The organism is Streptomyces sp. NPDC017202 (genome assembly GCF_044331705.1).
Taxonomy (GTDB): Bacteria; Actinomycetota; Actinomycetes; order Streptomycetales; family Streptomycetaceae; genus Streptomyces.
The window spans coordinates 168,194-223,736 of the sequence record NZ_JBIRNP010000008.1; the positions used below are offsets into that span (position 1 = coordinate 168,194).

The window sequence follows — 55,543 nt, forward strand, 5'->3', positions numbered from 1 at the left end:
GTTCCGGCCGCGTGATGCGCGCCGGGTTCCGCAAGATCTGGGGTCCGGGCCGGCACATGGCGGGCGACAACACCTTCACGTACTTCCTCGACCCGCACGGCAACACCGTCGAGTACACCACCGAGCTGGAGTGCCTCGACGAGGACACCTGGCACCCGCACGTCTACGACTTCTCCCGGCCCGAGGTCACCGACCAGTGGGGCACCGCCAACCCGATGAACGAACTGATCGCCAAGGAGTCCTTCAACGACCCCGACCGCGGCGTGTTCGTCGCCCCGCCGGTCTAGGGCGTGTTCCGAAAGTCCCGTCTGCCGGACAGGCCCTGACCCGTTCCCCCAGGAGTCGTCCCATGCGTTTCGCCGCATACGAACACCAGCACCGCCACCGGGTGGCCGTCGTCGACGACGACGGCACCCTCCTCCCGCTGCCCGGCGTCACCTCGCTCACCGCCCTGCTCGCCGAGACCGGCGGCCTGCCCGCACTGCTCGCCGCCGGTGCCGCCGCCCTCGACGTGCCGTCCGGCCCCCATGTCTCCGAGGTGCGGCTGCTGCCTCCCCTGCAGCCGGCGTCGGTACGGGACTTCGTCACCTTCGAGGAACACGTCGAGGGCGTCCGACGGTCCGTGGACGGCGCCGCCGGCGTGCCGGAGCAGTGGTACGCGGCGCCGACCTTCTACTTCACCAACCCGCACGCGATCTACGGCCCCGGCGACGGCGTCCCCGTGCCGCCGGGGTCGTCGGCACTGGACTTCGAGCTGGAGGTCGCCGCCGTCATCGGCCGCGAGGGCCGCGACCTCACCCCCCAACAGGCCCGCGAGCACATCGTCGGCTACACGGTCCTCGACGACTGGTCCGCGCGCGACCTCCAGTCGGCGGAGATGAAGGTCGGGCTCGGCCCCTGCAAGGGCAAGGACACGGCCACCACCCTCGGCCCGTACCTCGTCACCGCCGACGAACTGGAGCCGTACCGGGACCCCGACGGGTTCCTGCGCCTGGCGCTGACCGCCGAGGTCAACGGCGAGGTGGTCGGCGAGGACCTGCTCTCCCACATGAGCTGGACCTTCGAGGAGATGACCGCCTACGCCTCCCGCGGCACCCGTGTCGTCCCCGGTGACGTCCTCGGTTCCGGGACGTGCGGCAACGGCGGCTGCCTCGCCGAGCTGTGGGGCCGCGGCGGGGAGCGGAACCCGCCGCCGCTCAAGGCCGGCGACACCGTGAGTCTCACCGTCGAGGGCATCGGCACGCTCACCAACACGGTCGTCCCGGGCGTCGAGCCCGTCCCCCTGCCGAGCGGCAGGCGTCGTGGCCGGGAGCGGCCGTGAGCGGTCCGCACCCCGAGCGACTGCTGGGCAAGGTCGTCGTGGTCACGGGCGCGGCCCGTGGCCAGGGCGCCGCCGAGGCCGCGGCCCTCGTCCGGGAGGGCGCCCGCGTCATCGCCACCGACGTGAGCGACGCGCCCGGCTGCCGCCGGCTCGACGTGACCGACGAGAAGGACTGGGCCGGCCTGGCCGCGGACCTGCGCGAGGCCTACGGCCAGGTGCACGGCCTCGTGAACAACGCGGGCGTCACCTGGCGGGCCCGCGTCGGCGACGTGCGCCCCGAGGACCTGGCCCGGGTCCACGCGGTCAACGTCACCGGCCCACTGCTCGGCATCCAGCACCTCACGCCGCTCATGCCGCCCGGCTCCTCCGTCGTGAACGTCGGCTCCTCCGCGGCCCTGACCGGCCACTATCCGGTCGCCTACACCACGAGCAAGTGGGCGCTGCGGGGCCTGTCGAAGACCGCCGCCCTCGAACTCGGTCCGCGCGGGATCCGCGTCAACACGATCCATCCCGGCTACATCGAGACCGGGATGACCGCCTCGGCGGCTGCGGCGTTCCGCGAGGCCAACGTCCGCGAGACGCCGCTCGGCCGCACCGGGACGGTCGACGAGGTCGCCCCGCTCGTCGTCTTCCTGCTGTCGGACGAGTCGTCGTTCATCACCGGCGCCGAGATCCCCGTGGACGGCGGCCTCACCGCGCACGGCGGCGTCAAGTCCGTCTCGGACGCCCTGCGTCCGGAGGCGGACGGTGGCGGCGGCCGGCCGTCAGCCCTGTCGAGAAAGGACCGTTCGTGAACAAAGTGAGTGCCGGCGCCGCCGAGGCGGTCGCCGACATCCCCGACGGGGCCTCGCTCGCCGTCGGCGGCTTCGGACTGAGCGGGGTGCCGGAGATCCTCGTCCGCGCCCTGTACGCGCAGGGCGCCACGGGGCTGCGGGTCGTGTCGAACAACTGCGGGGTCGACGGCCGCGGCCTGGGCATCCTGCTGGCCGCCGGCCGCATCGCCCGGGTGACCGGCTCGTACGTCGGTGAGAACAAGGAGTTCGCCCGCCAGTACCTCGGCGGGGAACTCGAGGTGGAACTGACTCCGCAGGGCACCCTCGCCGAGCGGCTGCGCGCCGGCGGCGCGGGCATCCCCGCCTTCTACACCCCCGCCGGCGTCGGCACCCAGGTCGCCCGAGGCGGCCTGCCCTGGCGCCACACACCCGTCGGCACCGTCGCCGTCGCCTCTCCGCCCAAGGAGACCCGCGACTTCGACGGCCGTCCGCACGTCCTGGAGCACGGCATCACCACCGACTTCGCCCTGGTCCGCGCCTGGCGCGGCGACCGGCACGGCAACCTCCGCTTCCGCCGGGCCGCCGCCAACTTCAACCCCCTGGCGGCCATGGCGGGCCGCGTCACGGTCGCCGAGGTCGAGGAACTCGTCGAACCCGGCGCACTCGCCCCGGACGAGGTGCACCTGCCCGGGATCTACGTGCAGCGGATCGTCATGCTGACCGCCGAGGAAGCCGCCGACAAGCCCATCGAGAAGAGGACGGTGAGCGGCTGATGGCCTGGACCCGCGACCAGATGGCCGCCCGCGCCGCCGCCGAACTGACCGACGGCTCCTACGTCAACCTCGGCATCGGCCTGCCGACCCTCATCCCCGGTCACCTCCCGCCGGGCGTCCACGTCGTCCTGCACTCGGAGAACGGCATCCTCGGCACCGGTCCCCGTCCCACCGAGGACCAGGTCGACCCCGACCTGATCAACGCCGGCAAGGAGACCGTCACGGTGCTTCCCGGCGCCTCCTTCTTCGACTCGGCGCTCTCCTTCGGCATGATCCGCGGCGGCCACATCGACACCGCGGTCCTGGGCGCGATGCAGGTCTCCGCGACCGGCGACCTCGCCAACTGGATGATCCCCGGCAAGATGGTCAAGGGCATGGGCGGCGCGATGGACCTCGTCCACGGTGCCCGCCGGGTCATCGTCCTGATGGACCACACCGCCAAGGACGGCAGCCCGAAGATCGTCGAGGAGTGCACGCTCCCGCTCACCGGCGAACGGTGCGTCCACCGCGTCGTCACCGATCTGGGCGTGCTCGACGTCACCGGCAGCGGCCTCGCCCTCGTCGAGACCGCGCCGGGCGTCACCGTCGAGGAGATCTCGGCCCGCACCGGGGCCGCCCTGCGCCTCGACGGTTTCACCGCCGCCTGCTGACCCGGATCGGTCCTGGCCCGCTGCCCGCCGCCCGCAGCCCGCCGGCGAGCAGCGGGCCGGCTCATGTCCCCTTGACCGGCCGGCCGGTCGACGGGAGGAGAGCCTCGCGGCCGCCGACACCGCCGACGACATCGGGCGGAATCGGACCGACGACGGGCGCGATCGCCCCGGCGGTCCGGCCCGGCGATCCGGCCCGGCGGGCGCAAGTCGAACAAGCCGGCGTCGACCAAACCCTGTTCCGCGTGCCTACCGGCCGGTATACAAGCGATGTCGGACCTGTGGACAGGGACATGTCCGGTTGCCGCGGTGTCGCGATCCTCCGTGTCCTCCGACGGGCGGTCCGACACGGCGGGCCGACCGGGCTTCGAGGAAGGGGCACGATGAACCATCACACGCGTCAGGGCGGCGACCTCGCGCGACGGCGCCGCACCATGGCGCTGGGCGCGGTGCTGAGCAGCTGCGCGGTCGTCGCCGGTGTCGGCACATCGGCTCCCGCTTCGGCCGGGGAGCGACATTCCCCCCGCCCCGTGGACTACGTGGCGCTCGGCGACTCGTACACGTCCGGTCCGCTGATTCCGCGCCAGGTCGACGCCGACTGCGCCCGCTCGGACCACAATTACCCCTCGCTGGTGGCGGCCCGGTACAAGGTCGCCTCGTTCGCGGACGTCAGCTGCAGCGGGGCCAGGACCGACGAGATGTGGAAGGCCCAGGGGACCAACGGACCCCAGTTGGACGCCCTGAACCGAAGCACCGACCTGGTGACGCTGCAGATCGGCGGCAACGACATGGGGTTCGGCTCCGTCATCAGCACCTGTGCCGCGCTCGGTTCCAAGGACCTGTCCGGCGACCCGTGCCGGCAGCACTACACGTCCTCCGGGGTCGACCGGCTCACGCTGAACATCCTCGAAACCGCTCCGAAGGTCGCCCGTGTGCTGCGCGCGGTGCACGAGCGGGCACCGCACGCACGCGTGGTGCTCGTCGGCTATCCCGCTCTCCTGCCCGACGACGGCAGCGGCTGCCACCCCTCGGTCCCCTTCGCAGCGAAGGACTTCCCCTACCTCCGGGACACGGGCAAGCGCCTGAACCAGATGCTGCGCCTGGTGGCGTGGCTGAACCGAGCCGAGTTCGTCGACACCTACGGTCCGTCCGTCGGACACGACATGTGCAAGGCGCCGGCCGACCGCTGGGTCGAACCGCTCCGGCCCTCCGCGCCCGCGGCTCCCGCGCACCCCAACGCCAAGGGCATGGAGACCATGGCGAGCGCGGTCCTGGAACGCCTGGGCAAGAGGGCCGGACACCGCTGAGTCGTCGTTCCCGTCGGAGGCGTCGTCGACGCCCGCGCGGTCACTGGAGGACGCCGCTGCGCCTGCCCTCGTCGAGCAGGGCCTCCACAGGGCGGACTTCGCTCCCGGTACCACGAACCAGAGAGGTGCGGCGGAACGGCTTCTGAAGATTTCGACGCGCCGGCAGCCCGTGACGAGACCGGCCACTGCCGTCTGCCGCGCCCCGGCACGGCCCCCACCACCTCCTGGGGGAGGCCGCCGAGGTCCACGGAGTGGAGCCTGGATCATCCTGGCTCCACTCCGTGGTGCGGGCGTGTCACTGGAACTGGGCGAAGAACCTCCAGATCTCTGCCTTGGTCCAGGTGGTGACGCCGCTTTCGCCGGAGGAGCCGTCGACCGGACCGGGGATGTGGTCTCCGTCGAACGCGGCCCATTGGACCGGGTGTCCGGCACTGCAGCCCGCGTAGGTGGTGGTGATGTGCGTTCGGCTGCCCGGCGACGGCTCGCGCGGGCTCTGCGGAGTGCAGCCGTTGTTGCCGACGAATCTGTCGCGCAGGGACCGTCCTTGCGCGATGCCGAGGACGGAGTCGCCGATGCCGTGGATCCCGAAGTAGGCGATGGGCTGGGTGCCACCGCTGCATCCGCTGATCTGAGCGCCCGAGATGACCGCGACGGCCCGGAAGACGTTCGCCCGGCTGCACGCGAGTGCATAGCTCATACCGCCGCCCCAGCTGAATCCCGTGGCGAAACGCTGTGCCGGGTTGACACAGAGGCCGCCCTCGATGCGCCGGATCATGTCGTCGACGAAGGTGATGTCCTCACCTCCCGAGTTGGCCCAGCCGTTGCCGAGGCCCTGAGGGGCGACGAGGATCGCGCTGTTGTTCGACTGTTCCTGTTGGCCGTAGTAGGACCAGGCGTTCCCGCTCGTGCCGCCCGAGGCGACGTCGCCGGCGGTTCCGCCCCGCCAGTGGAACGCGAAGATCAGCCGGTAGGGGCGGCTGTTGTCGTAGCCGGCGGGAACCCTGAGGATGAAGCTGCGGCTCTTGCCGCCGCTCTGGATCGTGTGCGTACCGCTCGCCAGGGCCGGGGCGCTGCCGCATCCGCCGCCGCCACCGGACGACAGCTTGATCACCTGCCATTGCTGGTTGTCGCCGCCCCAGTCGGTGTACTGGACGACGTTGCCGCCGTCGGCGGTGGAGGCGCCCTGCACCTCCACCGCCTTGCCGCTGGTGCGGTTGATCAGCCGGACGTGGCCCGCGTCCGAGTCGGCCAGGCGGAACTGCTGGTTGGCCCCGTCGTGGTCGGCCCACTGCTGGATCGCGGCACCGTCCGCGGTCGAGGCGCCGGCCACGTCGAGGACCTTGCCCGAGTGCCGGGCCTTGAGGCGGTAGAAGCCGTCACCGGAGTCCACGAACTGCCACTGCTGGTTGGCTCCGTCGGTCCGCGTCCACTGACTGAGGCGCGCGCCGTCGGCGGTGGACGTGCCGGGGACGTCCAACGCCTTGCCGCTGTGGCGATTGACCAGGACGTACCAGGCGTTGGTGTCCACCGTCGCCGCCTGGGCGGGCGCCGGATCCACCGCGGCGAGCGTGCCGATCGCGAGGACCGCCGCCACCACGGCGGCGACCCGGGACCACCAGCGATGCCTTGGCGGAGGGGCGGGGGGAGCCGCACCGTGGGTCTTCATCGGTTCACCCTTTCGTTGGGGGCAGGTCCCCTCAGGTGCGGGTCCAGCGTTGGTTGCTGCCGTTCGAGCAGGAGTAGAGCTGGATCAGGGTGCCGTTGGCGGTGCCGCCGGCGACGGCGTCGAGGCAGAGGCCGGACTGGACGCCGACGATGGATCCGTCGGAGTTGAGGCGCCACTTCTGGTTGTCGGCGCCCCAGCAGCTGTAGATCTGGACCTTGGCGCCGTTGCCCGTGCCGGCGGCGTCCAGGCACTTGTTGCCGTAGACCTTGAGCTCACCGGCGTCGGTGTACGTCCACTGCTGGTTGGTGCCGTTGTGGCAGTCCCACAGCTGGACCTGGGTGCCGTCGGTGGTGCTGCTGCTGGGCACGTCCAGGCAGCGGCCCGAAGCAACGCCCTTGACCGTGTTGCCGTCCGCCGGAGGCGGTGTGGTGGTGCCGCCGTTGAGCGCGTTGAGGACGGCGGTGTAGGCGGGCTTCTTGCTGCCGTCGTTGTTGAACAGCAGCGGCGTGTCCTGCGATCGCCAGGAGTCGCTGTCGCGCACCCCCCAGACCGTGATGCCGAGGCAGCGCGGGACGGCCAGGCAGTCGTTGGCCACGCTGGCGTAGGTCGTGGCCGAGGCGCCCTGGATGTCGAGTTCGGTGACGGCCACGTCGACGCCGAGGGCGGCGAAGTTCTGCAGGGTGGTGCGGAAGTTGCTGTTGTACGGGCTGCCGCTGTTGAAGTGCGACTGGAAGCCGACGCAGTCGATCGGCACGCCGCGCTGCTTGAAGTCCCGGACCATGGCGTACATGGCCTGGGTCTTCGCCCACGTCCAGTTCTCGACGTTGTAGTCGTTGTAGCAGAGCTTGGCGGCCGGGTCGGCGGCGCGCGCGGTGCGGAAGGCGACCTCGATCCAGTCGTTGCCGGTGCGCTGCAGGTTGGAGTCGCGCCGGGCTCCCGAACTGCCGTCGGCGAAGGCCTCGTTCACGACGTCCCACTGGGCGATCTTGCCCTTGTAGTGGGCCATCACGCCGTTGATGTGGTCGATCATCGCCTGGCGCAGCGTGCTGCCGCTGAGGCTCTGCATCCAGCCGGGCTGCTGGGAGTACCAGGCCAGGGTGTGGCCGCGCACCTGCTTGCCGTTCTGCACCGCCCAGTTGTAGACGCGGTCACCGGCGGTGAAGTTGAACTGGCCCCGCTGCGGTTCGGTGGCGTCGATCTTCATCTCGTTCTCGGCCGTCACCGAGTTGAACTCGCGGGCCGCGATCGACGTGTACGCGGAGTCGCCCAGCTTGCCCGAGGCGATGGCGGTGCCGAAGTAGCGGCCGCTCTGTGCCGCCGCGGCGCCGAGCGTGTTCTCGGCGGCGTGTGCGGTCGGCGGCGCGACCAGCACGGTGACCACACCGAGGACGCCGACGACCAGCGCCAACAGCAGGGCGCGGATCTTCCGGTGGACAACGGCTCTGGGAAGGGCGTACGAGCCCATGAATATGCCTCCAAGGGAGAAACCACGGAAGGACTGAAGTACGGGGGAACGCGGCGTCCGCTCCCGCCCGGCGGACGGACGGGGCGGGCCGGAACTCGGACGGTACGGAATCACCGGACACCGCGGTCGCGGGACCGGGACGGTCCCGGCACGGTTCGGCATTTCGAACTGCGGTCGGTCACTCAGAGAGGGATGATTGAGGGATTGACGGTGGATCGTCAATACTCATCACAAAGAAAGTTTCCGCCTGAAGTTCGAATCTTTCGGAATCGCGATGCGCGACAGACGCCGCTCGCTCTACTCCCTTCCCTCGCACAGACCCTTGGAATGGCGGGCCTTGTCGCAACCCTCCGGAGTGCCGGGAGGAACTGTTTGTGGACAGATCGGCGAAGGACCTTGACCGAAGGGCCCCTCATTCCTAGCTTGTGGCGTCAAAGGTTCGGAGAGATCTTCGAAAGTTTCGACGCTGCTCTTGCCCCGGTACGGCCGCTCCGCGGTTCATCGGCGTCACCTCACCCCGCCCCAAGGAGGCCCTCTGATGTGGTTTCGCCACTCGTCCCCGGTCCGTCTGAAACGCTTACTCGCGGTTCTTTTCCCCTTGCTGCTCGTGGCCACCTTCCTCGGCGCCCAGCCCGCCGGCGCGGCGACCGTGGACCCCAACGCCTCGTACGTGCTGGTCAACCGCAACAGCGGCAAGGCCCTGGACCTCTACAACATGGCGACCGACGACGGCGCCCGCATCACCCAGTGGACCAGGAACGACCAGAACCAGCAGCAGTGGCAGTTCGTCGATTCCGGAGGTGGCTACTACCGCATCAAGTCCCGCCTCTCGGGCAAGGTGCTGGACGTCCACAACTGGTCCACCGCGAACGGCGGCTCGATCGTCCAGTGGGCCGACCTGAACGGCACCAACCAGCAGTGGCGGCTGGCCGACAGCTCGGACGGCTACGTGAGGTTCGTCTCGCGTCACAGCAACAAGGCCCTCGAGGTGCAAGGCGCCTCCACCGCCGACAACGCGAACATCGTCCAGTACGACGACTGGGGCGGCACCAACCAGCAGTGGCAGCTCGTCAAGGTCGGCGCGGAGAACCCCGGCTCGTGCGATCTCCCGGCGACCTACCGCTGGTCGTCGACGGGCGCGCTGGCGCAGCCCAAGTCGGGGTGGGTCTCGCTCAAGGACTTCACCGTCGCCCCGTACAACGGCAAGCAGCTCGTCTACGCGACGACGCACGACACGGGGACGAGTTGGGGTTCGATGAACTTCGGCCTGTTCACCAACTGGTCGGAGATGGCCTCGGCCGGGCAGAACACGATGTCGAACTCCACCGTCGCGCCCACGCTCTTCTACTTCGCGCCGAAGAACATCTGGGTGCTCGCCTACCAGTGGGGCGGGACCGCCTTCTCCTACCGGACGTCGAGCGACCCCACCAACCCGAACGGCTGGTCGTCCCCGCAGGTGCTCTTCTCCGGAAGCATCTCCGGCTCCGGAACAGGACCCATCGACCAGACGCTCATCGGTGACGGGACGAACATGTACCTGTTCTTCGCCGGTGACAACGGCAAGATCTACCGGGCCGGCATGCCGATCGGGAACTTCCCGGGCAGCTTCGGCACGACCTCGACCGTGGTCATGAGCGACACGACGAACAACCTGTTCGAAGCCCCGCAGGTCTACAAGCTGCAGGGCCAGAACCGCTACCTCATGATCGTCGAGGCGATCGGCTCGCAGGGCCGCTACTTCCGCTCGTTCACGGCCACCAGCCTGAACGGCTCATGGACACCCCAGGCCGCGACCGAGGGCAACCCCTTCGCCGGCAAGGCCAACAGTGGCGCCACCTGGACCAACGACATCAGCCACGGCGAACTGATCCGCACCAGCGCCGATCAGACCATGACCGTCGATCCCTGCAACCTGCAGTTGCTCTACCAGGGGCGCAGCCCCAACTCAGGCGGCGACTACGGCCTCCTGCCCTACCGTCCGGGTCTGCTGACACTGCAGCGCTGACGGCGTGAACACGGGGTCCGGCTCCGCTGGGGAGCCGGCGCGGGGGGGGGGGGGGGGGGGCGCCCCCCCCCCCCCGGGCCCCCCCCCCCGCCCCCGCCCGGGGGCGGCGGGGCGGCGGGGGGGGCCGGGGGGGGGGGCGGGGGGGGGGGGGGGGGGGGGGGGGGGCGGCGGCCCCCCCCCCCCCGCCCCCGGGTCACGCGACGACGTCAGCTCTCGTACGACGACGGAGCGCGGAGTCGGGCAACGCCCGCTGGACACTGTCCGTCGGATCACGGGCAAAGCCGTGAGCGGATCGCTGCTGCCGTGCCGCCTCCGCGTCGACGGTCGGCCCGTTGGTCCCTGGACCCATGACCGAACCGACGAGCGATCGGCCGGAAAGTCACCCGATCCGCCGGACAGGCCCTAACGACGGCTGCGTACGAGCAGGTACAGGAAGTACGGCGTTCCGATCACCGCCGTCATGAGGCCCGCGCCGAGCTGGGCGGGCGCGATGACCGTGCGGCCGATCAGGTCGGCCACGCAGACGAGGGCCGCGCCGAGCAGGACGGTGACCGGCACCACCCGTACGTGCCGCCGGCCCACGAGGGTCCGCGCCGCGTGCGGTGCGACGAGGCCCACGAAGCCGATGGTGCCGGCCGAGGCGACGGCGGTCGCGCTGAGCAGGACGCTCACCACGAGGAAGCCCAGGCGGACCCGGGACAGCCGCAGGCCGAGCAGACGCGGGGTGTCCCCGTCCAGGGACACCAGGTCCAGTTCGGTGCGCCGGGCGACCGCCACGCCGACGCCCAGCGCCAGTACCAGCGCGACGGGCAGGACGTCAGGCATGGTCCGCCCGTACGTCGAACCGGACAGCCAGGTCAGCGCCTTGGTGGCGTTGAAGGGGTCGGTCAGCACGATGAGCAGGCTGATCAGCGCCGTCGTGGCGGCGGCCACGCCGACGCCGACGAGGACCAGCCGGTTCTGCCGGTAACCGCCCCGGGCGGCGAGTCCGAACACGACGGCGGAGGCCGTCGCGGCCCCGGCGAACGCCGCCCCCGCGACGGCCCACGAGCCGGCGGCGGGCACGGTGGTGACGAGGAGCACGGCACCCAGCGCGGCTCCGCCGGAGACGCCCAGCACGCCGGGTTCGGCCAGCGGGTTGCGGGTGACGGCCTGGACCAGCGTGCCGGCCAGGGCGAGCGCCGCGCCCGCGCTCAGGGCGGCGAGCACACGCGGCACCCGGGTGTCGAGGACGAAGGAGACCGCCCGCCCGGCCCGCCCCTGCGCCCAGTTGACGACGTCGCCGAGCAGGAGTCCGGTGTCGCCCAGCAGCACCCCGGCGACCGTGACGCCGGCGACGGCGGCGACGAGGGCGGCCACCGTGACCCGGAACGCCGTCCGGCCGGGGGTGCGCAGCCGGTCCGGAGCGCCGGCCTCGGCGGTGTCCCGCAGCCGCAGGGCCGTCACCACCAGGAACACGGCGCCGACGAGGCTGGTGACGATCCCGGTGGGGACGGCCACCGCCGTGTCCGCGGGCACCAGGGCCCGCAGCAGGACGTCCGACCCGAGGACCAGTCCCGCACCGGCCAGGCCGACCGCGGGCCAGCCGGCACGGGCGCGGACGAAGGCCGGGAACCGGCGGGCGAGCGGGCGGGTCAGGGCCGGGGCGCACAGGCCGACGAAGCCGATGGGCCCGGCCAGGGTGACCGCCGCGGCCGACAGCAGCGCCGCCAGGACGACCACCGTGACGCGGGTGGCGCGGACCGGGACGCCGAGCCCGCGCGCGGCGTCGTCGCCGAGGGCGAGCGCGTCGACGCGGCGGGCGGTGAGCAGCAGGCCGGCGAGGCCGGCCGCGACGACGGGCAGCATCTGCAGGACGCCGTCGAAGCCGTTCTGGCCGATGCCTCCCTGGTTCCACCGGTACAGGCCCTCGGTCTGCTCGGGGAACAGCAGGAGCAGGCCCTCGGTCACGGAGTTGAGGCCGAGGGCCAGCGCGGTGCCGGCGAGGACCAGCCGTACGGTGCCCGTGCCGAGGCCGGACAGGGCGAGGACGACGCCCGCGGCGAGGAGGCCGCCGGCGAAGGCGACCCCGGAGGAGGCGAGCAGCGGCAGGGAGACGCCGGTGGCCCCGGCCACGCCGAGCGCCAGGTAGGAACCGGCGTTCACGGCGAGGGTGTCGGGCGAGGCGAGCACGTTGCGGCTGACGGCCTGGAGTGCGGCCCCGGCCACGGCGAGCACGGCGCCGACCAGGAGGCCCGCGGTCGTGCGCGGCAGCCGGGAGGCGATCACGACGGACGCGTCCGCCGGATCGGCCTGCCCGGTCAGGGCTTCGAACACCTCGGCCGGTCCGACGGCGGCCGTGCCCTGGGTGATGTCGACGACGGCGAGGGCGGCGACCAGGAGCGCCAGTGCGGCCGTCACCGCGGCGGCACCCCTGCGGGGCGGGGCCGCCTGCGAACGGGTGGCGGGGGCGGTCGCGGTGACGGCCATGGGTTCCGTTACTTCGTCAGCGCGGCGACGAGGGCGTCGACGTACGCCTGCATCGACCCGGGGCCGCCGAACATCCAGATGCCGTCGGGCAGTCGGTGCACCTCGCCGGCCTTGACGAACGGCAGGGACGTCCACACGGCGTTCTTCGCCAGGGCGCCGGTGAAGGGGGTGCTGTTCTCGTCGCCGTCGCTGCCGATGTAGGCGAACCGGGTGTCCTTCGGCAGGGCGGTGAGGCCCTCGACGTCGGTGGTGCCGAGGCCGTAGCTCGCGTCGCCCTTGACGGTCCAGGTGTTCTTCAGGCCGAGCGCCTCGTTGACGCCGCCGATCAGCGAGCCGCTGGTGTACGGGCGCAGGGAGACCTGGTTGGAGGTGACGTACCCGTCGGCGAAGGCCAGTCCGGTGCCGTCGAGACCGGCGTCGGCGAGGGCCTTCCTGCCCTCGGCGACCTTGGCCTCCCAGCCGGTGCGGACCGTCTTGGCCTTGTCGGTGGTGCCGGTGGCCCGCGCGATGAGGTCGATGTTGTCGAGCATCAGCCCGATCTGGTCGGTGGAGTCGGCGGACTTCACCTCCAGCACGGGGGCTATCCTGCGCAGTTGCTTGACGGCGGCGGGCGGCAGGTCGGTGGTGGCGAGGACGAGGTCGGGCGCGAGGGAGGCGATGGTGTCCGTGCTCGGCTCGCCGCGGGTGCCGATGTCCTTGGGCTCGGTGGTCAGCGGGACGGCGGTGTCCCAGGTCTTGTAGCCCTTGACGTCGGCGACGCCGACGGGGTCGACGCCGAGGGTGAGGAGGCTCTCGGTGACGTTCCACTCGGTGGTGACGACCTTGGTGGCCGGGCCGTCGAGCGTGACCTTGGCGCCGGTGGCGTCGGTGAGACTGATGGCCTCGGAGGGCTTCCCGGAGCTGTCGGCGGTGGGCTCGGTGGTGCCGCACGCGGCGAGGGTGAGCGCCGCGGCGGTGGTGGCGGCCGCGGTGAGCAGGAGGCGTCTCATGAGGTGGTGCCGAGCCTTTCGCTGGGGGTGTGGCGGGTGTGGTGGCGGCCGACGGCGCGGGTGCGCAGCCGGCCGGTGAGGGGGTCGTGGTCGACCTCGATGCGGATGCCGTAGACGGCGGTGAGGCGTTGTGGTGTCAGGACGTCCGCGGGTGGGCCGTCGGCGACGACGCGGCCCGCGTCGAGCAGCGTGATCCGGTCGGCGACGGCCGCCGCCTGGTCGAGGTCGTGCAGGACGACGCCGACGGCGATGCCGTGCTCGTCCGCCAGGTCGCGGATCAGGTCGAGGAGTTCGACCTGGTGGCGCAGGTCGAGGTAGGTGGTGGGCTCGTCCAGGAGCAGCACGCCGGTCTCCTGCGCGAGGCAGCCGGCGAGCCACACCCGCTGCAACTGACCGCCGGACAGGCGGTCGGCGCCGCGTTCGGCGAGGTCGGTGACGCCGGTCAGGGCGAGCGCCCGGTCGACCGCGGCGGTCGCGTCCGGGTCGGGCCGGCCGAAGCGGCCGCGGTGGGGGTAGCGGCCGAACTCGAGGATGTCGCGCACGGTCAGTCCGCTGGGCGTCGGGCGGCTCTGGGTCAGCAGGGCGACGCGGCGCGAGAACTGACGGTGCGTCAGGGCGAGGCCGTCGGTGTCGTCGTCGATCCGGATCGTGGCGTGCCGGGCCCGCTGCAACCGGGCGATCGTCCGCAGCAGCGTGGACTTCCCGCTGCCGTTGGGGCCGACGAGGGCGGTCACCTCACCGGGCCGCAGTCCGACCGCGGCTCCATGGACGACGTCGACGCCGTCGTACGACACCGTGACGTCCGTGGCCGCCAGTTCGTGGCCGCGCGGGCGTGGGGTGCCGGCTGTTTCTCCACCAGATCTCACGTCAGTAAGGTTAGCCTAACCTTACTGACTTGGATCACGCGGGGGCTCGCCTCAGCCGGCCGGCCAGGACGACGGGTCCCACAGGCCCGAACGCCGCAGGGACTGCGGGCAGTGCAGGTAGATCTCGTCGATCTCCAGCACCACGGCGAGGGCGGGGCGCCGGCCGTCCCGCGTCATGGCGTCGAAGAACGGGGCGTCGGTGAGGACGCGGGCCCGCCCGTTGACCCGCAGGACCTCCTTGCCTCCCGGGATCAGATACAGCAGGCCGGCGTGCGGGTTGTCGAGGATGTTGTGGAAGCTGTCGCCGCGCCGGTTGCCCGGCCGGTCGGGCAGGGCGAGCGTGCGCGCGTCGACGACATGGGTGAACCCCGGGCCGTCCCCGCGCGGGGAGACGTCGCAGTTGCCGTCCGCGTCGGAGGTGGCCAGCAGGCAGAAGGGCGAACGGGCCAGTATGCCCAGGTCCTGGTCGGTGAGCCGGTCGTGGACCTTCTCGATCACCACGGGCCAGGGCTCACCCAGCACTTCGCGCAGCTCGGTCCGCGAGCCCAGCTCGACCCAGCCGCTCCCGGCGGCTGTGCCCGGCCCGTCCACGGTGGCGTCGGTCGCGTACGGCAAGGCGGGCTCCAGGGGTGCGTGCGGCAAGTGGTTGCGCAGCGAACATTAACCTAAGTTAGGTTCGCCTTGCCTTACTGGCTGAGGGTGCAGTGGTGCCGGTGCCGGGCGCCGCGGTCCGCGGTGGGCCGGGTGTGGACCGGGGGCGGCTCGGGTAACCGGGCACGCATGTTCAAGCATCGACGCGTGCGCGTCACCTGTGTCCTGGCGGCCGGCTGGGTCTTCTTCGCGATCGTGGAACGGCAGTCGGGGCAGACCACCTGGCCGGCGTCGCTGCTGCACGCGCTCGTCTGGGCCCTCGCCGTGTCGGGCACCTGGTGGTTCGCCGAGATGACGCAGCTGGGGCCGCGGACCGCTCGCCCCGTTCCGGCCGCGTCGACGACGAACTCCTCGCGGCGGTCCGGGATTTCGGCGAACGGCCGTCGGGGCGAGGACGGTGACCCGCAGGAGCGGGGGCCGGCGGCGGGACGTGCGCGCAAGGGTGAGCACCCCTCGGCATGAAGGCGCCCGGCCGGGTTACCCGATGCCGCGGCGGCACAACCGCCGCCCCCAGCTCCCAGGGAGACGCCATGCCGGTCAGGCCCAGCAACGCGCTCACCGTCGCCGCGGCGGCGCTCGCCGGAAGCGGCGTGGCCGTCACCGCCCTCCTGTGGTGGAGACAGCGCCCGGACACCGGCCGGAACCCGGTCCCCACCTGGCCCCCGTCACTCGGCGACCCCCGCACGATGTCACCGGAGGACCTGCTGCACCGGCACTGGAGCACGCTGCAACCGCTCGACCTGACGCGCTAGTCGCGCGGCCGGACGCACACCGCCCCCCCTCCTGCCCGGCCCCGACCACCGCCCCGCCCGTGCGGCGCTCGTGACCTGGTCCGGCGAGGACGTGGGCGGGCGATTCCCGGGTATCCGCACCACAGACCCGGAACTCCGCGTCATGGACAGGGCCCACCGGCCGGTCCCGCGGTCGGGGCGGTTCACACGGTGGAAGCGGTCCGCCGGCCGGCGGGAAGGACGGGCCATGAAGGTGCGCGCACAGCGGAGGGACGACGGTCCGCTTCCCCGCCCCCTGCCGGCCGGACGGCAGGCCGCCCCGCGGAGCGGTTCGCCCGTCATCGTCTCCACGGCCCCCGCACGGCGGCTGCCGCCCTCGTGGGGCCCCGCCCTGCGCCGCACCCCCGCGTCGATGTGGCGTGACGACGTGTCCGACGACGCGGCCGCCCTCACCTACTACGCCATCCTGGCCGTCCTGCCCTCCCTCCTGGTGACCGTCATCGCCTTCAGCCTGGTCAGCCCCGCCACCGCGGGCGACTTCATCGCGCACGTGACGGCCTACGCCCCGGGGCAGTCCGGAAGCGAACTCGAGGGGGTCATGGTCCGGATGGCGCGGCGCAGTTCCGCGGCCTGGGCACTGCTGGGCGCCTGTACGGTGAGCGCCCTGTGGTCCGCCTCCAGCTACCTGGCCGTGTTCCGCCGGGCCCTGCACCGCATGCATCGCGTCGCCGACTGCCGCTCTCCCCTGCGCAAGGCCCCCCGCATCGTGCTCACCGCCTTCGCCCTGCTGGTCCTGCTCCTCGTCAGTTCGCTGCTCCTGCTGGTCACCGGTCCGGTCGCCGAGGCCGTCGGCGGTCTTCTCGGGCTCGACGAGGTGGCCGCCCGGGCGTGGGCCCTGCTGCGCTGGCCCCTTCTTCTGGGGCTGGTCGCGCTCCTGGTCGTCGTCGTCTTCCGCATGGGCCCGGCCCCGGCGCGTCTGCGCAGGCACAGCCTGCCCGGCGGTGCCCTGGCGGCGGGCCTGTGGCTCACCGTCTCCGCGGGCTTCGCGCTCTACGCCTCCGCCCTGAGCACCTACAGCAGGCTGTACGGCTCGCTCGCCGGCATCGTCGTCTTCCTGATCTGGCTGTGGCTGTCCAACCTCGCCCTGCTCGCCGGGGCCCAGTTCACGGCCGAGCTGAGCAGGCGGTCGTCGCCTCGCCGGTGACGACCGGCGGCCCCGGCACGGCTCGTCCGCCGTGGCCGGCGGGCACCCCGCGGTGGCTCCGCACCACGTCGGCGTAGGCCTTCGCGCTCGGCTTGGGACGGCGCTCGAACGTCTCGCGGTCGACTTCGTGGAGGCCGAGCTGGGCGCCGTATCCGAAGATCCACTCGAAGTTGTCCATGAGTGTCCAGTGGCAGTAGCCGAGGACGGGTGTGCCGGCGCCGATCTCGGCCGTGAGGGCCTCGATCGCGGCGGGCACGAACGCGGCGCGCTGGGTGTCGTCCCCGGTCTGGATGCCGTGTTCGGTGACGAGCACCGGTACGCCGGCCATCTCGTGGGCGTAGCGCGCCGCCCCGGCGAGGGAGCCGGGCTCGATGACGGTGCCCATGCCGTTCAGCTCCCCGTCGGGCGTCACCTCGCCGTCGGGTCCGTGCACGATGCGCTCGTAGTTCTGCACGCCGATGAAGTCGTCGTCGCGCGCCTCGCGCAGCCAGTGGTCGTAGACGGCGGCGCGCTTGGCGTCCCGGCGCCGCTCGCCGCCGGGAAGGGCGACCTCGTCGGCGATGGCGATGGAGACGCCGACCGGCAGGTCGCCGCGGCTCGCCCTGATCGCCTCGCGGGCGGCGCGGTGGGCGCGGGTGAACGCCTCCTGGAACTCGTCCTGCCGGTCGGCGGGGATGACGTTCGCGCTGGCGTAGCCGTCGCTTCCGGCCGCGCGGGCCGCCGCCGCGAGCATCCGCGCCTTGAGCGCCTCCGCCTCGGCCGGGAGTTTCGCGCCCGCCTGCAACAGCTGTTCCAGATTGGGTTCGTTGAGGGTGACCGCGTAGGCGATCCGGTCGCCGAAGCGTGCCATGACGCGGTCGCACTGGTCGGCGAACCGGCCCGGGGCGTCGGCCGCGGTCCACGAACCGTCCATCGCGAACCAGTGCGGGGCGGTGAAGTGGCTGAACGTCACCAGGGGCGCCAGGCCGCGTGCGAGGCAGCCGTCGACCTTGCGCTCGTAGTGGTCGAGCGCCTCGGCGGAGACGACACCGCGCTCGGGTTCGACGCGTGCCCACTCGACGGAGAACCGGAAGGCGTTGAGTCCGAGCCCCGCCACCAGGTCGAGGTCGGTCTCCCACTGCTCGTAGCCCCGGCAGGCCGGTCCGCTCGGTTCGCGGAAGAGGGAGGGAGTGGTGTGCTCCAGGAACCAGGTGTCGCTCGCGCGGTTGTCACCCTCGTTCTGGTGTCCCGCGGTGGCGACGCCCCACAGGAAGCCGTCGGGCAGGCCGGTGTGTGTCATGGGTGCTCCTTGTGTGATCCGGTGGGCCGGGAGGTGGGTGGGGACGGGGCCCGGGTGGTCAGGGCGTGGCCGTGGTGAACGGGGTGCGGAAGGAGTGCCGGCCCGGGCCGGCCTCCGCGGGCTTCGCGCCCGGCAGGTCGACCAGTGCGGTGACACCGGGCGGCACGAGGAGTTCGACGAGCAGCGTGCCGCCCTCGACGCGCCAGCCGGTCTCGGCCCGGCCGTACGGCGTCTCGTGCGCGGCCCGCGCCCAGGTGAGGCCGCCGCCGGGGCGGGGCCGGACCAGGAGCCGGCGGTAGCCCGGTTCGGCGGGCGCCAGGCCGGCGACGGTGCGGTGGAGCCAGTCGGCGACGGCTCCGAACGCGTAGTGGTTGAAGGAGGTCATCTCGCCGGGGTTGACCCGGCCGTCGGGGAGCATGCTGTCCCAGCGTTCCCAGACGGTGGTGGCGCCCATGTCGACCTGGTGGAGCCAGGACGGGCAGGAGCGCTGGGTCAGCAGCCGGTAGGCGGTGTCCACGTGTCCGGTGTCGGTCAGCGCGTCGCACACCAGCGGGGTGCCGAGGAACCCGGTGCCGATGCGGTGTCCGCCCCCGGCGACCAGGGCGGCCAGCCGGCGCCCGGCCTCGGCGCGTCCGGCGGGGTCCTCGATCAGCCGGAAGCACAGGGCGAGGGCGTACGCGGTCTGGGTCTCCTCCGTCAGCCGGCCGCCCCCGGCGTGGAAGCGGCCGAGGAAGGCGTCGCGGACCGAGTCGGCCAGCGCGAGGTAGCGCCCGGCGTCGTCGTCCTCCTCCAGCAGCCGGGCCGTCCGGGCCAGCAGGCGGGCGGAGTGCGCGAAGTACGCGGTGGCGACCAGGCAGGAGGAGGTCGTCGCCCGGCCCGGGTCGTCCGCGGGCGCGGCCGGGTCCAGCCAGTCGCCGAACTGGAAGCCCTCGCCCCAGATCCGGCCGGGTCCGGCGATCCGGTCGACGGCGTCGACCCAGTCCCGCATCGAGGGGTACTGGGCGCGCAGCACCTCGGCGTCGCCGTAGCGCTCGTGCAGCACCCAGGGGACGACGACGGCCGCGTCGCACCAGCCGGCCATCGGCGGGTTGCCGGGCGGGATCGGTACCGGCGTGATCACCGGGATCGCGGGGCTGAACACCGGCGGTACGCCGCGCGCGTCGTCGCCCTGGTCGGCGGCGAGGTCGCGCAGCCAGGAGCGCAGGAAGTCGCGGACGTCGTAGAGGAAGGCCGCGGTGGGGGCGAAGACCTGGACGTCGCCGGTCCAGCCGAGCCGCTCGTCGCGCTGCGGACAGTCCATGGGCACGTCGAGGAAGTTGCCGCGCATCCCCCAGACCACGTTCTCGTGCAGCCGTTCCAGGGAGGCGTCCGAACAGGAGAACCACCCGGTGCGGCGCAGGTCGCTGTGCAGGACGACGGCGGTGACGTCGGCCGGGTCCACGTCGCCGGGCCAGCCGTCGATCTCGGCGTGGCGGAAGCCGTGGAAGGTGAAGCGGGGCTCCCACACCTCGCCCTCCGGGTCCCCGCACAGGGTGTAGCGGTCGGTGGCGGTGGCGTGCCGCAGCGGGCGCGTGCACAGCTCGCCGTCCTCGAGGACCTCGGCGTGGCGGAGGGTGATCGTGCGGCCGGCCTCGCCCCGGACGCGGATGCGCAGGCGTCCGACGAGGTTCTGGCCGAAGTCGACGAGGGTGCGGCCGGTGGGTGAGGTGGTGACGGCGACCGGGGTGAGCGACTCGATGCGGCGCACCGGCGGGCTGTCGGCCGGGAAGAGCACGCCGGTGTCGAACTCCAGGAGCCGCACGGGTTCCCACGCCGAGTCGTCGAAGCCGGTTTCGCCGAAGCCGGCCTGCGCGCGGCGGGCGTCGTACTCCTCGCCCTCGTACAGTCCGGCGGCGAGGACGGGGCCCGGGCTCCAGCGCCAGTGCGCGCCGGTGGCGACGGTGTCGGTGGTGCCGTCGGCGTACTCGATCCGCAGTTCGGCGAGCAGGCCCGTGTCGTCGCCGTAGATGTCGCGGGTGCCGCCGTTGAAGCCGAGCAGGCCCCGGTACCAGCCGTCGGCGAGGTGGGCGCCCCAGGCGTTGGCGCCCTCGCGGACCAGGTGCGTCACGTCGAAGTCCTGGTAGCGGTGGCGGTGGCGGTAGCTGGTCCAGCCGGGGGCCAGGACGTGGTCACCCACCACGGTGCCGTTGAGTTCCAGCTCGTACACGCCGAGCGCGGTGACGGAGAGCCGGGCCGCCGTGACCGCTGCCCGCAGGGTGAACTCGGCGCGCAGCAGGACGGCCGGGCGGGCCCCGGTGATGGAGGGCTCCGCCGGTCGGCGGGGAGCGATGACGCGGGCGGTCCGGAAGGGGCGCATGTCGGGTCCTCGGCGCGGTGGGCGCGGGTGATGCCTGGGGCGGCCTGGGGCGGGTGGGGGCGGGTGGGGGCGGGTGGGGTCGTCGAGCGGAGGGAGGCAGGTTCGATCATGCGCCCCAAAACCTAGTGAACGCTAGGTCTTGGTCGACGTGATGTGGGTCACACTTCCGACGTGCGGGGCACGCTCCCGACCGGGATCATCACCTGATTGGCGAGTGCATGACAATTCATGAGTCCGGGCGGGCCGCACAGCCCGCGACCCGAACCGCCTACAGCCCCTGCCCGTCGACGGAGATGGAGCGCACGAGGCGGTCGAGGTGCGCGCGCATGACCGCGACGAGGTCGAAGGAACGGCCGCCGGCGAGCCACTGCTGACGCAGGCCCGCGTCGAGGGCCGCGCACTCGCGGGCGATGCCCTCGTGGTCGAGGTCCGGCAGGAGTTCCCCGTTGCGGCTGCCGGCCTCCAGCCGCTCGGCGAGCTCCTTCACACCCTTCTCCTGCCAGTGGGTGAAGAAGTCGTGGGCGGGGTGGTCGGGGGCGGTCGCCTCGGCGGCGACCACGACGGCGAGTTCCACCATGCCGGGCATGGCGAGCCGCTCGGCGGTGTCCTCCAGGTGGCAGCGGAAGGCGTCGCGCACCGATCCCGAGACCCGCTGCCACTGGGTGTCCATGCGGTCGTGCCAGTACTCGACGACGGCCAGCAGGAGCTGCTGCTTGTCGCGGAAGTGGTGCAGCAGGCCGGCGTCGGTGATCTCGGCGTCCCGGGCGACACGGGCGAGCGAGGTCTTGCGGTAGCCGTCCTGTCCGAAACGCAGGAGCGCGGCTTCGAGGATCTGGGTGCGCCGGGCCCGGCCTGCCGTGTAGCCGCCGCGCGGCCCCCTGGGTGTCGCCATGTCAGAACCGTACCGGGGGCGGCGCACGGTGACGGCGGCGGACCAGGAGCGGACCGAGCCTGTGACGTGGGTCACGCAATGGAAACCTAGCGGGCACTAGGTGTTCGGGTCATCATCGACGTCACGCGACGACGGATTGCCGCGCCGTCACCTCCCGGTCACCGGGGTGTTACGGCGGTCTCGTTCCTCCGCGCACCCCACACCGCCCCCACATCTCCTCTCACTCCCTTCGGCACCTCCGTGAAAGGAGGGCATGGCGTGACATCGACGTCACCAAGCCCCTCACTCGACAGCGCGCCCCCTGCCGAGACGGGCGGACGATGGAATCTCCGCCTGGTCGCGGTCCTGATCGCCCTCGCCTGGCCCACCCAGTTGCTGGCCGCGGGCGGGATCCTCGGTGCCAACGCCACCGCGAGCGTCGCCCAGAGCTTCCACACCACGCAGGTCGCGTGGTTCGGCCTGACGCTCACCCTGGCGAGCGTCCTGCTCACGCCGTTCGCCATCAAGCTGGGCGACCTGTACGGCAGGAAGCGCGTCATGCTCGCCATGATGGCGCTGGGCGCCGGCGGCGAGGCCCTGGCCGCACTGGCCGGAGACTTCTGGCTGGTGCTGGTCGGCCGGGCCATCGCCGGTTTCTACGGCCCGTTCGGTGCCCTCTCCTTCGCCGCGGTACGGGACGTCTTCCCGAAGAAGCTGGTCAAGTCGGCCAGCGGCATCATGGGCAGCAGCGTCGGGCTGGTGGCCCTGGGCACACCGTTCCTGGCGGGCCGGCTCGTCGACGACTGGGGCTACCGCGGTGCCCTCTGGTTCCTCGCCGTCGCCACCGCCGTCGCCTTCGTGCTGGTCGCGCTCCTGGTGCCGGAGACACCGCGGCACGCCTTCGACACGGGCTTCGACTGGCTGGGGGGCCTGGTCCTCGGCGGCGGTCTGACCGCCGTGGTCTACGCCGTCGGCCAGGGGCAGAGCTGGGGCTGGGCGGACGGCAGGACCCTGGGCTGGCTCGCCGCCGGGGCCGCCGCGCTGGTCGCCTTCCTGTTCGTCGAGCGGGCCAGCGCGCACCCGATCCTGGACCTCGGGGTTCTCCGGCGCCGCCCGGTGGCTCTCGCCCTCACGGCGGGCGGTCTCGCCCAGACCGTCGCGTTCACGATGCCCGGCCTGGCCATCCTGCTCGCGCTCTTCCCGCACATCCCCGGTGTCTCCGCCGGCCTCGGCTGGACCGCGCAGCACAACGCCGTGGTCAGCGTGAGCTGGAACCTGGTGATGTTCGGCACCGGCCTCTTCGTCAGCCGCTTCCTGCGCCGCCTGGACCCCCGCAAGGTCTGGATCGCCGGCCTGGCGGTCATGGCGCTGGGCTACACGCTCGTCGGCTTCCTGCACGGTGACGAGACGGAACTGATCCTGACGTCGTGCATCGCCAACATCGGTTCCGGCATCGTGGTGGCGACCGCGCCGGTGCTCGTCGTCGGTGTCGTCTCGCGCGACGAACAGGGCCTGGGCAGCGGCATGCTCAACATGCTCATCAGCCTGTTCGGCGCGATCGTCACCGCCGGCGCGTACGCCCTCCTCAACGCGCACAGCACCGTGGTCGACGGCACCGCCTTCTACCAGGACGCCGGTTACGCCTGGGTCTTCTGGCTCGGCGCCCTCGTCACCCTCCTGGCCCTGGCGCTCTCCCTGTTCATCCCGCGGCTGCGGAATCCGGAGACCGACGACGTGCTGCCCGGCTGAGCGGACGGCGCGGGCGGGACGGCGCGGGCGGGAGGAGATCCCGCCCGCGCCGTCCTCTCCGTGGCGGGCCGCCGAGCGGTGGCGGGCCGCCACGAGCACGTCGCACACCGGAAACGGGCTGCCGCCCGGCGGCAGCCCGTGGCCCCCGACCGGCCGTCCGCACACCGGGCTTGACCCGCTCGGGCCTGCCGCGCCCGGGGCGCCGGGCCGACGGGGCCCACCCGCCGACGCGGTGCGTCAGTCGCGGTCGGGACGCAGCCTGCGGTGCGTCCCGGAGCGGCCGATGTCCAGGTCCAGGAACGAGGCCAGGGGCGTGCCGCTGTTCCAGAAGCCCAGCAGGTTCACGTCGATGAGGACCAGGCCGTGCCGGGCGGCGAACTCACGGGCGGGCCGGGTGAACACGCAGGAGGCGACGAACACGGGGACGTCGGCGTGGTGTTCCGCCCGTGCGGTGCCGTTGAAGGTCTGGAGGTCACGGCTGCCGACGGTGCGGTGCTTGGCGTAGCGCTTGCACTGCACGACGACACGGCGGCCGTCGGGCAGGTTGCCGGTCACATCCGCCCCGAGGTCGCCGGCGCCGCCGACGCGCCGGACGCCGGTGCAGCCGTCCCGGCGGCACAGCTCGGCGACGTACTCCTCGAACCGGCGGTCGTCCATCGCCCAGACCTCGTCCAGCGAGCGGCGCGCCTGCCGGCGGGCCTCCGCGGCGAGCCGGACCCGCTCCGCCCGCGCCTCGCGCCGCCCGGCCCGCACCGGACCGGCGACGACCACCGCGACCACGACCGCGATGACGGCCGCCACCGACAGCAGCACCGTACCCATACACCGGGTCTCCCTCCCCTTGTCCCCTCGCGCAGCCGTCCTGTTGCTGCCCACGCGGGGGCGGCTCCATCCGGCGCCGGGGGCGGGAGACCGGTCCGGTCCGTCCCGTACCACGTCAGGCACCGGGACGGGCCGGACCACCCGCCTACTGGGCGTAGGTCTCGAACTCGGCGACCTTCGGTGTGCCCGTCGAACCGGTGATCTCGAAGGTGACCTTGCTCAGCGAGGTCCGCGGGAAGGTGATGGCACCCGCGCCGCTGCCCGAGGTCAGCACGGCGCCGGTGTCACCGTTGACCACCTTCCAGGCGCCGATGGCACCCGTGGCTCCCGCCGCCTCCCGGACGGCGATCCTGGAGACGGACGTGGCGGAGCCCCACTTGATCGAGATGGCGCCGGTCGAGGCGGCGGGCGACCAGTACGTGCTCATGTCGCCGTCCCGCACGTTGCCGTAACTCGTGCCGGTGGCCTTGCTGGAGCCGTCCGATCCGGCCCCGATGCTCAGGTTGGTGCCGCTGGGCTGGCTCGGTCCCGAGGTGGGGCTGGGGGTCGGGGTCGGCGTGGCGGACGTGGGCGGGGCGGTCGGGGTCGACGTGGGCGACTGCACGGTGCAGCTGCCGTTCGACACCTGGAGTCCCTTGCCGGCCCCGGCCGTTCGGCTCACGACGTCCGGCACGCACGCGGCGGCGTCCAGCGTGTAGGCGTAGGGGATGCTGACCGTGGTGTTGGACTGCGGGTTCGGGCCGGCGGGGTTGTTGTCGGTGCCGGGGCTGGACCAGGTCACGTTGTCGAAGACGTTGCCGCTGACCTGCCAGTAGCCGGCCGCGTCCGTGTAGAAGGTTCCCAGGACGTCCTTGGAGTCCTCGAAGTAGTTGTTGTCCACCTTGGCGCGCGCTCCGGCACGGGAGTTGATGCCGGACTCGTTCAGGCTCACGTAGTGGTTGTTGTAGATGTGGGCCGTTCCGCCGCGCAGCAGGGGCGTGCGGGAGTCGATGTTCTGGTAGAGGTTGTGGTGGAAGGTGATGAACCCGTTCGACAGGTCGCTCTCGCTGGAGCCGACCAGGCCGCCGCGCCCGGAGTTGCGCAGGACGCTGTACGACAGCGTCACGTACTTGGTGTCGTCCTTCATGTCGAAGAGGCCGTCGTAGCCTTCCGACTCCCCGCCCGACGCCTCCAGGGTCGTGTGGTCGACCCAGACGTTGCGGACGCCGCTCTCCATGCCGATGGCGTCGCCGCCGTTGGAGGTGGGCGAGCCCGACTTCTTCACGTTCTTGATCGTCACGTTCTGGATGACGATGTTGCTGGCCTCGCGGATGTGGATGCCCAGCTGGTCGAAGACGGCTCCGCCGCCGACGCCGACGATCGTGACGTTGCTGATCTGCTTCAGCTCGATCACCCCGGCGGCGGTGTTGCAGCTGCTGCCGGACACCTTGGCCGTGTTGCCGTGGTTGATGGTCCCCTCGACCTCGATGGTGATCGGGGTGCTGCTGCTGGCCCTGCCGCACAGGGCCGCGTGGATCGCGGTTCCGGTGGTGGCCCGCACCGTCTGACCACCGGCCCCGCCGGTGGTACCGCCGTTCTGGGTCGCGTAACCGGTCGCGGTACCGGTCGCCGCGGAGGCCTCCGGCATCGACAGCACGACACCGACCCCGGCCGCGAGGGCCATCGCGGCCGATGCGGCGGAGAGTCGCAGGGCGACTTTTCTTTGCATGGATGTCTCCTGATTCCTCGTTCTGCCTGGCCTCGCATTGCTGCCGCACACGGAAAAAATTTGTCCGTGGACCGTCAATTCGAGCTGACAGGAAGAGCGTGCGGGACGGTCGCATGCCGGCTCGTCATGACGCGCACCCTTCATCCGGCGGCACGTCGGCGTCGCGGGACACCCCGTACCGGATCACTGGCGGCTCGTGCACACGTCGCGGCGTCCACCGCGACGGTCGGCTCCCCCGGAGCGGTCCCGGCCCCGAGAAAGCGCTTTCCGTGCGGTGACGATAGGGGTCCGACGACGAGGTGGCAAGAGTTCGAGAAGGGCCGGTACGGAGAACGGCAACCACCCGCGACCCCGTTCCGCTTCCCGACGCACAGCGCCCGCACGCGAGCGGCGACGTTGCTTCCGTGAACACATTCCCCCGCCCGGCGAGCCGTTTCCGCCATAACCGGGCTCCCCAGGCGGCACGACACCCGAACCCCCTTCGCGTTCCCATACGTGAACCCGAGTGATGTACGTGATCAGCCCGGGAGGCCGGGCAACTCCATCGTGAGGGTCTCGACGCGGCACGGGACGACCAGGGCCTCCGCCGCGCGGACACCGCTCGGACCACCGCGCCCCGCACCGACGCTCGACCGACGCGGGCGCTCCGCCGGCCCGCCGGCCGGGGCCTCACGGCCGACCGGCCCGCCGGTCGGGGCGTCACGATTCGCAGGCCCGCCGCTCAGGGCCTCACGGTTCGCAGGCCCACCGATCGGGCCTCACGGTTCACCGACCAACCGATCGGGCCTCACGGTTCACCGACCAACCGATCGGGCCTCACGGTTCACCGACCCACCGGTCGAGACGTCACGGTTCACCGACCCATCGGTCAGGGCGCCGTGGTCCGGGTCAGTCGCTCGGCGAGCGCGGCCGCGAACTCCTCGGCGCGTGCCAGCTGGACGCGCAGATCCTCCATCCGCCGCTGCGCGGCCTGTTCGAAGCCGCGGATGCGCCCCCGCAGCTCCTCGCGCTCCGCGGGTGGCAGTTCGTCGTCCGAGTCCAGGCGGTCCGTCGCCTCCAGCAGGCTGCGCATCTCGTCCAGGGTGAAGCCGAGGGGTTTCATCCGGCGGATGACCATCAGGCGCGCGACGTCCGCCTCGGTGTAGAGACGGAAACCGCCCTGGGAGCGGGCGGAGGGGATGACGAGACCGGCGTCCTCGTAGTGCCGGATGGTGCGCAGCGACAGCTCGGTCCGTGCGGCGACCTCGCCGATCTGCATGTGCTCGCTGCTCACACGGGCGCCCTTCTCGTCTCTGGCGGCGGCCACCGGAAGCCGACGCCGATCTCTACTCTAACGTTAGGGTAGGGTTGCCCCGGTCCGGGGACGGCTCCCCGCCGTGCCTTTCTCCCGGTGCGGGCCCGCCATCCCGGGCCGTCCGTCGTGCCGGGGCCGACGAAGCCCCCGGTGAAATCAACTGTCCGCAGGAGAGAGTGTGCGCGTGTCCGTGACGACCGGCGTCGCCGCCTTTCCGCCGTGAGCCCCGGGGTCTTTCGTTCGGGTCGGGCCGGCCCCCGCGAGCCCGGCCCGACCCGAACGAGAGGCCCTGGCCGCCGGGCGGTGCCCGCCGCCTCACGGCCCGCTTCCGAGCCGCCCGCCGGTCCCGTTCCGCCCGCCGGTCCCGTTCCGCCCGCCGGTCCCGTTCCGCCCCTCGCGGACCTCGTGGAGGGCCGCCCCGGTCGTTCGCGCCCTCCACATCCCGACGCCGTCCCCACACCCTTTCCGCACGCCCGCCGTGATGCCGGGTGTGCCCGAGCACGACAGGTCTGCCTCCTCTTGTCTTTCTCCGTACTGTCCCCGGCCGCGTGGCTGCGTGGCCCCCGACGTCCCCTCTGGCTGTCCGACCCGAAGGTGCTGCGCACCGAGGTGCTGGCCGGTCTGGTGGTCGCCCTGGCGCTGATCCCGGAGGCGATCTCGTTCTCGATCATCGCCGGGGTCGACCCGGCCATCGGCCTGTTCGCCTCCTTCACCATGGCCGTGACCATCGCCGTGGTCGGCGGCCGGCCGGCGATGATCTCCGCGGCGACCGGTGCCGTCGCCCTGGTCATCGCCCCGCTGAACCGCGAGCACGGCTTCGGCCACCTGGTCGCGGCCGTCATCCTGGCCGGCGTCATCCAGATCGCCCTGGGCGCCCTCGGGGTGGCGAAGCTGATGCGGTTCGTGCCGCGCAGCGTGATGGTCGGCTTCGTCAACTCCCTGGCCGTCCTGATCTTCCTGGCACAGGTTCCGGAGATGACGGACGTGCCCTGGCCGGTCTATCCGCTGATCGCCGCCGGGCTGGCCCTCATGGTGTTCTTCCCCAAGGTCACCACGGTGGTCCCGGCCCCGCTGGTGTCCATCGTCATCCTCACGGTCATCACCGTCGCGGCGGGGATCGCGGTGCCGACCGTCGGCGACAAGGGGGACCTTCCCTCCGCGCTGCCGGTGCCCGGTCTGCCGGACGTGCCGTTCACGCTGGACACCCTGACCACCGTCGCCCCCTACGCGCTCGCCATGGCCCTGGTCGGGCTGATGGAGTCGCTGATGACCGCCAAGCTGGTCGACGACATCACCGACACCCACTCGTCCAAGACCCGTGAGTCGGTCGGGCAGGGCGTCGCCAACATCGTCACCGGCTTCTTCGGCGGCATGGGCGGCTGCGCCATGATCGGCCAGACGATGATCAACGTACGGGTGTCCGGCGCCCGTACCCGTCTGTCGACGTTCCTGGCGGGCGCCTTCCTGATGGTGCTGTGCGTCGTCTTCGGCCCGGTCGTCTCGGACATCCCCATGGCCGCGCTCGTCGCCGTGATGGTCATGGTGTCGGTGGCCACGTTCGACTGGCACTCCGTCGCGCCGAAGACACTCAGGCGGATGCCGGCCGGGGAGATCACCGTCATGGTGGTGACCGTCGTGTGCGTGGTCGCCACCCACAACCTCGCCATCGGTGTCGTCGTCGGCTCGGTCACGGCGATGGTCGTCTTCGCCAAGCGTGTCGCCCACTTCGCCGAGGTCAGCTCGGTCACCGGCCCCGACGGCTCGACCGTCGTCCACCGGGTCACCGGTGAGCTGTTCTTCGCCTCCTCCAACGACCTCGTCGACCGCTTCGACTACACCACCGAAGCCGACCGCGTCGTCATCGACCTGTCCGCCGCCCACATCTGGGACGCCTCCTCCGTCGCCGCGCTGGACGCCATCGAGCACAAGTACGCCCAGCGCGGCAAGACCGTCGAGATCACCGGCCTCAACGAGGCCAGCGCCCGCCTCCACGGGACCCTCAGCGGCGAACTCACGGGCAGCGGCTGACCGGACGCCGTCGGCGCGCGGCGAAAGGCGGAAGGCGGGCGCGGGACGACAGCACGGCCACGGGGCGCCACCGTGAAGACGAACGCCCCTCAGGCGCGGGTGAGTTCGGCCGCGCCGAAGGACACGTCGAAGCGGTCGCACCAAATGCTGACACTGCGGTAGTCCGAGGGATCCACGTCGGCGGGGAGGGCGTAGTTCTGGCTTCCCTTGTTGCCCTTGAGCCTGCCGAGGCTGACGTGCTTCCCGTCGTCGAAGACATGCCATCCGGCGCGGCCCCGCCGCACCGGCGCGTCGGTCAGCCAGACGCGCAGGTCCGGTCCGTTGCTGGTGTCCAGGTTCTCCAGCCGGACGACGTGGGAGCCGTCGGCCAGCCGTACGAGCTTCACCGTGCCCGAGGTGGCGTGCTCGTGGCTGATCAACTCACCGCTCGCCCATGTGTGCGGACCGGTGGCCGGGGCGGACTGCCCGGAGGGCTCGTCCGAGGGGGCCGGTGCGGGAGCCGACGCCGGAGGGGCCGGGGCGCTCACGGCTCCGGGGAGCGCCTCTTGGACGGTCTCGTCCTGCCACAGCTTCCACGGCTGGAACCAGTACAGGCCGAATCCGACGCCCGCCACCGCCACCACCAGCACCGCGATGGCCAACGGCCCGGTCAGTGCCCTGCGCACACGCCCCATCTCCGCCCCGATCCTCAGGAGTTCACTTCGTCGTCCGTCCATTCAACGGGCGCGGACGACCGTCGCGCACCCCGTGGCCGATGACGGAATCCTTACGTCGCGCCGGTCGCACTGTTCGAACGGCGGCAACGCGGTGCGGGCGGAGACCGGGCGGAGACCGACCGAGGGAAGGCCGCGCTCCGTAGTATCACTTCGACACAACGCCGTACATGCCGTGGGTCGGCGGCCCGCGACCTGTCGGGTCCTATCAAGGAGCGTGAGCGTCATGTCCGAGACCACCACCCAGACAAACGGGGTGACCAGCCAGTATGCGGCGCAGGTCGCCGGTGACCTGGAGCGCAACCTCAAGGAGCAGGACCGCATCGCCGGTGAGATCGCCGCGCTGCAGGAGCAGTTGGCCTCCCTGGAGAAGGACCGCACGGTACTGCTGAACGTGCAGCAGGCCCTCGGTGTGGAGTCCGCGCCCGCCGCGCCCGCGGTCGAGAAGACCGCCGACAAGAAGGCCGCGGTCGAGAAGACCTCGGACGAGAAGGCCGCGGCGGTGCCCGCTCCCCGGAAGAAGGCCTCGGCAGGCGCCTCCCGCCGGCCGAAGGCCGCCAAGCCGGCGGCGGCTCCGAAGCCGGCCGTCACGAAGCAGGCCGTCACGAAGGCGGGGGCCCGTAAGACGGCCCCGAAGACGGATCAGCCCTCGCTCGTCTCCCTCGTCCGCGAGCACCTCGCCGGCCAGAGCGAGCCGCGCTCCGCGGCCGAGGTGGCCCAGTCGCTGGGTGAGCGGTACCCCGAGCGGGGCATCAAGACCACCGTCGTGCGCACCACCCTCGAAGGGCTGGTGGCCAAGAACCACGCCCAGCGCAGCAAGCAGGGCTCGTCCGTCTTCTACACCTCCCCGGAGGCTCCCACCGCCCCGGCCGCGAGCGCGGAAGAGGTGCCGCGAGAGGGACAGTCCGCGTAAGGCGGGGCCGACGGCTCCCGCACCGCGTGGTCCACGAGGTCGCCGCGGTCACCGCGCGGCGACCCGGACCGCCCGCGCCCCGGGCGTCCGGCCGTCACGCGGGGCGCGCGGCGGACCCGTTCCCGCCACGCCGCGGGGAGTGCCGGCCGGCGTCGTTCACACGGAGCACCTCACCTCCCTGGGCGGCCGCCCGACCGGCCGCGCCCGGGGACGGCCCGCCCGCGGCTGCCGCCGGTGGGTCGAAGCGGGACCTCAGAACAGGTCGATCGGACCGGCGCGGTCGACGAAGCGTCCCGAACCGGCGCCGGGCCCCTCGGTCGCCAGCCGGACGATCGCGTCGGTGCCCTCGGTGACGGTCTGGGGACCGCTGTGGCCGTTGAGGTCGGTCGCCGTGTAGCCGGGATCGGCGGCATTGACGCGGATGTCCGGGAACGCCTTGGCGTACTGCGTGGTCAGCATTGTGAGGGCCGCCTTGGAGGCGGTGTAGAGGGGCACGACGACCGCCGACTCGGCGCGTGACGGGTCGTGGGTGAAGGCGAGCGATCCCATCCCGCTGCTGACGTTGACGATGACGGGGTCCGGGGACCGGCGCAGCAACGGCAGGAAGGCCGTGGTCGTCCGGACCACGCCGAAGACGTTGACGTCGAAGACGCCGAGAGCGTCCGCGCCGGTCAGCTCGCTCGGATCGCCGTACGGACCGGGCACGCCCGCGTTGTTGACGAGAACGTCCAGCACGCCCTCGTGGGCGGCGACGTCGGCCGCCGCGGCGGCGACGGAGGCGTCGTCGGTGACATCGATCCGGACGAACCGCGCACCCAGTGCGGTGGCGGCAGCGGCACCCCGTTCCGGGTCGCGGGCTCCCACGATCACGGTGTGGCCGAGTGCGGTGAGGCGGCGGGCGGTCTCGTGGCCGAGACCCTTGTTGGCTCCGGTGATGAAGATGGTGGTCATGCGTCGATCGTTCGCGACGCGGCGGAGGTCCGCCAGGGATGCCGCGACCGTAGGAACGGCAGTACCACCGTCGGACGGGGCAGGATGGACGGCATGGAAACGCAGCACGGCATGGCGACGCAGCACGGCATGGCGACACAGCAGGTCATGGCGACACAGCGGGGCGTCGGTCTGGGCGCGACGATCCGCGCCTGGCGGGAGCGGCTGTCCCCGTCGTCCGCGGGACTGCCGTCCGGCCGTGCGCGCCGCGCGACCGGACTGCGCCGCGAGGAACTCGCCGAGCGTGCCGGCCTCTCGGTCGACTACGTGGTGCGCCTGGAGCAGGGCCGGGCCACGCGCCCTTCCGCGCAGGTGGTCGCCTCCCTCGCGGACGCCCTGCGCCTGACCCGCCCCGAACGTGACCACCTCCACCGCATGGCCGGACTGGCCCCCGTGGACGAGGAACCGGTCCCCGACCGTGTCCCGCCGGGAATCCACCGGCTGCTGGACCGGCTCGGGGACGCCGCGGTCGCCGTGTTCGCCGCGGACTGGCAGTTGATCCACTGGAACCCGGGGTGGGCGGCGCTGCTCGGCGACCCGGCGACGACACCGCCGGAACTGCGCAACTTCGCCCGTGAACGGTTCCCCGTCGGATCCGGGTGCGGACGCGTCGCACGCTGGCCGGTGTTCGAGGAGAACCGCGACCGTTCCGACCTCGCCGTCGTGTCGGACCTGCGCCGGGCGTCCGGCCTCTTCCCCCACGACGCACGCCTGAACGAGCTGATCCGGGTCCTCGCCGCGGGCAATCCCACCTTCGCCCGGCTGTGGGCGAGCGGCACGGTGGCCGCGCACCGCGAGGACCGCAAGACGGTCGAACATCCCACGGTCGGGCGCGTGGAAGTGGACTGCGACGTCCTGACCGACGGCGACTCCGAACTCAAGATCGTGATCCTGACCGCGTCGCCCGGCAGCACGGACGAGGACAGGCTGCGGCTCGCCATGTCCGCCGATGCCGACAGCAGGCCCACGCCCTCCCCCTGATCTCCCGTCACCCGTCACCCGTCACCCGTAGCCCCGTCGCCCCCTCGGCCCGTCGGCCCGTCGCCCCGTCACCGAGCGGCATCCGGTCATCGCGACGGGACGCGCACGGGACGTAGGCTGTGCTCGGCACGGACACGGTGGGGGCGCACATGCGGGTGGAAGAAGCACCGAGTTGGGGGTCGGCCCTCGATTCGGTCGTGGTGTACGCGCAGGGCGCGCTCTGCCGCCGTCTGGCCCGCGGCAGCGTGCCGCCGGACGGGCGGGTACGGGTGACGGGGCTGCCCCGCTCGCTGGACCCCGGCTCACTGCGGGCACGCGTCCTCGGCGCTCCCGGCGTGCGTGTCGTCGAGGCCAGGGTGGAGGTCGGGGCCGAGCCGCGGGAGGCCGCCGTCCCCGACGGGTTGCGGCGCGAGGTGGAGCGGCTGGGGGACGCGTACGCGGCGGCACAGGGGCGTCGGGACCGGCAGCTGGATCTGATCCGGGAAGTCGCGGCCCTGCACCCGGTCCCGCCGGCCCGCAGGCGCGACGACCCGCACCGGCGCACCCCGGTCGACGCGTGGCTGGAACTCGCCGACTTCGTCGAACAACGGCTGACGGACCTGCACGCCCGCCTCACCGAACTCGACGAGGCACTGCGCCTCGTCGAGCACGACCTCGCCGTCGCCACGGACCGGCTGGCCCGCGCCTCCACCGACGTGCCGCCGGCGCACGTCGCGACCACGGTCTCCGCGGTCCTCACCCTCGTCGGCGGCACCGGTGACGCGGAAGCGGAGCTGGAACTGGAGTACGGGGTGCCGGGTGCCGTCTGGGTGCCGGCCTACCGTCTCGGCCACCGCCGGGGCGAGGACAGCGGCCGTCTGGTGCTGCGCGCCTCGGTCGCCCAGCGCACCGGGGAGGACTGGACGGGCGTACGGGTCGCCCTGTCCACCGCCGACCTGCGGCGCCGCACCGGTCTGCCGAGGCTCGGTTCGGTCCGGATCGGGCGCCGCCAGCCCGCCCCCGCCCCCTCCGGCTGGCGCGAGCCCCCGGCCGGACTCGCCGACCTGTTCACCGGATACGACACCCCGGGCCCGCGTCCGGCCACGGCCGCCGCTCCCAGGGGTCCGGGGGCGGCGCCCGTGGCCGGCGCGGCCGCCCTCGCTCCCCCGGTCCCCCCGCCGCCGTCCTACGGCGGGCCCCCGCCCCTGCCCGCGGCGCCCGGCGGCCCGCCCGTCACCCCTCCGATGCCCTTCGGCGGCCCGGTGCCGGACCTCGCACAGCCGGTCAGGTCGCGTCCGGGCGGCGCCCCGCGCAGCGCCGCCAGGGCCTTCGCCGCTCCCGCCGCCAAGGCGCCCCCGGCTCCGGGCCGGGCCGCACCCCCGCCGCCGCCCGCCCCGGCGGTCGGTCCGGCGGTCGGTCCGGCGGTCGGTCCGCCGCAGCCCAGCGGCGCCGAACTCGACTACGCGGCACTGGTGTTGTGCGGCCCCGACGAGCAGGGCGACCGCCGGGGCCGGCTGTTTCCCGACGCCGCCTTCGACCCGGTGGCGGCCGAGCACCGGCGCCGCGCCGAGGCGGTGGCCGCACTGCCGCTGCCCGGGCACGCCGTGCGGCCCCGCGAGTCGGCGGGCTCCTTCGACCACCGCTTCGACGCCGCCGCCCGCGCCGACATCCCCTCGGACGGCACCTGGCACACCGTCACCGTCGGCGAGATCCCGGTCGGTCTGCGCACCGAGTACCTGTGCGTGCCGTCGGTGGAGCCGACCGTGTACGCCACCCTCGTGCTCTCCAACGCCACCGACCAGGCTCTGCTGGCCGGCCCGGTGGAGGTCACCGTCGACGACGACTTCCTGCTGACCGCCGCACTGCCCACCCTCGCGCCCGGCGGTGTGCGCCGGGTGGGACTCGGGCCGGCCGAGGGCATCCGGGTCACCCGCCGCACGAACCTGCGCGAGTCGACGGCGGGCCTGCGCAACAACATCACCGTGCTCGACCACCGCGTGCACGTGGAACTGGCCAACCGGCTCGCCGGGCCCGTGACCGTCGAGGTCCGCGAGCCGGTGCCGGTGACCTCCGACCCGGACGTCCGGATCGAGGAACGGGCGGACTGGACGGCGCCCGAGGACGGTGCCGGGTCCGACCGGCACGCACCCGGCACCCGCGTCTGGCGGGTGACGCTGCCCGCCGGCGGCACCACCGCTCTCGACGGCGGCTACGAGATCCGCATCCCGGCCGGCAAGACCCTCGTCGGCGGCAACCGCAGGAGCTGACCCATCCATGTCCACGGCCCCGAAGCCGATCGCCCTCCCCGTCACCGCCGTCACCTGCCTGGAGGACCGCGCCCTCGTCGAACGCGCCGCCGTGCTCGACCTGCGGGCAGGTGTCCAGCAGCTGCGCCTCGGGCCGGTCAGCGCGCTGGCCGTCGACCGCACCCTGCACGCCGAACTGACCGCCGGGCACGGCGCGACCGTGCTCGACGTGCGGATCGTCCGCGCGTGGACGCCGCGCGGGCCGCTGCCGTCCGCCGACGACGACTCCGCCCTCCGCCGGCACGTGCACGCCCTCGAAGAGGAACGGCTCGCCGTCGAGCAGCGCCGCGACCGGCTGCGGTCCCGCCTCGACCTGCTCGGCCGTCTCGCCGCCGACCTGCTGCGGGAGATCGGCGAGGGCGCCGGTCACGGGGAGACCGAGGGACCGCGCTGGGCCCGCGAACTGGACCGGGTGGACGCCGAGCGCGACGCGTACGGTGAGCGGCTGCGCGCCGCGGAAGCCGGACTGACCGCCCTGGCCGCCGAACTCGCTGAGGCACAGCGGGCCGTGGACCTCGCGGAGACGGAACCCGCCGAGCTGGTCGGGTACGTCGAACTGACCGTGGAGGCCGGCGCCGCCGGCCCGGTGGGGCTGCGCCTGACCCACCTCACCCCGTGCGCGCTGTGGCGGCCCGTCTACCGGGCCGTGCTCGACGGGGACTCCCTCACGCTGGAGACCGACGCGATGGTCTGGCAGCGCACCGGCGAGGACTGGTCGGACGTACGGCTGACGTTGTCGACGGCCCGGTCCGCGTCGGCCGCCGAACCGCCGCGCCTGCGGGAGGACCGGCTGACGCTCACGGACCGCACCGCGGCGGAGCGCCGCACGGTCGACGTCGAGCTGCGCGAACAGGAGATCGGCGACCTCGGCCCCGCCCCCGTGATCGGCCTGCCGGGAGTCGCCGACGGCGGCGAGACCCGCGTGCTCGACGCCTCCGCGCCGGTCTCGGTGCCCGCGGACGGCCGCGCCCACCGCGTGCCCCTGTCCGCCTTCACCACGGCGGCGCGAAGCGAGTACGCCTGCGCGCCCGAGCTGTCGCCCCTGGTCACCCGCGTCGCACGGTTCGACAACCGCTCGGGCCACGCCCTGCTCGCCGGGCCCGTGGACCTGGTCCGCGACAGCGGGTTCACCGGCCGCGGCATCCTGGACTTCACGGCCCCGGGCGCCCCCGTCGAGCTGGCCTTCGGAAGCTGCGACGACTACCGCGTGGTCCGGCACGCCGAGGAGTCCCACGCCTCCCCCGGCCTGACCCAGCGGACCGTGACCACCCACACCGTCAGGCTGCACCTCTCCCGGTTCTCCGCCCCCGCCGAACGGGCCGAACGGACCGTCACCGTGCGGGAGCGCGTGCCCGTCTCCGAGGTCTCGGCGGTGGAGGTGCGCCTGCGCGAGGAGGCCTGCTCCCCCGTGCCCGACACGGTCGACGCGGAGGGCATCGTCCGCTGGGACGTCGTCCTGCCTCCCGGCGGCCGTCGCACGATCACCCTGGTCTACGAGCTGTCGGCGAGCGCGAAGGTGACGGGACTGCCGGGACCGTGAGGCAGGGGGCGCACGCCCGCCCGGCCCTCGCCGGTCGTGAACCGCCCGCTGTCGCGGGGTGACCACGGCACCGTCACCGCGGGCCGCCGGCCCGCCTCCGTCCCGGAGCAGGGCCGGCGGACGCCCGGCGGGTCGACGACGTGGCGGGACGGGCGACCGGCCACCGGCCCCGTACCGCCGTCAGCACGGGGCCGGTCGCTCCGGCACGGGCGAGGCCGCCGCCCGGGCACCGGCCATCCTGCCGGGCCGTACGTTGCAACACCGTTGCATGATCCGGCGCGCCCGGTGGCGGCGCGCCGGTCCGCCCAGCCGGTACGCGCGCACTCAGGCGGGTACTCCGGATTCCATGGCCGGCATCGAACTCACCAGCAGCGCGTTCGACGACCACGCCGTCCTGGCGCGCAGGTACGCGTACGAAGGAGAGAACGAATCCCCGCCGCTGGCGTGGAGCGGCATCCCGGACGAGGCGACCGAGCTGGTGCTGTTGTGCGAGGACCCCGACGCGCCGTCGGGCACGTTCGTGCACTGGGTGGTGGTCGGCATCGACCCCCGCAGCGACGGTACGGAAGCGGGCGGGGCCCCGCCCGGCGGCACCGAACTGGTCAACGGCTTCCACGAACGGGGCTGGGGCGGACCGCACCCACCGCCGGGAGACGACGCACACCGGTACCACTTCCGCCTGTACGCGCTCGGGGAGCCGTGCGTCCTCCCCGAGGCGCCGAGCGCCGAACGGATCCACCGGGCCGTCGACGACCGGCGACTCGCCGTCGGCACCCTCGTGGCGCTCTACCGGCGCTGACCGAGAACCGGGGCCCACGGCAGGAGAGACATCCTCGCCGCGACCCCGCGACCCCGCGACCCTACGGCCCCGCGTCACGCCGTCACCGTGCGTCCCGCTCGCGCCGCAGCCGACGCCCGACCACCAGGAGATCGACCGCGGCCGACAGGGCCAGAGCCCCGCACAGGACGGCGACGGCGACCAGCGGGCCACGTCCCGGGCTGTCGCCCGGACCCGAGCGGGCGGCCCACACGGCGAGGACGACGGCCGCAGCGACGAACACCGGCACGAAGACACCCGACAGGAGCAGGCGCAGTGCGAGGGGGCTCTGCGCGGTGGCCGGTTCGGTCCCGGTCCTCGGGAAGCGCCGTCCGATCGTCCCCGAACGCGCCCGCCGCTCACGGCGTCCCGGACCCGATGCGCCCATGGTGTTCCTCCTCCACACCGGTCCGGCTCCCGCCGTGCCTTCCGCGCACGGCGCACAGCGGCGCCGGCGGCAAGCGGTGGCCGCCCCCGGCGCCCGTCGGCGTCTTCACGTCGTCTCCGGCACCGTGCGCCGCGCCGGGCGGCGGATCCGCGTCCTGACCGGTCACTTCTCGTTGCGGGCCGGAGTCCGAGCCGGTCCCGGCCGCGCGGTCGTCCGGGACTCGGGCTCGGAGCGCAGCCGGTCGTCGCACCACCGCCTGGCCGTCACGGCGACGTGTTCCAGAGCGCCCGGTTCCTCGAACAGGTGCGTCGCCCTGGGGACGACGTGCAGGGCGTGCGGGCACCGCATCCGCCGGGCCGCCTCCTGGTTCAGGGCCAGCACCTGATGGTCCCGCCCGCCGACCAGGAGCAGTACCGGGACCGTCACCTGCTCCAGGGCGTCCCCGGCGAGATCCGGGCGCCCGCCCCGCGACACCACGGTCAGCACGCGGTCCGGCCGTTCGGCGGCCGCCACCAGCGCCGCCGCGGCACCGGTACTGGCGCCGAACAGGACGAGGGGCAGGTCGTGGGTGTCGGGCCGGGCCCCCAGCCAGTCGATCGCGGCCACGAGCCGTCGGCCCAGGAGCGCGATGTCGAACCGGTGCTCGGCGGTCAGCGCGTCGCGCCGCTCCTCGCGCTCGCCGAGCAGGTCCATCAGCAGCGTGCCCAGCCCGGCGGTGCGCAGCTCGGCGGCCACCATGCGGTTGCGCGGACTGTGCCGGGAACTGCCGCTGCCGTGCGCGAAGAGCACCACGGCGCGCGCCGCCGCCGGGACGACGAGGTCACCGGAGAGCGTGACCTCCCCGGCGGGCACCAGAACCATGTCGGAGGTCATCGGTATCAGCCTCTTCCCCATCGGCCGATCGTGCGGATCACCACGACCCGGATGTCCCCCACCGCGTACCCACGACGCCGAGGGGAACCCGCTCGCGGGAGCGGAGTTCCCGTTTGGCCGCCGTCCGGGAGGAAACCCCGGACAGGAGAGGACGACCGTGCACACGTCCTCGTCCGAGGAAGGCAGGTGGCAGGTCATGCGATTCCAGGACCGTCGCCACGCCGGCCGGGAACTCGCCGCCCGGCTGCTGGAGTGGTCGGCGGAGGGCGCTCTCGTCGATCCCCTCGTGCTGGCCCTCCCCCGGGGTGGCGTCCCCGTGGCCGTCGAGGTGGCCCGGGCGCTCGGGGCGCCGCTCGACGTCCTCGTGGCACGGAAGATCGGCGTTCCGGGGCACCCCGAGACCGGCATCGGCGCGATCGTCGGGGACGATCCTCCCCTGTTCGACCGGCGCTCGGTGGAGATGCTCGGCCTGAGCGAGGACGTGCTCGGCCCGGACGTGACCCGTGAGCGGACCGAACTGCGGCGCCGGGAACAGCGGTACCGCGGCGACCGGCCCGCACCGCGCGTCGCGGGCAGGACCGTGATCGTCGTCGACGACGGGCTCGCCACCGGCGTCACCGCGCGTGCCGCCCTGCGCCACCTGCGCCGGCGAGGACCCGCGCGGCTGGTCCTCGCCGTCCCGGTCGGCGCACCCGAGTCGGTGGCGGCCCTGCGCTCGGAGGCGGACGACGTCGTCTGCCCGCACCAGCCGCCGGACTTCCGGGCGGTCGGCCTGTGGTACACCGACTTCGACCAGGTCGACGACGAGGAGGTCACGCGGGCCCTGCACGGACACGGCGCCGGCGCGGGCAGGGGCTGAGGGAAGGGAGCCCGGGATCATGGACCGTGGAAAACGGGACGACGGCGCGCCGCGGGACCGCGGGGCCGCTCCGGAGAGCCGGTCCTTCGAGGGCCGTGGGCCGTACTCCGAGGAGCACGAGCGGGTCTTCCAGGCGTTGAGCCGTCTGCAGCGGGAACACCAGGGCGAGGCCGTCCACCTGGAGGAGGTGGCGAGCGCCTCGCGCCTGCCGCCGGAGGAGACCGCCGAGCTGCTGCACGACTTGGTGACCGTCCACGGCCTCGCCACCGAACTGGCCGGATCGGACACCCCGGACCTGGGCCCCCGCTTCGGACTCAGACCCCACCTGTGACGGCCCCGACCAGAATCGGTGCGGCCACGGAGAAAGGGGCCCGGCTGATGCCGGGCCCCTCTCCTGTGGTAGCGGGGACAGGATTTGAACCTGCGACCTCTGGGTTATGAGCCCAGCGAGCTACCGAGCTGCTCCACCCCGCGTCGGTTCTGCCACTCTACACGGCGATCCGGGCGGGCTGGGCACAGGGGTCAGCCGCGGACGATGTTCTCCGCCTGGGGACCCTTCTGTCCCTGGGTCACGTCGAAGGTGACCGCTTCTCCCTCCACCAGCTCGCGGTAGCCGTTGCCGGAGATGTTGGAGTAGTGCGCGAAGACATCCGGGCCGCCGCCGTCCTGGGCGATGAATCCGAAGCCCTTTTCGGCGTTGAACCACTTCACGGTGCCGCTGGCCATACTGCTGTGTCCTTCGTTCTCGCCGGCGGACGCCGGCTGCAATGGGTGTGGGCGCCATCCATGATCATGGATCGCGTCCCAGACCCGTTCTACCCCACGAAGGGCCTCACAATCCGCACCTGGCGCTCAAAAACTTCTCCATCGTGACCTGTTCTCAGCCGATGGACGGACGGAGGCGCCGCGCACGCGCGGGGACACCGTCCATGGCGGTCAGTCGCCTCCGCCGCCGCCCCCGCAGGACGACCCACCGCCACAGGACGATCCGCCGCCGCACGACCAGCCGCCGCCCCCGTCACCGCCCCCGTCACCGCCTCCGTCACCGCCCCAGGACCGGCCCCGCGACCTGAAGCGCCGCCGGTCCTGGCGTATTCCCGCGATCAGGATCACGAGGAACGCGAACCCTGCGATCACCATGAATTCCACTGCACTCGACCCCCGTGGTCGTCCGACGGAAACTTCTGCCAGGGCCATGCCCCGCGACGTCCGGGGGTCAAGCGCGTCTTGAGGAACTCCAGAGCTTCGGCGGCCCGCCCGGCCGGCGGCGACTCAGTCCACGATCGTCACCGTTCCCGGTGTTCCCGGCGTTCCCGCGGGGCGGGCGAGCGCGGCGCCGAAGTTGCCCTCGACCTCCGTCTTCTCGGCCGTGTTCGGGTAGGGGTTCGTGCACGCGACGCCGGCGCTGGAACCCGACATCAGGCTGGTGCAGGGGCCGGGTTTGCGGTCCGGCAGGCCGAGAATGTGGCCGAGTTCGTGCGCCGATATGCGGACCGTGTCGTAGCCCTGGTCGACGGCCTGCCGTCCGATGTAGACGGTGCCGTTGCCGAGCGAGGTGGTCAGGGCGCGGGGCCAGCCGTTGTCGGCGAGGATCCGGATGTTGGCGCGTTGTCCGGAGGTGACGGGGCGCAGTTCGACGTTGTCCACGCTCTCGTTCCAGATCGCCGCGCCGCGGTCGACGGCGGCCCGGAACTCCGCGGACGCGCCGGCGTCGTAGGTGACGACCCGGGCCGCGAGAGGCTGGTCGGCGGGGGCTTGCGCATGCGCGTGGGCCGGGCCTGCGAAGAGGGTGGCGGCCGCCGCGAGGGCGGCGGCCAGCACCGGGACGCGGGTGGGTGAGTGCATGATCGACCTCCTGTGGGGGAAGGTGGGCGTGCTCATGTCACGTACTGCTGGCCCTCTGCCCACGTCCCGCGACCGTCAATCCGTCAATCCGTCGTTCGGTGCCACGCCGCTTGAACAAGTCCCGTCGTCCGCACGTAGGGAGAACCGGGAGCCCGGCCCCCGCGTCATGACAGGCGTCGTCCCGCACCCGGACCGCAGCCACTCAAGGAGCACCGATGACCACTCCGCGCCTCAGCGACCGGCTGACGACGCACCAGCCGCTCGTGCTCGGCCTGTTCCGCATGGTCCTCGGCCTGTTGTTCGCCAGCGAGGGCGCCGCCACGGTCTTCGGGGTGCTGGGGCGCAAGGCCAGTCCGGTGGGCGACTGGCCCTTCTGGTACGCCGGAGTGATCGAACTGGCGTGTGGCGTGCTCGTCCTCCTGGGGGTGGCGACCCGCAGCGCGGCGTTCCTCAGCTCGGGCGTGATGGCGTTCGCCTACTTCACCGAGCACCAGCCGGACGGCCTGTTCCCGTTGCAGAACGGCGGCCTCTCCCCCGCCCTGTTCTGCTGGGGCTTCCTGCTGCTGGTCTTCTCCGGACCGGGCGCCCTGTCCCTGGCCGCTCCGACGGGCCGGGAGGGGCGACCGCGACCGGCCGGTCGGGGAGTGACCGAGCCGTCCCGGTGACGTCCGCCGCGGCCCCCGAAGCCGCTCCGAAATGCGTTTCGCCCTCGGGGGCGGGCCCTTGGTGTGACGCGGTGACGACGACTCGGATGATCCTTCTCAACGGTGGTTCCAGCTCGGGGAAGTCCGGCATCGTGCGGTGCCTCCAGGCCGTACTGCCCGATCCGTGGCTCGCGTTCGGGGTCGACTCGTTCGTCGACGCGCTGCCCGCGAAGCTGCGGGCGTCCGAGGCGGGGCTCGAGATCGCGGAGGACGGCCGGGTGAGCGTCGGAGCGGACTTCCGGGCGCTGGAGGAGGCCTGGACCGAGGGGATCGTGGCGATGGGCCCGCGCCGGTGCCCGGATCGTGGTCGACGAGGTCTTCCTCGGCGGGGCCGGGTCCCAGCAGCGGTGGCAGAAGGCGCTGGGGAACGTGACGGCGCTGTGGGTCGGCGTCAGGTGCGGGAGCTAGGTCGCCGCGGGCCGTGAGATCGCGCGGGGGGATCGCGTCCCGGGAATGGCCGCTTCGCAGGCGGACGCGGTCCACCGAGGGGTGGTCTACGACCTGGAGGTCGACACCACGCACACCGAGTCCCTGGCGTGCGCGCGGACCATCGCCGCCCACGTCCGCTGACCGTCCGCGCCGGCCCGGCAGCGGGCGGCCAGGTCCGGCGGCGCCCGTACCGGGAGTTCAGGCGCGGGCCAGTGCCAGCACCTCGCCGAGGTTGTGCTCGGCTATGGACGCCATGGCCGCACGGTCGGGGAAGTCGCCGTCGAGCAGGCGCAGCGGGCCCGCCGTCAGCGAGAGTCGCTGGGCCAGTGTGTAGAGCGCGAGCCGGTTCTCGTCCAGGCCCGGTGCCTCCAGCGGGTGGTAGGCGTCGTCCAGGCGGATCCGCAGGAAGACGTGCTCCCACTCGACGTCGAAGTACATCGTGCCCTCGATGTCGATCAGCACGGGCTTCCCGTCCGCGTCCACGAGCACGTGGTCCGGGCCCAGTTCGCCGTGCACGACCGCGTACTCGGCGCGCGGCCGCACCGCCGCGGCCAGCTCCGGCAGGCGCTCCGCCAGCCGGTCGCGGACTCCCGCGATCCGCTGATCACGCGACGCGGCCTCGGCGAGGTCCCGCAGTGCGCGGTCCAGGACGACCGCCTCGCACGACGACCCCCGCGAGGTTCCTCCCGCGTCGGCCACGGCCACCTTGCCGTAGGCGGGCGCCCGATGGCGTCGCATCGCCTCCAGCGCCTCCCCGAGCCCGGCCAGGACGCGGGTGGCCGCGCGCGGGTCGCGCGCGAGCAGTTCCTCCAGGTTCTCGCCCGCGAGGTCCTCGACGATCGCGAGGCCGCCCGTCTGGTGGGCACCGTCGCGGTCGGTGAAGCGGATCGCCGGGACCCGGACGCCGAGCGCGTCCAGCCGCGTGTGCGCGGCCTCGAACAGGTCGAGTCCGAGACCGGGCGAGAAGGGGTCGGTGAGGTCGTCGTCGCCGTGGGCCGCCGGCCAGTGGTTCTCGGCGGCGTCCCAGAGGTAGGCGATCGCCGTCGTCGCGTCGTCCATCACGAGGCGGTACACGCCCTTCTTGCTGCCGCCCGTGACGCGTGTGACACCCTCCAGTCTCCGCCCGCCGCCCAGCGCGGTCCGCGCCGCGTCCGCCAACCGCTCCCGCGTCGCCCTGCGTTCCACGTTCCGAACCACCCCTCCGCTGCTACGACTTGGGCACTTTACGGGGCCGTGGAAGCGGGAGCGACCGCTTTCCTCCGCGCTCCGTCGCGCCACTTGGGCCGTTCCAGCCGTTCCAGCCGTTCCGGCCGCCTCACCGGCTCCACCGCTCCCGCCGGTTGCCGTCGCCACCGCTGTGCGGCCGCCGTGTTGCACCGTGACCGCGGTCGGGCGACCTCTACACTGCGATCACTCTCGTGTCGAAAAATACCCATTTGTCACTTTCCGCGCAGACGTCGACCGTCCGCCGTCCGTCTGCCGCCCCAGGAGGCGCCCCGTGACCACCCTGCCCCGACGCGGTGTACTGAAGAGCCTGCCGCTCGCCGCCGGAGCGGTCCTGACGGCATCGTCGACGAGCGCGCACGCGGCGGCGCGGGCGAGCGCTCGCGCGGTGCCGCCGGCGCACGCTCGCGCGGTGCCGCGCCGCGAGGACGGCCCCGGCTTTCCCCAGCCGGAGACGCGCAGCACCCCGCCCTGGCGCCGCTCCCTGACCACACGGCTCACGGTCGGACTCACCGAAGTGGCGCTCCCCGGCGTGGGCACCGTCCTCACCCGTACCTACGAAGGAGCGGTCCCCGGACCGACCTTGCGGGTGCGCCCCGGCGACGACCTCGAGATCACGCACGTCAACGCGCTGCCGCCGGACACCGCGGGCCCCCACCAGGACATCAACGTCCCCCACCGTTTCAGCACCTTCAACCTGCACACCCACGGCATGCACGTGGACCCGACGGGCGACGCGGACAACGTGTTCCGGGCCTTCAGCCCCGCCGCGGAGCCGGGTGGCACCACGGTCCACCGCAGCCGCGTCACGGTCCCGGCCGGGCATCCCGCCGGCACCTTCTGGTACCACCCCCACCACCACGGGTCCACGGCCACCCACGTGCTCAACGGCATGGCCGGCGTCCTCGTCGTGGAGGGGGACGTCGACGAGGTCCCCGAGATCGCCGCCGCCCGTGAGGTCGTCGTCTGCGTCAACGAACTCCGCCTGAACGGCGGGCGGGTGCCGGATCTGACGTCGGAGGGCGCCTTCGAGGGCCTCGCCCCCACCTTCCTCGTCAACGGGGCGAGGAATCCCGTCCTCACCCTCGCGCCCGGCGAGGTCCAGCGGTGGCGAATCGTGCACGCCGGGGCGCTCACCCCGCTCTCCCTGCGGCTGGACGGGCACACGGTGCACCGGATCGCCCAGGACGGCATCACCTTCATGACCCCCGTCGCCTCCGCCACGGTGGCTCTGCCGGTGGGCGGTCGGGCCGACGTGCTGGTCCGCGGCGGTGAGCCCGGTACGTACGAGCTGATCACGGACGGCGTCGACCGTCCCCTGATGACGGTGGTCGTCACCGGCCCGCCCCGCGACATGTCACTGCCGGCCGACCTGCCCGGACGGCCCACCAGCCTGCCCGCCCCCACCCGCACCCGGCACATGGCCTTCCGCAGCTACAGCAACGTGTTCTCCGGCCCCTTCCCCAACGCCTACCGCATCCTGGGCGACGGAGAGACACCGCACGCCGATGCCGCGGCGGGCCCACGGGACCTGTCCTGGGGCCGCTTCTCCCCCGATCACGTCAACCACCGCGTCCGGCTGGGCGAAGTGGAGGAATGGACCGTCGCCAACGACTCGCACAGCCATTCCCACCACTCCTTCCACCTGCACACCAACCACTTCCTGCTCACGGCGGTCAACGGCCGCCCGCTGGCCACCCCCGTCTGGCACGACACCGTCGACATCCCGCGCCGCGGCACGATCACCTTCCGGCTGTGTGCCGAGGACTTCGAGGGCCGTTCGATGCTGCACTGCCACCAGCTCCAGCACGAGGACCAGGGCATGATGCAGATCGTCGAGTACGTCCGCTGAGCCCCGCCCGTGGACGAGGCCGGCCCCCGGCAGCGCGAACGGTGGTGGATCCGGCGAGATCCTGTCACCAAGCTGTGAAGAACCCGCGGGACGCTGGAGCAGCACTCCGGCACACCACGCTTCTCATCGGGGGAACCACGCCATGAGCACCGCACGCAGAGCAGCCGTCGTCCTCGCCGCCCTCTCCGCACTGGCACTGACCGCCTGCGGTCCCGCCGAGGACGACGCGGCGGGCGACACCGGCACGACACCGTCCACGAGCCCGTCGGCGGCCCCGTCGAAGGCGCCGTCCACGAGCCCGTCGACGACACCGGCAGGGCCGGCTTCCCCCGCCGGAAGTCCGTCCGGCACCGGCTCGTCCGGTGGCGGCGGCCCGGCCGGCACCGGAAGCGGCTCGGCCGGCGGTGGCTCCTCGGCCGGCGGTGGCTCCTCGGCCGGTGGCGGCTCCTCGGCCGACCACGACGTCTTCCCGTGCAGCACGTACGACGTGAAGTTCACCGCGAGCCTCGCCGAACCGACCACCAGCAGCTACCTGTTGAAGATCACCAACAAGGGCGAGAAGGCCTGCCGGGCGCTGGGCCACCCGATCGTGACCTTCGGCGAACTCGACGGCCAGGCGACGGAACGGGGCTCCGCCCCCGGCATCGAGGACGCGCTCAGGCTCGAACCGGGTGAGTCGGCCTACGCCGGCCTCATGGGGGGCGCCGACGACGGCAAGGGCAGGACGGTCGCCTCGATCGCGATGACCATGAACACCGAGTCCGATCTCGAACAGACCCCCCTCAGCGCCTCGACCCCGGGCCTGTACGTCTCCCCCGACACCAACTCCGTGACCCCGTGGATGAACAACGCGGAGGACGCGCTCAGCCTGTAGGCCGAGCCGGGAACCGCACGCCCGCCGGGAAGCCGTGGCCTCGCCGGCCCTCCGCCGGCGGCCCGGGACCCGGCCGGCGGCTCGCCGGCCGGCGGGGCACCGCTCCAGGCCGACCCCGCCGACGCCCGGGCCACGACACCCGCCCGGTCTCCCGCGTTCAGGGGAGGCCGGTGGCGGTGCCGGACGCCCGGCACCCGTTGAAGACCGGGCGCATGCCGGATGGCTGGTGCCCCTTGTCGTTCCTGGCCTCGGGTCATGATCTTTCCGGACGGTCGACGCACTGTCACCGTCTGCGCGCACAGCCGCTCCGCGGACCCGCAGACCGCGGCCCCTCAGGAAGACGCCGTGCGCAACCTCATCGACCACGCGCTGTGCCGCACCACCTGAACACGCACTCGGCACCGCGGTGAGGCTCACCGTGTTCGTGCCGGGCCGGGCGACCGCCCGCGGGCGGGACGCCGGCGGAGGTGTCGGAGGCGCCCGACCGGTACGCGGTGCGGCCGTTCGGGTGGCGGGTCCGCCGAACGGTGCAACCATTCGGCCAAGCGGGCTGTCTCACCTGATAACAGTCACACGTACCCCCAGGGGGACATCATGGTGCGAACCAGAACCATTTGGGCCACCGCCGCCGTCATGACGGCCGCGCTCGGCGCGGCCGCGATCCCGGCCCAGGCCGCCTCGCCCACCGCTGCGGTCGCCGCCGCGCGCGCGGCCGTCGCCTGTCCCACCGGCTGGGGCAGTCTCGACAAGGCGTACACCGCCGGCGCGACGACGCCGGTGCGCGACGCGCGGACCGGACAGCACGACTGCTACGACCGGCTCGTCATCGACGTTCCGGGCGCGGCCGCCGGCGAACTCGGCTACTCGGTCCGTTACGTGGACCGCCTCTACCAGGACGGTTCCGGCCGTTACATCCCGGTGGGCGGCGGAGCGATCCTGGAGGTGCGGGTGAGCGCGCCCGCCTACGACCCCGACACCGGCGCCCCGACGTACCCCGCGCGCGCCGCCCAGCCACTGCCCGGCGTGAACATCACCGGCTACCGGACCTTCCGTGACACGCGGTACGCCGGCAGCTTCGAGGGCGAGACGCAGATCGGGCTCGGGGTGCGGGCGCGGCTGCCCTTCCGGGTGCAGCGGCTCGACGGCCACCTCGTCGTCGACGTCGCCCACGGCTGGACGGCCGCCCGCTGACGCCGCCGGCCCGTTCCGCCGCCGCGGCTGCCGCCGTCGGCGGCGGTCGCGGCCGGCGCGCCGACGACCGAGGGCACGGAACAGCAGGGGTGCCCGCCTCCGGGGGACGGGCAGCACGCGCCGGTCCGCTCACGGCGTCCCGTGCGGGTCACACGGCCGTGGCGCCCGGCAGTGTGTACTCGTCCCTGCGGCCGCACATCCCGAAGCCGTCGCGCCGGGTCGGTACGGCCTCGTGCGCGGTCGCGCCGACGAGATACGACGGCTCCCCGGCCGCCAGCGCGTCGAGCTGGGCGCCGGTGCGTTCGGCGGTGGCGAGCGCACCGGCCCGCCACAGCTCGCGCCACACCGGCACCTTCTCGCGCACCAGTGCGGCGGCGGCCCGCTGGAAGGCCAGGAACGGCTCCGGGTCGCCGGCGACGAGGGCCCTCCGCAGGCCGACGTACCCCTCGACCGCGAGGTCCCGGCGCCGGCGCGCGGCCGCGGCCACCCGCGGGCCGGTTCCGGGCGGGAGCGCCGCGGCGGCCGCGTACCGCCGCGGATCGGCGAGCACTTCGGGCGGGAACGTGAAGACGGCGTCCCCGGCCTCGGGCAGGCCGCTGTTCTGCATCAGCACCGTGACGCGCAGGCCGCCGCCCTGCACCATCCGGTGCACGGTGCCCGGCGTGAACCAGGCCACCGATCCGGGCTCCAGGGGGGTGTCCCGGTAGCCGTCGGGGCTCAGGGTCTGCACCGCTCCCCGGCCGCCGGTGACGACGTACGCCTCCGTGCACACCAGGTGCAGGTGCGGGCTGCCGCCGCACACGCCGTCGGCGGCCTCCCAGTCGTACGCGCTCAGGTGGGACAGGCCGACGGCACCGGGCAGCGGGTGCGGCGGCGCGGATCCGGACTCGCTCACCACGACGCACCCTTCACCTGGAAAGCGCTTGCTCCATGGCGAGCCTAGGCCAGGGGGCGGGTGGGTACAAGGCCGCCCGTTCAGCGCCGGCGCCGGTGCCGGCCCCGCGGCACGCGTCGGCCGGCGAAGGCCCGAGGCCCTCGCCGGCCGCCGGGAACGGTGTCGCTCAACCGGTCGTGCAGGCGGTGCCGTTGAGGGTGAACGCGGTCGGCGCCGTGTTGGTGGCGCCCTTGGTGCCGATGAAGCCCACGGTCACCGAGCCGCCGACGGGGATCGTCGAGGTGTACGACGCCGCGGCCACGCTCACCGCGCTCCCGCTCTGGGTGGGGGTGCCGCCCCACATGTTCGCCACCGTCTGGCCGTCCGGGAAGGCGAAGGCGAGGGTCCAGCCGTCGACCGCCGCCGTACCGGTGTTGCGCAGGGCGATCTCGCCCTGGAAACCGCCGGACCACTGCCCCACCACGCGGTAGCCGACCGAGCACGCCGCACCCGGGGTGCCACCGCCCTTGCCGGTGGTGACGTCCACCGTGGCCGAGCGCGCCGAGCGGTTGCCGGCCGCGTCACGGGCGTAGACGGCGAACGTGTACGCCGTGTCCGGGGTGAGGCCCGTCAGCGTGGCGGTGTTCGCGGTGGACGCGGCGACCTTGGTCTCGGTACCGCCGCTGATCCGCACGACGTCGTAACCGGTGACGCCGACGTCGTCCGTGGCCGCGCCCCAGGTGAGCGTCGCGGAGGTGGCCGAGACGGCGGAGGCCGCCGGGGTGCCGGGGGCGGTCGGTGCCCGGGTGTCGCCCGGGGTGCCGCCGCCGAAGACGGTGGCCTCCTTCGCGGTCCGGGCGATGCCGTTGACGCCGTTGAAGATCCGCTGTCCCCAGGAGCTGAGGCGGGTCGGGTCGAAGTCGGTGGCGAGGTCGAGGACCGGGTCGGTGTTGCCGCTCCAGGACCAGGCCAGGTAGCCGAGGCCGAGCTGCTCGGCGGTGGCCATCATGGTGTCCTCGTCGGGATCGCCCCACTGGTCGGCGGGACCGCCGAACTCGCCGATGAGCAGGGGGAGTTTCGCGTCGACGAAGGCGTTGAGGTAGTCGGTGATCTCCGCCGCGGTGTCGAAGACGCTGTACATGTGGATGGAGAAGATCAGGTTGCCGGTGGGATCGGCGTCGTAGACGGTCCGGGCGTTGGCGCGCATCACGCCCTGCCAGTCCTGTCCCCAGTTGGGGGCGTCGACCATGATCGTGTGCTGGAGGCCGGCGGTGCGCAGCTTCTTCACGGCGGCGATCGTCGGGGCGGTCCAGCCCTCCGGGGCGGTGTTGCCCCAGGGCTCGTTGCCGATGTTGACGATGACGTAGTCCTCCTGGCCGGCCAGGACGTCCTTCAGGCCGATCCAGTAGTCGGCGGCGTGGTCGAGGGTGCCGGCGGCGGTGTCCTCGCCGTAGCCCGTGGTGTCGTGCACCTCCAGGACGCAGATGAGGCGGTTGGCCTTGCACCGGCCGATGACGGCGGCCACGTCCTCGGGGGTGTTCCTGGTCCAGCGGTGACCGTCGGAGAGGACGACGCGGACGGTGTTGGCGCCCAGCGCCTTGACGTCGGCGAGGGACTGCGTCTCACCGGGGTACCAGGTGTGGGCGTGGTTGACGCCGCGCATCACGAAATCGTTGCCGTTGCCCTCCAGCAGGCGCCCGTCGCTGATGTGCAGGCCGGTGGCGAGGGCGCGCGGGGCCTCGGCGGCCCGGGCGCCGGCCGGGACGAGGAAGCCCAGGCCCAGGACGACGGCGAGGGCGAGCAGACCGGCCAGGAAGGGGGCGGGGTGACGCGGACCGGCCGGGGCGGAGCGGCTCGCTGACGCCGTCGGACCGCCGGGGGCCGGGGCGGACGCGGGCAGGAAGCTCTTTCGGGTCGTGCTGCGTGCTCTTCTCACTGCGACTCCAGGAGTGAGCGCCAGAAACTCAGGCATCGGGAGGATGGGGGTGGGAGCGCTCCCATGAAGCCATTGCGACAAGTACACGTCAAGACATCGCGCACAGGCCGTCGGCCACCCGGTCGGAGTGACGGGGTGGCCGACGGCCTGTCTGCGGGGCGGTCCGTCCGGCTCCCGCGGTGTCCCGGCGGGGTGCCGCGCCGCACTTCTCAGCGGGTCACGACGTGCCGCTCGTCCGGTACACAGTGGGTCATCGTGAGGCCCTCCACGTCACGGGGCGGGTTCTTGCCCAGGTGGGCGAGGCGGTCGCGGTCCTCCTCGGTCAGGTCCTGGCCCGCCAGGGGTTCGAGGTCGGCGACGTCCTCGGGGGTGATGCCGAGGCCTTCGCCGATCCTCAGCCCCAGGTCGTTCTCGACCAGGAGGAAATGCCACACCATGCGCTCCCGCACCGGCCGGTCGCACTCGGCGAGCGCCGCCGTGAGGTTCTGGACCAGGTCGTCGCGCTCCCACTGCTCCATCAGCAGGTAGCGCTGGCCGGCCTGCTGGTAGTCGTTGGTGCGCGGGATGCGCTTGCGGGTCAGCCGGCCGCGGATCTCCGGGCCCTGTTCGTCGTGCGCGGGGTACCGGCCCTCCCGCAGCCCGCCGGTGATCGACGGTTCGTAGTTGACGCTCGGGTTCTCGCCGCCGCCGTCCACGCGGTACGTCATCCGCCCGTCGCGCTGGTTGGTGCGCACGTCGGCGTTCTTCGCCTGGTTCACGGGCAGTTGGAGGTAGTTCGGACCGACGCGGTGGCGTTGCGTGTCGCTGTAGGAGAAGGTGCGGCCGACGAGCATCTTGTCGTCGGAGAAGTCCAGTCCGTCGACGAGGACCCCGGTGCCGAAGGAGATCTGCTCGTTCTCGGCGAAGAAGTTCTCCGGCATCCGATTCAGCACCATCCTGCCGACCGGCTTGGGCGGGAACTCCTGCTCGGGCCAGGTCTTGGTGTCGTCGAGCGGGTCGAAGTCCAGCTCCGGGTGCTCGCCGTCCTCCATCATCTGCACGAGCAGCTCCCACTCGGGGTACTCACCGCGCGCGACGCTCTCGTAGAGGTCCTTGGTGGCGTGGCCGAGGGAGTCCGCCTGGACGTTGGCGGCGTCCTGCTCGGTCATGCTGCGCACCCCGGCCTTGGGCATCCAGTGGTACTTGACCAGCACCGTGCGGCCCTCGGCGTCGACCCACTTGTAGGTGTTGACGCCGAAACCCTGCATGTGGCGGTAGTCGGCGGGGATGCCGCGCGGGCTGAACAGGTTGACCAGCATGTGCATCGACTCGGGGGTCTGCGACATGAAGTCGAAGATGCGGCGCGGCTGCTGCTCGAAGGTGACCGGGTCGGGCTTGAGGGCGTGGATGACGTCCGGGAACTTGATCGCGTCCCGGATGAAGAAGACGCCGAGGTTGTTGCCGACGAGGTCCCAGTTGCCGTCCTCGGTGTAGAACTTCACGGCGAAGCCGCGCGGGTCGCGGGCGGCCTCGGAGGAGTCGCGTCCGCCGATCACCGTGGAGAAGCGGACCGCCAGGTCGGTGCGCTTGCCGCGCTCCTGGAACAGCTTGGCGCGGGTGTACCGGCCGATCGGCTCGTCCCCCCAGGTGCCGTACGCCTCGAAGTAGCCGTACGCGGTGACGCCGCGGGCGTGGACGACGCGCTCGGGGACGCGTTCGCGGTCGAAGTGGCTGATCTTCTCGAGGAACTGGTAGTTCTCCAGGGTGGCGGGACCGCGGGCGCCGACGGTGCGCTGGTTCTGGTTGTCGTGGACCGGGTGGCCCTGCCGGTCGGTGAGCACCTTCCGGCCGTCGCCGCGATCGGGCCCCTTGCTCGATACGTCGGTCATGTACATGCGCTCCTTCGCGTCGGTTCCCCGCGGTCACGGGGCGCGGGGCTGCCGCGCAGCCACCGCCGGGATCTCGGACGGACGGCCCGGGTACCCGATGGGCCGGGACGAGTCACACGAGCCAGCTTGGGGCCGGGTGCGGCGCGCTGCATCCGGACGACGGGGACGCCCGCCCGTAAACCTGCTGGACAGCCGCCGGGCCGTTCACCTGGAATGAGCGGCATGTGTGCGGTGAAGATGCGCCCGGACGAGGTCGACGTGGACGCGGCACTGGTACGGCGGCTCGTCGCCGGGCAGTTCCCGCGGTGGGCGTCGCTGCCGGTGGAGCGGCTGGAGTCCTCGGGGACGGAGAACGCGATGTTCCGGCTGGGCGCCGACAAGGTGGTGCGGCTGCCTCGGTATCCGGGGGCGGTGGAGAGCGTGGCCCACGAGCGGCTCTGGCTGGAGCGGCTGGGGCCGAGGCTGTCCGTCGCCGCGCCGGTGCCGCTGGAACGGGGCGCTCCCGGTGAGGGGTTCCCCTGGCCGTGGTCCGTCTACCGGTGGCTGGACGGCCGCAATCCCGTCGCGGGCGCCCTGGAGCGGCCCGAGGCGCTGGCCGCGGACCTGGGGGCGTTCGTCGCCGGGCTGCGCCGGGTCGACGCGCGGGGCGGGCCGCCCGGGCACCGGGGTGTGCCGCTGGCGGAACGGGACGCGCCCACCCGTTCGGCCATCGCCCGGTTGGCGGGCAGGATCGACACGGCCGCGGTCACCGCCCTGTGGGAGGACGCGCTGCGGGCGCCGGGCCGCACGGCACCGCCCGCGTGGGCCCACGGCGATCTGTCACCGGGCAACGTGCTGGTGGCGGACGGCCGGTTGGCGGCCGTGATCGACTTCGGCAGCGTGGGTGTCGGGGACCCGGCCGTGGACCTGATCGTGGCCTGGAACCTGCTGCCGGCGCCGGCCCGCGCCGCCTTCCGGGCGGCGGTGGGCGCGGACGACGCCGAGTGGGCGCGCGGCCGGGGCTGGGCGCTGTCGATCTCGCTGATCCAGCTGCCGTTCTACTGGGAGACCAATCCGCCGCTGGCGGAGAACTCCCGGCATGTGATCAGGGAGGTCCTGGCGGAGGCCGGGAGGTGACGGGGGCCGGGACCCGGGGGTGACGGGCCGCGGACGGGCGGGCCCCGGCCGCGGCCCGGGACGGCACGGGCCGGCGGTGGCGGGCCTCCGGGACCGGCCGTACGAGGCCCGCCCCCTCCCGGCGGCCCCTCGCCCGTCTACTCCCCCTCCCCCTCGTAGGCCTTCCGCAGGGCGGCGATGTCGAGCTTGCCCATGGCGAGCATGGCCCTGGTGGCGCGGCCTGCCTTCTCCTGGTCCGGGGAGGTGAGCATGCGGATCATCTCGGTGGGCACGACCTGCCAGGACACGCCGTACTTGTCCTTGAGCCAGCCGCAGGGGCCGGGCTCGCCACCGCCCTCGATGAGCTTGTCCCAGTAGTGGTCGACCTCTTCCTGGCCGGCGCAGTCGATCTGGAACGAGATGGCCTCGTTGAACGTGAACTGCGGGCCGCCGTTCAGGCCGACGAACTTCTGGCCGTTGGCCGTGAACTCCACGGTGATCACGGAGCCGGCGGGGCCCGGGCCGGCCTCGGTGTAGCGGGCGACGGTGCCGACGCTCGAGTTCTTGAAGATCGACGCGTAGTGGTGGGCGGCTTCCTCCGCCTGGCCGTCGAACCAGAGGCACGTGGTGAATCCGTCGGTGGTCATGTGTTCCTCCAGGAGCGCGGGGGTGCGGGGAACGCGGTCATCAGTGTCGACCGGTGCGGCGCCCGGAACTCATCGCCCGGCGGCGCCCCGGTTTCGGCTCGTCCGGTGCGGGCTCGTCCGGTGCGGGTTCGTCCGGTGCGGGTTCGTGCGGTGCGGGTTCGTCCGGGGAACCGCCCGCGCAGGCCGTGGCAGGAAGTCCTCTGCTGTCGGCGAATCTGCCCAGGGCAGGGAAATCCGCCGCGGGGGCGGTCACGCGCCGAGAGTGGGTGGCACGGCGGCCGACGCCGCCGCACCCCCTCTCGACTCTCGCCTCTCGACAAGGAGCGCCCATGTCCCGACACCTCACCGGTCCCTCGCCGGCCCTGCTGCCACGGGCCGGGGAGGGTGACACCCCTCCCAGCCGTTTCGACGACCAGCTCGCGGCCCAACTGCTCGATCAGCGCATCGTGCTGCTCGGCACCCAGGTCGACGAGGTGTCCGCGAACCGGGTCTGCGCGCAGTTGCTGATCCTGTCGGCCGAGGACCCGCGCACCGACATCAGCCTGTACATCAACAGCCCCGGCGGCTCGGTCCACGCGGGCCTGGCCATCTACGACACGATGCGGCTCGTCCCGAACGACGTCTCGACGCTGGCGATGGGATTCGCCGCCAGCATGGGCCAGTTCCTGCTGAGCGTCGGCACGGCCGGCAAGCGGTACGCGCTGCCGAACGCGCGCATCATGATGCACCAGCCGTCGGCCGGCATCGGCGGCACCACCGCGGACATCGAGATCCAGGCCGAGAACCTGGAGTTCACCAAGCGGACCATCGAGCGGATCACCGCCGAGCACACCGGCCAGAGCCCGGAGACCATCTCCCGGGACGGCGACCGCGACCGCTGGTTCACGGCCGAGGAGGCCAGGGAGTACGGCATCGTCGACCGGGTGGTGGAGTCGCTGGCCGACGTCCGCCCGGCCGCCTCGAAGCGACGGATGGGGCTCTGACATGGGGACGTACACGATTCCGAACGTGGTGGAGCGCACCCCGCAGGGCGAGCGGTCCTACGACGTCTACAGCCGGCTGCTGGCCGAGCGGATCATCTTCCTCGGCACCGAGATCGACGACGGCGTCGCTAACGTCGTCATCGCGCAACTGCTCCACCTGGAGTCGTCGGCGCCGGAGAACGAGATCGCGATCTACATCAACTCCCCCGGTGGCTCGTTCACTTCGCTGATGGCCATCTACGACACGATGACGTTCGTGCAGGCCCCCCTCGCGACGTTCTGCGTCGGCCAGGCGGCCTCCACCGCGGCGGTGCTGCTGGCGGGCGGGGACCCCGGGCGGCGGTTCGTGCTGGAGCACGCGCGGGTGCTGCTCGGGCAGCCGGCCAGTGGCGGGCGGCAGGGCACGGTGTCGGACCTGGCGCTCCAGGCGAAGGAGATGGTGCGCATCCGCGCCCAGGTCGAGGAGGTGCTGGCCCGGCACACGCACCACGACGTCGCGACCCTGCGCGCGGACATGGACCGCGACAAGGTGTTCACCGCGCACGAGGCCGTGGCGTACGGCCTGGCGGACGAGGTGCTGAGCCGGCGCCCCGCGCGGGGGTGAGGCACCGGCCCGAGCGCGCCCTCAGGCGGCCAGGCAGAGTCCGTCGAGCGAGGACGTGGTCGTCGTCGTACGGCTCGGGTGCGA

Annotated in this window: 51 protein-coding genes, 1 tRNA gene and 1 pseudogene (2 of these 53 cut by a window edge); 28 read left to right on the top strand and 25 right to left on the bottom strand. The window is 72.9% G+C overall.

Annotated features, from left to right (window positions below; genetic code table 11):
* The 6 genes from ACH4N1_RS18025 to ACH4N1_RS18050 all read left to right on the top strand — a co-directional run.
* A protein-coding gene (locus ACH4N1_RS18025) for a VOC family protein (protein WP_398098145.1) crosses the window boundary here: on the top strand, window positions 1-287 show its final stretch. It extends 646 nt beyond the left edge of the window; only the last 287 of its 933 coding nucleotides appear in the window; the start codon falls outside the window, past its left edge; it ends in the stop codon at window positions 285-287.
* Between the two features lie 62 nt (window positions 288-349).
* The gene (locus ACH4N1_RS18030) at window positions 350-1,321 is read left to right on the top strand and encodes a fumarylacetoacetate hydrolase family protein (RefSeq protein ID WP_398098147.1); all 972 of its coding nucleotides are present in this window, start codon (window positions 350-352) and stop codon (window positions 1,319-1,321) included.
* Window positions 1,318-2,115: an SDR family NAD(P)-dependent oxidoreductase gene (locus ACH4N1_RS18035; protein ID WP_398098149.1), complete on the top strand. Its 798-nt coding sequence runs from the start codon at window positions 1,318-1,320 to the stop codon at window positions 2,113-2,115. Before ACH4N1_RS18030 ends, ACH4N1_RS18035 begins: the two co-directional genes overlap by 4 nt.
* Window positions 2,112-2,867 (top strand): CoA transferase subunit A, encoded by a 756-nt coding sequence (locus ACH4N1_RS18040; protein ID WP_398098151.1) that lies wholly within the window; start codon window positions 2,112-2,114, stop codon window positions 2,865-2,867. The genes ACH4N1_RS18035 and ACH4N1_RS18040 overlap by 4 nt, the downstream gene beginning before the upstream one ends.
* Window positions 2,867-3,517 (top strand): CoA transferase subunit B, encoded by a 651-nt coding sequence (locus tag ACH4N1_RS18045; protein WP_398098152.1) that lies wholly within the window; start codon window positions 2,867-2,869, stop codon window positions 3,515-3,517. Before ACH4N1_RS18040 ends, ACH4N1_RS18045 begins: the two co-directional genes overlap by 1 nt.
* A 380-nt stretch (window positions 3,518-3,897) precedes the next feature.
* Window positions 3,898-4,821: an SGNH/GDSL hydrolase family protein gene (locus tag ACH4N1_RS18050; protein ID WP_398098153.1), complete on the top strand. Its 924-nt coding sequence runs from the start codon at window positions 3,898-3,900 to the stop codon at window positions 4,819-4,821.
* A 295-nt stretch (window positions 4,822-5,116) separates the two neighbouring features.
* On the opposite strand, the gene ACH4N1_RS18055 is transcribed toward ACH4N1_RS18050, so the two are convergent.
* Complete coding sequence (locus tag ACH4N1_RS18055) at window positions 5,117-6,418, bottom strand: RICIN domain-containing protein (protein WP_398098358.1); 1,302 nt, start codon at window positions 6,416-6,418, stop codon at window positions 5,117-5,119.
* 100 nt (window positions 6,419-6,518) lie between these two features.
* A complete protein-coding gene (locus ACH4N1_RS18060) occupies window positions 6,519-7,952 on the bottom strand; it encodes an endo-1,4-beta-xylanase (protein ID WP_398098154.1) in 1,434 nt (477 codons plus the stop codon).
* A 538-nt stretch (window positions 7,953-8,490) separates the two neighbouring features.
* Here ACH4N1_RS18060 and ACH4N1_RS18065 point away from each other — a divergent pair.
* The gene (locus ACH4N1_RS18065) at window positions 8,491-9,957 is read left to right on the top strand and encodes a non-reducing end alpha-L-arabinofuranosidase family hydrolase (RefSeq protein ID WP_398098156.1); all 1,467 of its coding nucleotides are present in this window, start codon (window positions 8,491-8,493) and stop codon (window positions 9,955-9,957) included.
* 402 nt (window positions 9,958-10,359) lie between these two features.
* Here the strand turns inward: ACH4N1_RS18065 and ACH4N1_RS18070 are convergent, their stop codons facing one another.
* The 4 genes from ACH4N1_RS18070 to ACH4N1_RS18085 are packed head-to-tail and all read right to left on the bottom strand — an operon-like array spanning window position 10,360 to window position 14,896.
* Window positions 10,360-12,426 carry an iron ABC transporter permease gene (locus tag ACH4N1_RS18070; RefSeq protein ID WP_398098157.1) on the bottom strand — a complete coding sequence of 689 codons (2,067 nt, stop codon included), beginning with the start codon at window positions 12,424-12,426 and terminating at the stop codon, window positions 10,360-10,362.
* A gap of 8 nt (window positions 12,427-12,434) precedes the next feature.
* A complete protein-coding gene (locus tag ACH4N1_RS18075; RefSeq protein WP_398098159.1) occupies window positions 12,435-13,415 on the bottom strand; it encodes an ABC transporter substrate-binding protein in 981 nt (326 codons plus the stop codon).
* Complete coding sequence (locus tag ACH4N1_RS18080; RefSeq protein ID WP_398098161.1) at window positions 13,412-14,281, bottom strand: ABC transporter ATP-binding protein; 870 nt, start codon at window positions 14,279-14,281, stop codon at window positions 13,412-13,414. The genes ACH4N1_RS18075 and ACH4N1_RS18080 overlap by 4 nt, the downstream gene beginning before the upstream one ends.
* A 51-nt stretch (window positions 14,282-14,332) precedes the next feature.
* Entirely contained in the window at window positions 14,333-14,896 is a 564-nt protein-coding gene (locus ACH4N1_RS18085; protein ID WP_398098162.1) for an MSMEG_1061 family FMN-dependent PPOX-type flavoprotein, read from the bottom strand.
* A gap of 165 nt (window positions 14,897-15,061) precedes the next feature.
* On the opposite strand from ACH4N1_RS18085, the gene ACH4N1_RS18090 reads away from it, so the two are divergent.
* The 3 genes from ACH4N1_RS18090 to ACH4N1_RS18100 all read left to right on the top strand — a co-directional run bounded on the left by ACH4N1_RS18090 (window position 15,062) and on the right by ACH4N1_RS18100 (window position 16,867).
* Window positions 15,062-15,394 (top strand): hypothetical protein, encoded by a 333-nt coding sequence (locus ACH4N1_RS18090; RefSeq protein WP_398098164.1) that lies wholly within the window; start codon window positions 15,062-15,064, stop codon window positions 15,392-15,394.
* 68 nt (window positions 15,395-15,462) lie between these two features.
* Window positions 15,463-15,684, top strand: coding sequence for a hypothetical protein (locus tag ACH4N1_RS18095; RefSeq protein WP_398098165.1), 222 nt, complete (start codon window positions 15,463-15,465; stop codon window positions 15,682-15,684).
* A gap of 391 nt (window positions 15,685-16,075) precedes the next feature.
* Entirely contained in the window at window positions 16,076-16,867 is a 792-nt protein-coding gene (locus ACH4N1_RS18100) for a YihY/virulence factor BrkB family protein (protein ID WP_398098359.1), read from the top strand.
* Here the strand turns inward: ACH4N1_RS18100 and ACH4N1_RS18105 are convergent.
* The 3 genes from ACH4N1_RS18105 to ACH4N1_RS18115 all read right to left on the bottom strand — a co-directional run bounded on the left by ACH4N1_RS18105 (window position 16,827) and on the right by ACH4N1_RS18115 (window position 21,394).
* A complete protein-coding gene (locus ACH4N1_RS18105) occupies window positions 16,827-18,146 on the bottom strand; it encodes a family 1 glycosylhydrolase (protein ID WP_398098166.1) in 1,320 nt (439 codons plus the stop codon). The two genes, ACH4N1_RS18100 and ACH4N1_RS18105, sit on opposite strands and share 41 nt — an antisense overlap.
* A 58-nt stretch (window positions 18,147-18,204) precedes the next feature.
* A complete protein-coding gene (locus ACH4N1_RS18110; protein ID WP_398098167.1) occupies window positions 18,205-20,502 on the bottom strand; it encodes a family 78 glycoside hydrolase catalytic domain in 2,298 nt (765 codons plus the stop codon).
* A 268-nt stretch (window positions 20,503-20,770) separates the two neighbouring features.
* Window positions 20,771-21,394: a TetR/AcrR family transcriptional regulator gene (locus ACH4N1_RS18115; RefSeq protein WP_398098168.1), complete on the bottom strand. Its 624-nt coding sequence runs from the start codon at window positions 21,392-21,394 to the stop codon at window positions 20,771-20,773.
* Between the two features lie 258 nt (window positions 21,395-21,652).
* On the opposite strand from ACH4N1_RS18115, the gene ACH4N1_RS18120 reads away from it, so the two are divergent.
* The gene (locus ACH4N1_RS18120; RefSeq protein WP_398098170.1) at window positions 21,653-23,122 is read left to right on the top strand and encodes an MFS transporter; all 1,470 of its coding nucleotides are present in this window, start codon (window positions 21,653-21,655) and stop codon (window positions 23,120-23,122) included.
* A 237-nt stretch (window positions 23,123-23,359) separates the two neighbouring features.
* Here the strand turns inward: ACH4N1_RS18120 and ACH4N1_RS18125 are convergent, their stop codons facing one another.
* The 3 genes from ACH4N1_RS18125 to ACH4N1_RS18135 all read right to left on the bottom strand — a co-directional run bounded on the left by ACH4N1_RS18125 (window position 23,360) and on the right by ACH4N1_RS18135 (window position 26,925).
* Complete coding sequence (locus tag ACH4N1_RS18125) at window positions 23,360-23,944, bottom strand: restriction endonuclease (protein WP_398098171.1); 585 nt, start codon at window positions 23,942-23,944, stop codon at window positions 23,360-23,362.
* A 145-nt stretch (window positions 23,945-24,089) separates the two neighbouring features.
* A complete protein-coding gene (locus ACH4N1_RS18130) occupies window positions 24,090-25,652 on the bottom strand; it encodes a polysaccharide lyase family 1 protein (protein ID WP_398098172.1) in 1,563 nt (520 codons plus the stop codon).
* A gap of 868 nt (window positions 25,653-26,520) precedes the next feature.
* Window positions 26,521-26,925 (bottom strand): MerR family transcriptional regulator, encoded by a 405-nt coding sequence (locus ACH4N1_RS18135; protein WP_398098174.1) that lies wholly within the window; start codon window positions 26,923-26,925, stop codon window positions 26,521-26,523.
* 540 nt (window positions 26,926-27,465) lie between these two features.
* On the opposite strand from ACH4N1_RS18135, the gene ACH4N1_RS18140 reads away from it, so the two are divergent.
* Window positions 27,466-28,974: a SulP family inorganic anion transporter gene (locus tag ACH4N1_RS18140; RefSeq protein ID WP_398098176.1), complete on the top strand. Its 1,509-nt coding sequence runs from the start codon at window positions 27,466-27,468 to the stop codon at window positions 28,972-28,974.
* A gap of 89 nt (window positions 28,975-29,063) precedes the next feature.
* Here the strand turns inward: ACH4N1_RS18140 and ACH4N1_RS18145 are convergent, their stop codons facing one another.
* The gene (locus tag ACH4N1_RS18145; protein ID WP_398098177.1) at window positions 29,064-29,648 is read right to left on the bottom strand and encodes a DM13 domain-containing protein; all 585 of its coding nucleotides are present in this window, start codon (window positions 29,646-29,648) and stop codon (window positions 29,064-29,066) included.
* 265 nt (window positions 29,649-29,913) lie between these two features.
* Between ACH4N1_RS18145 and ACH4N1_RS18150 the strand changes: the two genes are divergently transcribed.
* Window positions 29,914-30,600 carry a hypothetical protein gene (locus tag ACH4N1_RS18150; protein ID WP_398098179.1) on the top strand — a complete coding sequence of 229 codons (687 nt, stop codon included), beginning with the start codon at window positions 29,914-29,916 and terminating at the stop codon, window positions 30,598-30,600.
* 252 nt (window positions 30,601-30,852) lie between these two features.
* Here the strand turns inward: ACH4N1_RS18150 and ACH4N1_RS18155 are convergent, their stop codons facing one another.
* On the bottom strand, window positions 30,853-31,551 hold the full coding sequence (locus ACH4N1_RS18155; protein ID WP_398098180.1) for an SDR family NAD(P)-dependent oxidoreductase: 699 nt from the start codon (window positions 31,549-31,551) through the stop codon (window positions 30,853-30,855).
* Between the two features lie 147 nt (window positions 31,552-31,698).
* On the opposite strand from ACH4N1_RS18155, the gene ACH4N1_RS18160 reads away from it, so the two are divergent.
* The 4 genes from ACH4N1_RS18160 (at window position 31,699) to ACH4N1_RS18175 (ending at window position 37,195) form a co-directional block, all read left to right on the top strand.
* Entirely contained in the window at window positions 31,699-32,571 is an 873-nt protein-coding gene (locus ACH4N1_RS18160; RefSeq protein ID WP_398098362.1) for a helix-turn-helix transcriptional regulator, read from the top strand.
* 149 nt (window positions 32,572-32,720) lie between these two features.
* Window positions 32,721-34,817, top strand: a complete 2,097-nt coding sequence (locus ACH4N1_RS18165; RefSeq protein ID WP_398098363.1) for a DUF4139 domain-containing protein — start codon at window positions 32,721-32,723, stop codon at window positions 34,815-34,817.
* A 7-nt stretch (window positions 34,818-34,824) separates the two neighbouring features.
* Entirely contained in the window at window positions 34,825-36,396 is a 1,572-nt protein-coding gene (locus ACH4N1_RS18170) for a DUF4139 domain-containing protein (protein ID WP_398098182.1), read from the top strand.
* A 346-nt stretch (window positions 36,397-36,742) separates the two neighbouring features.
* Window positions 36,743-37,195, top strand: a complete 453-nt coding sequence (locus ACH4N1_RS18175; protein WP_398098183.1) for a YbhB/YbcL family Raf kinase inhibitor-like protein — start codon at window positions 36,743-36,745, stop codon at window positions 37,193-37,195.
* Between the two features lie 82 nt (window positions 37,196-37,277).
* Here the strand turns inward: ACH4N1_RS18175 and ACH4N1_RS18180 are convergent, their stop codons facing one another.
* Complete coding sequence (locus tag ACH4N1_RS18180; protein WP_398098185.1) at window positions 37,278-37,601, bottom strand: DUF6343 family protein; 324 nt, start codon at window positions 37,599-37,601, stop codon at window positions 37,278-37,280.
* A 162-nt stretch (window positions 37,602-37,763) separates the two neighbouring features.
* Window positions 37,764-38,474, bottom strand: a complete 711-nt coding sequence (locus ACH4N1_RS18185; protein ID WP_398098364.1) for a dienelactone hydrolase family protein — start codon at window positions 38,472-38,474, stop codon at window positions 37,764-37,766.
* Between the two features lie 196 nt (window positions 38,475-38,670).
* Between ACH4N1_RS18185 and ACH4N1_RS18190 the strand changes: the two genes are divergently transcribed.
* Both ACH4N1_RS18190 and ACH4N1_RS18195 read left to right on the top strand, forming a co-directional pair.
* Window positions 38,671-39,333, top strand: coding sequence for a phosphoribosyltransferase (locus tag ACH4N1_RS18190; RefSeq protein WP_398098186.1), 663 nt, complete (start codon window positions 38,671-38,673; stop codon window positions 39,331-39,333).
* Window positions 39,334-39,352: 19 nt separating this feature from the next.
* Window positions 39,353-39,664, top strand: coding sequence for a hypothetical protein (locus ACH4N1_RS18195; RefSeq protein WP_398098188.1), 312 nt, complete (start codon window positions 39,353-39,355; stop codon window positions 39,662-39,664).
* Window positions 39,665-39,730: 66 nt separating this feature from the next.
* Here ACH4N1_RS18195 and ACH4N1_RS18200 read toward each other — a convergent pair.
* From ACH4N1_RS18200 to ACH4N1_RS18210, 3 genes are all read right to left on the bottom strand, one after another.
* A tRNA-Met gene (locus ACH4N1_RS18200) sits at window positions 39,731-39,807 on the bottom strand.
* A 48-nt stretch (window positions 39,808-39,855) separates the two neighbouring features.
* A complete protein-coding gene (locus ACH4N1_RS18205; RefSeq protein ID WP_073499692.1) occupies window positions 39,856-40,059 on the bottom strand; it encodes a cold-shock protein in 204 nt (67 codons plus the stop codon).
* Window positions 40,060-40,605: 546 nt separating this feature from the next.
* Entirely contained in the window at window positions 40,606-41,178 is a 573-nt protein-coding gene (locus tag ACH4N1_RS18210; protein WP_398098190.1) for a snapalysin family zinc-dependent metalloprotease, read from the bottom strand.
* 215 nt (window positions 41,179-41,393) lie between these two features.
* Between ACH4N1_RS18210 and ACH4N1_RS18215 the strand changes: the two genes are divergently transcribed.
* On the top strand, window positions 41,394-41,843 hold the full coding sequence (locus tag ACH4N1_RS18215) for a DoxX family protein (RefSeq protein ID WP_398098191.1): 450 nt from the start codon (window positions 41,394-41,396) through the stop codon (window positions 41,841-41,843).
* An 86-nt stretch (window positions 41,844-41,929) separates the two neighbouring features.
* Window positions 41,930-42,452: pseudogene (gene cpt / locus ACH4N1_RS18220) on the top strand (chloramphenicol phosphotransferase CPT).
* Window positions 42,453-42,509: 57 nt separating this feature from the next.
* On the opposite strand, the gene ACH4N1_RS18225 reads toward cpt, so the two are convergent.
* Window positions 42,510-43,385: an aminoglycoside phosphotransferase family protein gene (locus tag ACH4N1_RS18225; protein WP_398098365.1), complete on the bottom strand. Its 876-nt coding sequence runs from the start codon at window positions 43,383-43,385 to the stop codon at window positions 42,510-42,512.
* 424 nt (window positions 43,386-43,809) lie between these two features.
* Here ACH4N1_RS18225 and ACH4N1_RS18230 point away from each other — a divergent pair, with 424 nt between their 5' ends.
* The 4 genes from ACH4N1_RS18230 (at window position 43,810) to ACH4N1_RS18245 (ending at window position 47,452) form a co-directional block, all read left to right on the top strand.
* Window positions 43,810-45,387, top strand: coding sequence for a multicopper oxidase family protein (locus ACH4N1_RS18230; RefSeq protein WP_398098193.1), 1,578 nt, complete (start codon window positions 43,810-43,812; stop codon window positions 45,385-45,387).
* 142 nt (window positions 45,388-45,529) lie between these two features.
* Complete coding sequence (locus ACH4N1_RS18235) at window positions 45,530-46,261, top strand: DUF4232 domain-containing protein (protein WP_398098195.1); 732 nt, start codon at window positions 45,530-45,532, stop codon at window positions 46,259-46,261.
* A gap of 255 nt (window positions 46,262-46,516) precedes the next feature.
* Window positions 46,517-46,648 (top strand): hypothetical protein, encoded by a 132-nt coding sequence (locus ACH4N1_RS18240; protein ID WP_398098197.1) that lies wholly within the window; start codon window positions 46,517-46,519, stop codon window positions 46,646-46,648.
* A 207-nt stretch (window positions 46,649-46,855) separates the two neighbouring features.
* Window positions 46,856-47,452: a hypothetical protein gene (locus tag ACH4N1_RS18245; protein WP_398098199.1), complete on the top strand. Its 597-nt coding sequence runs from the start codon at window positions 46,856-46,858 to the stop codon at window positions 47,450-47,452.
* A gap of 148 nt (window positions 47,453-47,600) precedes the next feature.
* Here the strand turns inward: ACH4N1_RS18245 and ACH4N1_RS18250 are convergent, their stop codons facing one another.
* The 3 genes from ACH4N1_RS18250 to ACH4N1_RS18260 all read right to left on the bottom strand — a co-directional run bounded on the left by ACH4N1_RS18250 (window position 47,601) and on the right by ACH4N1_RS18260 (window position 52,130).
* Window positions 47,601-48,350, bottom strand: coding sequence for a cupin (locus ACH4N1_RS18250; protein ID WP_398098201.1), 750 nt, complete (start codon window positions 48,348-48,350; stop codon window positions 47,601-47,603).
* A gap of 163 nt (window positions 48,351-48,513) precedes the next feature.
* On the bottom strand, window positions 48,514-50,130 hold the full coding sequence (locus ACH4N1_RS18255; RefSeq protein ID WP_398098367.1) for a cellulase family glycosylhydrolase: 1,617 nt from the start codon (window positions 50,128-50,130) through the stop codon (window positions 48,514-48,516).
* A gap of 341 nt (window positions 50,131-50,471) precedes the next feature.
* Window positions 50,472-52,130 (bottom strand): catalase, encoded by a 1,659-nt coding sequence (locus tag ACH4N1_RS18260; protein ID WP_398098203.1) that lies wholly within the window; start codon window positions 52,128-52,130, stop codon window positions 50,472-50,474.
* Between the two features lie 222 nt (window positions 52,131-52,352).
* Here ACH4N1_RS18260 and ACH4N1_RS18265 point away from each other — a divergent pair, with 222 nt between their 5' ends.
* Window positions 52,353-53,246, top strand: coding sequence for an aminoglycoside phosphotransferase family protein (locus ACH4N1_RS18265; protein WP_398098205.1), 894 nt, complete (start codon window positions 52,353-52,355; stop codon window positions 53,244-53,246).
* Window positions 53,247-53,383: 137 nt separating this feature from the next.
* Here the strand turns inward: ACH4N1_RS18265 and ACH4N1_RS18270 are convergent, their stop codons facing one another.
* Window positions 53,384-53,872 (bottom strand): VOC family protein, encoded by a 489-nt coding sequence (locus tag ACH4N1_RS18270; protein ID WP_398098207.1) that lies wholly within the window; start codon window positions 53,870-53,872, stop codon window positions 53,384-53,386.
* Window positions 53,873-54,201: 329 nt separating this feature from the next.
* Between ACH4N1_RS18270 and ACH4N1_RS18275 the strand changes: the two genes are divergently transcribed.
* Together ACH4N1_RS18275 and ACH4N1_RS18280 are read left to right on the top strand one after the other, a co-directional pair.
* Window positions 54,202-54,855 carry an ATP-dependent Clp protease proteolytic subunit gene (locus ACH4N1_RS18275; RefSeq protein WP_398098209.1) on the top strand — a complete coding sequence of 218 codons (654 nt, stop codon included), beginning with the start codon at window positions 54,202-54,204 and terminating at the stop codon, window positions 54,853-54,855.
* Between the two features lies 1 nt (window position 54,856).
* Window positions 54,857-55,459, top strand: coding sequence for a ClpP family protease (locus tag ACH4N1_RS18280; protein WP_398098211.1), 603 nt, complete (start codon window positions 54,857-54,859; stop codon window positions 55,457-55,459).
* 21 nt (window positions 55,460-55,480) lie between these two features.
* Here ACH4N1_RS18280 and ACH4N1_RS18285 read toward each other — a convergent pair whose 3' ends face one another.
* Window positions 55,481-55,543 carry the final stretch of a helix-turn-helix domain-containing protein gene (locus tag ACH4N1_RS18285; RefSeq protein ID WP_398098213.1) on the bottom strand. 345 nt of this gene lie beyond the right edge of the window, so 63 of the gene's 408 nt are visible here — the last part of the coding sequence; its start codon lies beyond the right edge, outside the window — the gene reads right to left on this strand; it ends in the stop codon at window positions 55,481-55,483.

Bases quoted from the DNA above. Each gene is read 5' to 3' on its own strand.
- ACH4N1_RS18030 (WP_398098147.1), top strand. From the start codon at position 350: ATGCGTTTCGCCGCATACGAACACCAGCACCGCCACCGGGTGGCCGTC.
- ACH4N1_RS18045 (WP_398098152.1), top strand. From the start codon at position 2,867: ATGGCCTGGACCCGCGACCAGATGGCCGCCCGCGCCGCCGCCGAACTG.
- ACH4N1_RS18050 (WP_398098153.1), top strand. From the start codon at position 3,898: ATGAACCATCACACGCGTCAGGGCGGCGACCTCGCGCGACGGCGCCGC.
- ACH4N1_RS18060 (WP_398098154.1), bottom strand. From the start codon at position 7,952: ATGGGCTCGTACGCCCTTCCCAGAGCCGTTGTCCACCGGAAGATCCGC.
- ACH4N1_RS18065 (WP_398098156.1), top strand. From the start codon at position 8,491: ATGTGGTTTCGCCACTCGTCCCCGGTCCGTCTGAAACGCTTACTCGCG.
- ACH4N1_RS18070 (WP_398098157.1), bottom strand. From the start codon at position 12,426: ATGGCCGTCACCGCGACCGCCCCCGCCACCCGTTCGCAGGCGGCCCCG.
- ACH4N1_RS18075 (WP_398098159.1), bottom strand. From the start codon at position 13,415: ATGAGACGCCTCCTGCTCACCGCGGCCGCCACCACCGCCGCGGCGCTC.
- ACH4N1_RS18090 (WP_398098164.1), top strand. From the start codon at position 15,062: ATGTTCAAGCATCGACGCGTGCGCGTCACCTGTGTCCTGGCGGCCGGC.
- ACH4N1_RS18095 (WP_398098165.1), top strand. From the start codon at position 15,463: ATGCCGGTCAGGCCCAGCAACGCGCTCACCGTCGCCGCGGCGGCGCTC.
- ACH4N1_RS18100 (WP_398098359.1), top strand. From the start codon at position 16,076: ATGTGGCGTGACGACGTGTCCGACGACGCGGCCGCCCTCACCTACTAC.
- ACH4N1_RS18105 (WP_398098166.1), bottom strand. From the start codon at position 18,146: ATGACACACACCGGCCTGCCCGACGGCTTCCTGTGGGGCGTCGCCACC.
- ACH4N1_RS18110 (WP_398098167.1), bottom strand. From the start codon at position 20,502: ATGCGCCCCTTCCGGACCGCCCGCGTCATCGCTCCCCGCCGACCGGCG.
- ACH4N1_RS18115 (WP_398098168.1), bottom strand. From the start codon at position 21,394: ATGGCGACACCCAGGGGGCCGCGCGGCGGCTACACGGCAGGCCGGGCC.
- ACH4N1_RS18125 (WP_398098171.1), bottom strand. From the start codon at position 23,944: ATGGGTACGGTGCTGCTGTCGGTGGCGGCCGTCATCGCGGTCGTGGTC.
- ACH4N1_RS18130 (WP_398098172.1), bottom strand. From the start codon at position 25,652: ATGCAAAGAAAAGTCGCCCTGCGACTCTCCGCCGCATCGGCCGCGATG.
- ACH4N1_RS18145 (WP_398098177.1), bottom strand. From the start codon at position 29,648: ATGGGGCGTGTGCGCAGGGCACTGACCGGGCCGTTGGCCATCGCGGTG.
- ACH4N1_RS18150 (WP_398098179.1), top strand. From the start codon at position 29,914: ATGTCCGAGACCACCACCCAGACAAACGGGGTGACCAGCCAGTATGCG.
- ACH4N1_RS18155 (WP_398098180.1), bottom strand. From the start codon at position 31,551: ATGACCACCATCTTCATCACCGGAGCCAACAAGGGTCTCGGCCACGAG.
- ACH4N1_RS18160 (WP_398098362.1), top strand. From the start codon at position 31,699: ATGGCGACACAGCGGGGCGTCGGTCTGGGCGCGACGATCCGCGCCTGG.
- ACH4N1_RS18165 (WP_398098363.1), top strand. From the start codon at position 32,721: ATGCGGGTGGAAGAAGCACCGAGTTGGGGGTCGGCCCTCGATTCGGTC.
- ACH4N1_RS18170 (WP_398098182.1), top strand. From the start codon at position 34,825: ATGTCCACGGCCCCGAAGCCGATCGCCCTCCCCGTCACCGCCGTCACC.
- ACH4N1_RS18175 (WP_398098183.1), top strand. From the start codon at position 36,743: ATGGCCGGCATCGAACTCACCAGCAGCGCGTTCGACGACCACGCCGTC.
- ACH4N1_RS18180 (WP_398098185.1), bottom strand. From the start codon at position 37,601: ATGGGCGCATCGGGTCCGGGACGCCGTGAGCGGCGGGCGCGTTCGGGG.
- ACH4N1_RS18185 (WP_398098364.1), bottom strand. From the start codon at position 38,474: ATGACCTCCGACATGGTTCTGGTGCCCGCCGGGGAGGTCACGCTCTCC.
- ACH4N1_RS18190 (WP_398098186.1), top strand. From the start codon at position 38,671: ATGCGATTCCAGGACCGTCGCCACGCCGGCCGGGAACTCGCCGCCCGG.
- ACH4N1_RS18195 (WP_398098188.1), top strand. From the start codon at position 39,353: ATGGACCGTGGAAAACGGGACGACGGCGCGCCGCGGGACCGCGGGGCC.
- ACH4N1_RS18205 (WP_073499692.1), bottom strand. From the start codon at position 40,059: ATGGCCAGCGGCACCGTGAAGTGGTTCAACGCCGAAAAGGGCTTCGGA.
- ACH4N1_RS18210 (WP_398098190.1), bottom strand. From the start codon at position 41,178: ATGCACTCACCCACCCGCGTCCCGGTGCTGGCCGCCGCCCTCGCGGCG.
- ACH4N1_RS18215 (WP_398098191.1), top strand. From the start codon at position 41,394: ATGACCACTCCGCGCCTCAGCGACCGGCTGACGACGCACCAGCCGCTC.
- ACH4N1_RS18235 (WP_398098195.1), top strand. From the start codon at position 45,530: ATGAGCACCGCACGCAGAGCAGCCGTCGTCCTCGCCGCCCTCTCCGCA.
- ACH4N1_RS18240 (WP_398098197.1), top strand. From the start codon at position 46,517: ATGATCTTTCCGGACGGTCGACGCACTGTCACCGTCTGCGCGCACAGC.
- ACH4N1_RS18245 (WP_398098199.1), top strand. From the start codon at position 46,856: ATGGTGCGAACCAGAACCATTTGGGCCACCGCCGCCGTCATGACGGCC.
- ACH4N1_RS18260 (WP_398098203.1), bottom strand. From the start codon at position 52,130: ATGACCGACGTATCGAGCAAGGGGCCCGATCGCGGCGACGGCCGGAAG.
- ACH4N1_RS18265 (WP_398098205.1), top strand. From the start codon at position 52,353: ATGTGTGCGGTGAAGATGCGCCCGGACGAGGTCGACGTGGACGCGGCA.
- ACH4N1_RS18270 (WP_398098207.1), bottom strand. From the start codon at position 53,872: ATGACCACCGACGGATTCACCACGTGCCTCTGGTTCGACGGCCAGGCG.
- ACH4N1_RS18275 (WP_398098209.1), top strand. From the start codon at position 54,202: ATGTCCCGACACCTCACCGGTCCCTCGCCGGCCCTGCTGCCACGGGCC.
- ACH4N1_RS18280 (WP_398098211.1), top strand. From the start codon at position 54,857: ATGGGGACGTACACGATTCCGAACGTGGTGGAGCGCACCCCGCAGGGC.